This is a genomic window from Mesorhizobium sp. WSM4308 (assembly GCF_002294905.1).
Lineage (GTDB): Bacteria > Pseudomonadota > Alphaproteobacteria > Rhizobiales > Rhizobiaceae > Mesorhizobium.
In genome coordinates this window covers 56,083-110,242 of the sequence record NZ_NSFW01000003.1, presented here as the reverse complement: position 1 = coordinate 110,242, position 54,160 = coordinate 56,083, and the positions used below count along the sequence as shown (strand labels likewise).

Here is a 54,160-nt window from a genome sequence, read left to right as displayed (position 1 = left end):
GCGCGCCGACACATGCGAGCGGTTCGACGCGCTGCTGGACAGTGCCCTGTCACGGCGCGGGCCGTTCCTTATCGAAGCAGTGATCTGACCGCGCCGCGGAGGGTCGGGGCGGATTGAGCTACCAGCGGATCTTTTCGCCGGGCGCCGCCGGTTCGATCGCCAATGCATGAACGCCGGCCTTCAGTTCGTCGGCGAGCAATTCGTTGACGGCGCGGTGGCGGTCGATGCGGCTCATGCCGGTAAAGGCGGACGAGACGACGCGAACGCGAAAATGCGTCTCGCCGGTGCCGTCATAAGCGCCATGATGGTCCGAGCCATGGTGATGGTGGCCGGCGTGGAGATGGCTTTCGTTGATGATGACCAGCCGCTCCGGCGAAAATGCCTTGTTGAGCTTGTCTTCCATGGTCGCCTGTATGGACATTGCCGTCTCCGTTCACCACATATGGCTGGCGCGCTAGCCTGGGGGCCACTATCGCGCAACTAAATCCGCAATTCGCCTGCTTTATGCCGCGATTCAGCGGTTAGGGCGATGATCGCGGAAATGTCAATTCTTGTTTCGCATTTGCGAACGCCCCATAAATGGGTGAAATGAAGCCGTACCCCAAATATTTCGAGAAGATTCGCATCCGCCCGGAGAAGGATGCGGAGCTGAAGTCGCACTCGCCGATCTGCCAGTGGGACGGCTGCAAGGAGCCTGGCACCCATCGCGCGCCGGTCGGGCGCATGAAGGAGGGCGAGTATTTCCGCTTCTGCTTCGATCATGTGCGCGAGTACAACAAGGGCTTCAACTACTTCTCCGGCGTGCCGGACACCGAGGTCGCGCGCTTCCAGAAGGAGGCCATGACCGGCCATCGACCGACCTGGAAGATGGGCGTCAACGGCGCCTCGACACGTTCGTCACCCGATATGGCGCAGATGCGCTCCGGCCGTGCCGGCTATTACAACCGCATGCGCGACCCGTTCGACCTGTTCAAGGGGCCGAAGGATCCGCGCGAGGCGCGCGAGCGCAAGGCCAAGCCGCTTGAGGCCAAGGCGCTGGAAACGCTTGGCCTTGATACAAAGGCGACTGGCAAGGATATCAAGGCGCGCTATAAGGAACTGGTGAAACGCCACCATCCGGATGCGAATGGCGGCGACAGAGGTTCGGAAGACCGGTTCCGCGATGTGCTGCAGGCCTATCGCGTGCTCAAACAGGCGGGCCTGTGCTGAGCGACCCTACGGTTTGTGTCGCTTTCCAACTTTCATAAGGTTGGAAAAGGCTCTAAGACCGCCCCCGAACAAAATCGATTGCCGGCGAAACGGGACGTTTCGCCCGTGGAGACGTTGAGAGATATGAACAAGGTCGATCGCGACATCGCCAACCTGCCCGACACGACGGTGTCGGTGAAGGATAAATTCGGCTTCGACTCCAAGATGGTGGTTCCGGCCTATTCGGTGACATCGGAACATGTGCCTGACGTCGATCCCGACTATCTGTTCGACAAGGCAACGACGCTGGCGATCCTGGCGGGCTTTGCCTACAACCGCCGCGTCATGGTGTCGGGCTATCACGGCACCGGCAAGTCGACCCATGTCGAACAGGTCGCCGCCCGTCTCAACTGGCCCTGCGTGCGCGTCAATCTCGACAGCCATGTCAGCCGTATCGACCTCGTCGGCAAGGACGCTATCGTCGTCAAGGACGGGCTGCAGATCACCGAATTCCGCGACGGCATCCTGCCCTGGGCCTACCAGCACAATGTCGCGCTCTGCTTCGACGAATATGACGCCGGGCGTCCGGACGTGATGTTCGTCATCCAGCGCGTGCTGGAATCGTCGGGCCGGCTGACGCTGCTCGACCAGAGCCGGGTCATCCGTCCGCATCCGGCCTTCCGGCTGTTCTCGACCGCCAACACGGTCGGCCTCGGCGACACGACCGGCCTCTATCACGGCACGCAGCAGATCAACCAGGCGCAGATGGACCGCTGGTCGATCGTCACCACGTTGAACTACCTGCCGCACGACAACGAGGTGAACATCGTGCTGGCCAAGGCCAAGCACTATCGCGACAACAAGGGCAAGGACATCGTCAACAAGATGGTGCGCGTCGCCGACATGACGCGCTCGGCCTTCATCAATGGCGATCTGTCGACCGTGATGAGCCCACGTACCGTCATCACCTGGGCCGAGAACGCCGAGATTTTCGGCAATATCGGCATGGCGTTCCGGCTGACCTTCCTCAACAAGTGCGACGAGCTGGAGCGCTCGGTGGTGGCCGAGTTCTACCAGCGCGCCTTCGGCGAGGATCTGCCCGAGAGCGCCGCCAACGTGGTGCTGGGCTAAGCAGAGCCTCGATGGCGGGTCCGGGCGACAACACGCGCAACAAGTCGAAGACGGGGTCTGAAGCCGACGGCTTCAAGCGCGCCGTCACCGTCTGCATGCGCGCCATTGCCGGCGACAAGGACATGGAAGTCGGCTTCGCCAAGGACAGGCCGGCGCTCGCCGGCAGCCGGGCGCGCTTGCCGGAACTTCCGAAGAAGGCATCGAAGACCGATATCGCGATTACCCGCGGCCTCGGCGATTCCATGGCGCTGAAGCGCGCCTGCCATGATGCGCGCATCCACACCAAGCTGGCGCCGGAAGGCAAGGCGGCGCGCGCCATCTATGACGCGGTCGAGCAGGCCCGTGTCGAGGCGATCGGCAGCCGCGCCATGCAGGGCGTTGCCGACAATATCGGCTCGATGCTGGAGGACAAATACGCCAAGGCCAACCTTGTCGACGTCAAGGACAAGGCCGACGCTCCGATCGAGGAAGCGCTGGCGCTCATGGTGCGCGAGAAGCTGACTGGCCGGGCGGTCCCGAAAAGCGGCGAGCGGCTGGTCGAGCTCTGGCGCCCCTGGGTCGAGGAAAAGGCCAAGGCCGACCTCGACGGCCTGTCGGCTAAGCTCGACGACCAGCAGGCGTTCGCCCGCGTCGTGCGCGAGATGCTCGCCTCCATGGAGATGGCCGAGGAACTCGGCGACGACCAGGAGACGGAAGATTCCGAGGACAATGACGACAACCAGCCGCAAGGCGAGGAGCAGAGCGAGGAGGGCGGGGAAGACGATTCCGGCTCCGAGCAGTCGCAGTCCGAGGACGCCGAGGCTTCGGCCGATGACGAGCAGTCGTCCGAGACGGAAGCCTCCGACGCCACCGCCGACGATCTGTCCGATGACGACGATGCGGATGCCGAAACGCCCGGCGAGGCGCGCCGCAACGACAACCCCTTCACCAATCTGCCGAAGGAAATCGACTACAAGGTCTACACCGCCGCTTTCGACGAGACGGTCGGCGCCGAAGAGCTTTGCGAAGAGGAAGAGCTCGACCGGCTGCGCGCCTTCCTCGACAAGCAGCTGGCCAATCTGTCTGGTGTCGTCGGGCGGCTGGCCAACCGGCTGCAGCGCCGGCTGATGGCGCAGCAGAACCGGTCGTGGGATTTCGACCTGGAAGAGGGCTATCTCGACCCGGCGCGGCTGGTGCGCGTCGTCATCGACCCGATGCAGCCGCTGTCCTTCAAGCAGGAACGCGACACCAAATTCCGCGACACGGTGGTGACGCTGGTGCTCGACAATTCGGGCTCGATGCGCGGCCGGCCGATCACGGTCGCCGCCACCTGCGCCGACATTCTTGCCCGTACGCTGGAACGCTGCGGCGTTTCGGTCGAGATCCTCGGCTTCACCACGCGGGCGTGGAAGGGCGGGCAGGCGCGCGAGAAGTGGCTGAAGGACGGCAAGCCGCCGAACCCCGGCCGCCTCAACGATCTGCGCCACATCATCTACAAGTCGGCCGACCATCCGTGGCGGCGGGCAAGGCGCAATCTTGGCCTGATGATGCGCGAAGGCCTGCTCAAGGAAAACATCGACGGCGAGGCGCTGCTGTGGGCGCACAACCGCCTGATCGCCCGGCCCGAACAGCGGAAGATCCTGATGATGATCTCGGACGGTGCGCCGGTCGACGATTCGACGCTTTCGGTGAATCCCGGCAATTATCTCGAACGCCATTTGCGCGCCGTCATCGAGCTGATCGAGACGCGCTCTCCGGTGGAGCTGCTGGCCATCGGCATCGGCCATGACGTTACGCGCTATTATCGCCGCGCCGTCACCATCGTCGATGCCGAGGAACTGGCCGGCGCCATGACCGAGCAACTGGCCTCGCTGTTTGCCGAGGAAAGCGCGCGCGACACGCGGCGCGGCGGCATGCGGCGCGCCGGATGATCCTTTCGCGCGGCGGGTTTCGGCAAACGCTCTTCGCCGCCATCGCCCTGTTCGCCGGCGTGGCTTCGGCGCCAGCCGGTGCGGTTGGCTCGGCCTCGGTTGAACCCATCGAGGTTTCGTCCCGCCCGATCACCGAGTTCCGCATTGGCCGGACCGACAAGCAGTTCGGCGCGCTCGAATTCGTCGGCGGGCTGGAAATGACCTCGAAATTGCGTGATTTCGGCGCGCTGTCGGCCCTCCGCTTTCTGAAAGCGGGCAGCGATTTCATCGGCGTGGCCGACACCGGCTACTGGTTTTTCGGCACGGTGGCCCGCGATGCCGACAGGCGGCCCGTGGGCATCCAGAACTTCCGCATGCAGCAGATGGTCGACCAGGGCGGCCAGCCGATCGACGAGAAATGGGAAGTCGACGCCGAAGGCCTTGCGGTCAAGGATGGCATCGCCACCGTCGGCTTCGAGCGCAACCACCGCGTCGCCCAGTTCAAGATCGATCCGACTGATATGAAGGCGCCGTACCGGCAGCTGGATTTCCTGGTGCCGGCGCGCGAGCTGCGCCAGAATCGCGGCTTCGAGACCGTTACCCATGCCAATGCCAACGGCCAGCATCAGGGCGGTCTGGTCGTGGTGTCAGAGAAAAGCCTCGACAGAGCCGGCAACATCTACGCCGCCATCATCGAAGGGCCGCACAAGGGCGTCTTCACCGTCAAGCGCAACGGCGACTTCGACATCACCGACGGCGCCTTCCTGCCGGACGGCGACCTTTTGCTGCTGGAGCGCAGTTTCACCATGGCGGGCGGGCTCAAGATGCGGCTGCGGCGCATCCATGGCGAGAGTGTCGAGAAGGGCGCCGTCGCCGACGGACCCGTGCTGCTGGACGCCGACATGGGCTACCAGATCGACAATATGGAAGGTCTCGACGTCTGGACCCGCGATGACGGCGCGGTGATGGTGTCGCTGATCTCCGACGACAACCACTCGATCCTGCAGCGCAACCTCTACCTGGAATTCGTCCTGCATCAGGACTGAGAAGCGGTCCAACTGCCAAGCTGAAGCGTTTTCAACGGCGGGTTCGATCTGGTCAGGCGCCTTCCCGGGAGCCGTTGGTGGCGATCCAGATGACGTGGCGCGCGCCGCGCTTGCCGTTGGCGCGCGTGTTGACCTCCTCCACGGCGAAGCCTGCCTGCTTCAGCCGCCGCGTGAAGCCGCTGTCAGGTCCTTGCGACCACACCGCCAGCACGCCGCCCGGCTTGAGGGCAGTGCGTGCGGCGCCGAGGCCTGCGAGGCTGTAGAGCGCGTCATTGCCCTTGTGGACGATGCCTTCGGGGCCGTTGTCGACGTCGAGCAGGATGGCGTCCCAGGTCGCGGACCCAGACCGGATCAATTGCCCGACATCGGTCTCATGGATGGCGACGCGGGGGTCGTCGAGACAGCCGCCAAACACCTCCGCCATCGGGCCGCGTGCCCAGGCGACGACCGCCGGCACCAGTTCCGCGACAACGATGCCGGTATCCTTGCCAAGTTCGGCCAGAGCGGCGCGCAATGTAAAACCCATGCCGAGGCCGCCGATCAGGATCCTCGGCTGGCGATGGCCCGCAATCCTTTGGCACGACAGTTTCGCCAGCGCTTGCTCGGAGCCGCTGAGGCGGCTGTTCATCAGTTCGTTGGTGCCGAGCATGATCGAGAATTCGCTGCCGCGACGCTTGAGGCGAAGTTCCTGGACACCATCCCCGGTCTTTGCCGAATCGAGGTGAACCCAGGGGATCATGGTTTAAACGGCCAGCGCCGGCTGGCTCCAGCGAGCGGCGAGCAGCCGATAAGGGATGAGCGCGACCACCGCGATGATCAGCTTCACCGAGAGATCGCCCAGCGCCCAGGAAACCCAGCGCATGGCCTCGACGTGGAAGACGCCCATCAGCGGCGCCGTCTCGAGCGCGAAACTGTCGTTCGGGCCAGCAAAAGCGAAAGCGGCCGAGAAAGCGACGGTGAAGAACACCATGGTGTCGAAGACCGACCCGACCAGTGTGCCGACGATCGGCGCGCGCCACCAGCTCTGCCGGCGCAGCCGGTTGAACACGGTGACGTCGAGCAGTTGCGCGGACAGGAACGCCGCGCCTGAGGCGGCTGCGATGCGCACCAGCCGGGCGGCCGCGGTCTCGAATTCGATCAGGCCATGGCGAAACAGGAAGGGCGGGACAAGGATCGAGCAGACCACCGCCGTCATGAAGCCGACGAAGACTATGCGGCGCGCCACGGCAGGGCCATAGCGGCGGTTGGCGAGGTCGGTGACCAAGAAGGAAAAGGGATAGGTGAAAGCCCCCCAGGTCAAAAGGTCGGCCAGCGACAGGCCGCCGATCTGGCCCTGCATCGGGAACTGCACGAGAATGTTCGATGCCACGACGACAAGCGCCATGGCGGCCACGAAGGGCAGATATCGCGAGAAGGAAGTCATTTTTTTATCCTGGGTAATGGAACCAGAGGAGCATCATGCCCATCGGGCGCTGCTCGCTTCGTAGTCGAGCACCGGATTGTCGAACCTTGCGGATCCATCCGATGCTCAAGGCCAACAAAGTTGGCCCGGGCGGTCCCCCGCCTTTATACGATGTCAGGCAGCGACCTGTTCGGCCAGCTTCTTGGCAATCTGCTTCTTCAGCAGGCGCGCGCGCTGCGACAGCTCCTTGACGTCGGCCTTGGCCAGGAAGGCGTCGAGGCCGCCGCGATGTTCGACCGAACGCAGCGCGTTGGCCGAAATGCGCAGGCGCACATTCTGGTTCAGCGCTTCCGAGATCAGCGTCACATTGACGAGATTCGGCAGGAAGCGACGCTTGGTCTTGTTGTTGGCGTGGCTCACATTGTTGCCGGTCTGGACTGCCTTGGCAGTGAGTTCGCAGGTGCGGGACATAATTCTAACCTTCAATTCTCTCGGGACCTGCCAAACCTTTGTGCCCACGCCGGGTGGCGCGCGGTTCTGGTCAGGCGGCCTTATGGAAAAAGTTGGCGTTCCATAGTTGCATTTCACCGGGGCGTCAAGCTCCGGGTTCGCCACGGAAGCGCCCGGCATTTCATATTAAGGCCGGATTTCATCCTATAAGCGGTCTCATAGGGACACGCCAGACCGGAGTCGCCCGCCTCCGGCCGAAAATCAAGGATCCAATCCCGCCATGCTTCGTTTGTCTCACGCGCTTGTTGCCGTGCTCGCCGTCGCCTTGCCGTCCGCCGCGTCGGCTGCCTCGCCGCAGTCGTTCAAGGGTGAGTACACGGTGTCATTCCTTGGTCTCTCGATCGCGAAATCGACCTTCTCCAGCCATTACGAGAACGGCGCCTACGCGATCGAAGGTAGCGTGACGGCTGCGGGCCTCGCCAAATTATTCGACGACACGCGCGGCACGGTCTCGTCGAAGGGCACGATTTCCGGCAAGAAAATGGTGCCCCAGGCGTTCCGTGCCGATTATACCTCCGGCAAGAAGGTGTCGGCGATCGACATTCGCTTTGCCAACGGCGCCGTCACCTCGACGCAGGTCATCCCGGCGCCTGGCAAGCGCGATCCCAACGACTGGGTGCCGATCGGCGCCGGCGACCTGGCATCGGTACTCGATCCGATGGCCGCCACCGTCATCCACGCCGACAGCCTCGATCAGGTCTGCGGCCGCACGGTCAAGTTCTATGATGGCGAGATGCGCGCCGACCTGACGCTGACCTATGATTCGAAAGGCACCATCTCGGTGCCGGGCTACAAGGGCGACACCATCACCTGCCGGATGGGTTTCGACCCGGTGGCCGGCTATCGCAAGGGCCGCAAGGCGCTGAACTATCTCAGGAACAAAAGCCGGATGATGGTGACGTTTGCACCGCTCGGCCAAACCGGCGTATATGCGCCGATCCACGCTACGGTAGGGACCCAGATCGGTCCGCTGACCATAAGCGCGAGACGGTTCGAAGCAGTCGAGTAATCTTACGCAATTTCGGGACGACCACCGCCACGCGGTTTCCCGAGATTGTGGTGGGCGCCTCGGTGCGCTGTCGGGGGCAGAAATGGGGCGCGCAACACTGATCGGTTTTTCAGCGGTCGCCATGTGGGCGCTTCTGGCGCTGCTCACCGATGCGTCCGGCAAGGTGCCGCCGTTCCTTTTGTCGGCGCTCACCTTCTCGATCGGCACCGGCGTCGGCCTTGTCGCGCGGTTGTTCATGCCGGCCGCCGAGAGGAGCCAGAAAATACCGCCGCAGGTCTGGCTGATCGGTATTGCCGGCCTGTTCGGCTACCACTTTTTCTATTTCACAGCGCTGCGCAACGCGCCGGCGGTGGAGGCGAGCCTGATCGCCTATCTGTGGCCGCTGCTGATCGTGCTTGGCTCCGCCCTTATGCCGGGCGAAAAACTGGCGTGGAACCATGTCGTCGGCGCGTTGCTCGGCCTGGCCGGCACCGTGCTGATCGTCACCAAGGGCGGCGGGCTGGCCTTCGATGCGCGCTACGCCTTCGGTTACGCCATGGCGGCCGTCTGCGCCCTGCTCTGGTCGTCCTATTCGCTTTTGTCACGGCGCTTTCCCTCGGTGCCGACCAGCATCGTCACCTGGTTCTGCGCGGCGACCGCCGTGCTGTCGCTCGTCTGCCATCTGGCGCTGGAACAAACCGTTCTGCCAAATGGCGCGGGCCAGTGGCTGGCCGTGCTCGGACTTGGCCTGATGCCGGTGGGTGCGGCCTTCTATGCCTGGGACATCGGCGTCAAGCGCGGCAACATTCAGGTGCTGGGCGCGGCAAGCTACTTGGCGCCGTTGCTCTCGACGCTGGTGCTGATTGCGGCCGGCGTTGCCGAGCCGTCGCTGCGTATCCTCGCCGCCTGCGTGCTCATCACCGGTGGCGCGGCCCTGGCGGCGAAGTCGCTGTTCCTGCGCAAGCCGGCCCAGGCCGAGAGCCAAGCCAAGGCATCCGAAAGCGGAGCCGCGGCATGACGATGCCGTTTGCCGGCGGCATCGACGCCAATGCCAATGCGACGCTGATCTTCTCGCTGGTGGCGGCGGTGATCTATGCCTTCACGCTGGGCATGCCGCCGAGCCTCGCCCGCTCCGCGGCCAAGACGCTCGCGGTCGCGATGCTTGCCGTGCTTTCGGCGCTGCAAAGCGGCCCGCTGCTGCTGGTCGCGGCCCTTGCGCTCAGCGCGGTGGGCGACGCGTTCTTGTCGCGCGACGGCGAAAAGGCGTTTCTCGGTGGGCTCGCCAGCTTCCTTGTCGCCCACATCGTCTACATCGCGCTGTTCCTGCGCAGCGGCGGCGGGTTGGGACTGCTTGGGGCCGAGCCCTGGCGCGGGGCGATCGCGCTGGCACTGGCGGTGTTCGTCATCGTCATGCTGGCCGCGCTCTGGCGCCGTGTCGGCCCCGGCCTGCGCGTGCCGATCGCCATCTATGTCGTGGCGATCCTGGCGATGGGCATGGCGGCGCTGACCACCAACAGCGCCTGGGTCATCGGCGGCGCGGTGCTGTTCATGGCATCGGACGGTCTGCTGGCTACCGAGAAATTTCTGGTGGCGGCCATCTCGCCGCATCGCGCCTGGATGCGTTTGGCCGTCTGGGTGCTGTACTACGCAGCCCAGCTTGGGATTACGCTGGGGTTCCTCCTGGGTTAGGATTCCAGCCCGGCTCGGCCAGTTCGAAGGCGGCGAAATCAAAGCCCGGCGCGACGGTACAGCCGACCAGCGTCCATTCGCCCAGGCTGCGCGCCGACTGCCACCAGCCCGCCGGCACGACGATCTGCGGCCGTTCGCCGGCCGCGAGGCCGATGCCGAGCACCTGCTCAATGACGGCAGCGCCTTCTTGCCACATCGACAGCGCCAGCGGCGCGCCGGCATGGAAATGCCAGACCTCGGCTGCGTCCTTGACCCGATGCCAGGCCGAAAGCTGGTGCTGTTCCAGCAGGAAATAGATGGCGGTCGAATGGCCGCGCGCTCCGCCGGCCTCGTCACGAAAGGTTTCCGCGTACCAGCCGCCTTCCGGATGCGGCTTCAGTCCGAGGGTGGCGATGATTTCTGCTGCGCTGGTCATCGGTCGGAGCTGCTCAGAAATTGTCCTTGCGCTTGCGGATCTCGGCGAACACCTCGGCGTCCCCGGCCTTTTCCATGCCGAGATGCTTGCGGATCGCCGGATCGTGCCAGCGCAGGAAGGGATTGGTCGACAGTTCCTCGCCGACCGTCGTCGGCAGTGTCGGCTTGTTGTCGACCCGCAGTGCCTCGATCCTGGCGGCGCGCTCCTTCAAGGCCGAATTGGTCGGGTCGACGGTCAGCGCGAAACGGGCGTTGGCGAGCGTGTATTCATGGCCGCAATAGATCGTCGTCGCGGCGGGAAGGGCTGCGAGTTTCTTCAGCGAGTCGTACATCACCGGCGGCTTGCATTCGAACAGCCGCCCACAGCCCAGCGCAAACAGCGTGTCGGCGGTGAACGCCACCTGCGATGCCGGCAGATAATAGGAGACATGGCCGGCGGTATGGCCGGGTGTGGCGATCACCTCGATGCGCTCGTCGCCAAGATGAAGGACGGAGCCCTCCTCGACGGTTTCGTCGATGCCGGGGATCTTGGCCTTTTCCGCCTCCGGGCCGACGATGCGCAGCTTGAAGCGCTCCTTCAGCGCCAGATTGGCCTCGACGTGGTCCATATGATGATGCGTGGTCAGGATCATCGTCGGCGTCCAGCCGGTGCGCTTGATCGCGGCCAGGATCGGCGCTTCCTCGGGCGCGTCGATGATCGCCGTCTGCCCGCTTTTGGGGTCATGCACCAGCACGCCGAAATTGTCGCTCCGGCACATGAACTGTTCGATTTCGACCGCCATCTCGGCTTTCTCCATTGTCGCCGCAGACATAGGGCGCCAGCGCGGGAATGTCATCCAGGGATGTCGAGTAACATCTCGTGACGCGGACCTCTTTCGAGGCCTTTTGTTGAAACACGCCGATATCGCGGCTACATCCCTCACATGCATTCCGACATCGTCGACCTTCGCTCCTTCTATTCGACAACGCTTGGCCGGTTCGCCGAGCGTTCGATCACCATGGCACTGTCGTCGATATGGGCGGCTGTCCCCAATGAACGGCTGGTCGGGCTCGGCTATACCTTGCCCTGGCTGGAGCGTTTCGGCTCCGATGCGGAGCGGGTCTTTGCCTTCATGCCGGCGACGCAGGGTGCCGTGGTCTGGCCGGCAGCCGGGCCGACGGCGACCGCTTTGGTCTTCGACGAGGAGCTGCCGCTGGTCGATTCCTGCATCGACCGCATGCTGCTCGTCCATTCGCTCGAACATGTCGAAAATCCGCGCGAGACGCTGAACGAGATCTGGCGGGTGCTGTCGCCCGCGGGGCGCGTCGTCATCGTCGTGCCCAACCGACGCGGTGTCTGGGCGCGCTTCGAGCACACACCGTTCGGCAATGGCCGGCCGTTCTCGCGCGGGCAACTGACGGAACTGCTGCGCGAGGCGAATTTCACGCCGGCCGCCTGGTCGGATGCGCTGTTCTTCCCGCCATCGCGGCGGCGCTTCATGATGCGCTTCCACAATGTGCTGGAGCGCGCCGGCCGGCGGCTGTGGCCGATCTTTTCGGGCGTCATCGTCGTCGAGGCGCAGAAGCGGCTCTATCAGGGCGTGCCGGTCGCCCAGCGCGCCTCGCGCCGCGTCTTCGTGCCGGTGCTGTCGCCACACGGCGCGACGCGGCTCGGCCGCCGGGCCGAGGCGACCGGCGGGGCCATGCCGTCTCGCCAGGTGAAACCTTCGTGATCGTGCTAGAAACGCGCGCGGCGCGTCCCTCCTCGACCTATCTGTCGTGGTGAACTCGCAACCTGCCGGATATGCGGATGCCGTCACCATGCGGTTTCAGCATCGCACCTGAACGCAAGGACCTCTGACATGGCTGATCAACTTGACAATCAGGCCACCGTTCAGCCGGTCGCTGTCGAGGCCAGCAGCCTGCGTGATCAGGTTGCGACGATCAGGCGGGCGCTGGTGGTGTCGCCGGTCCGCAAATGGCTGCTGTGGACGTCGGTCGGCATCATGGCCGTCATCATCGCGACCTCGATCGGCCAGGTCCTGCTCAACCGCTGGAACCAGCCCTTCTACGATGCGCTGGCACGCCGCGACATGGCGGCCTTCGTGCACCAGCTCCTTGTCTTTGCGATGATCGCCGGCGGGCTGCTGGTGCTCAATATCGGCCAGACCTGGCTCAACCAGATGATCCGGCTGAAGCTGCGCGAGGCGCTGACGCTCGACCTGATCGACCAGTGGATGCGGCCGGCACGCGCCTTCCGGCTGGCCAATGCCGGTGCCATCGGCGTCAATCCCGACCAGCGCATGCAGCAGGATGCGGCGCATCTGTCCGACCTGTCGACCGATCTCGGCGTCGGGCTCCTGCAGTCGCTCATCCTGCTCGTGTCCTTCGTCGGCGTGCTGTGGGAACTGTCTTCGGGTTTCGTCTTCCACATCAACGACTGGTCGCTGGCCATACCGGGCTACATGGTCTGGGCGGCGTTCCTCTATGCCGGCACAGCCTCCTGGCTGAGCTGGCTGGTCGGCCGGCCGCTCATCAAACTGAACAGCGACCGCTACACACGAGAGGCGGAGCTGCGCTCCTCGATGGTGCGCGTCAACGAAAATGTCGATGCCATCGCGCTGTACCATGGCGAGGCCGACGCCAGGCAGCGGCTCGAACTCGACCTCGGCACGGTGCTGGGCGCCATGCGGCGCATCTATACCGCGCAGATCAACCTGTCCTGGGTGACCGATACCTATGGCTGGATTACCGTCGTGGCGCCGATCCTGGTTGCCTCGCCCGTCTATTTCTCGGGCGATATCAGCTTTGGCGGGCTGATGATGGCGGTCGGCGCCTTCAACCAGGTCCATTCCTCGTTGCGCTGGTTCATCAACAATATCGGCAGCATCGCCGATTGGCGGGCCACGCTGATGCGTGTCGCCGACTTCCGCATCGCGCTCGATGAAACCGATGTGCTGCACGACACCGAAAGGCGCATCACTTTCGATCAGAACGCCAATGGCAGCCTGACGTTCGAGAAGCTCCAGGTGGCCTCGCCGGAGGGCTGCACTAAGCTCTCCGAGCAGCATGTCGAGATCCGCGCCGGCGATCGCGTGATGATCACCGGCGAACCCGGCGCCGGCAAGACGCTGTTCTTCCGCGCCATTGCCGGCCTGTGGCCCTGGGGCAGGGGAAAAATCGGCCTGCCGGCCGGAGAACCCCTCATCTTCGTGCCACGCGTGCCGTATTTGCCGGCCGGCACGTTGCGCGACGTGCTCAATCACGCCAACGGGCATGCGCCCGCGAGTGACGCCGACATTGTGGCGGTGCTGGCCGAGGTTGGCCTGGAACGGCTGTCGTCCTCGCTCGACCGCGTCGGGCGCTGGGACCATGAACTGGGCGATGACGAGCAGCGCTTGCTGGGCGTGGCCAGGCTCGCCTTGCGGCAGCCGAAATGGGTGATCATCGACGAAGCCATGGATGCGTTCGACGGCCCCTCGCTGCGGCGTGTTCTGGCGATGCTGGAAAAGCATCTGAAGGGCGCCACGATCATCAACATCGGGCGCGGGCAGCACAATATTCAGTTCTTTCCGCGCGGCCTGACGATCGTCAAGGATTCCGGTGCGCCAGCGCTGAAGCCCGCCCACGTCAGGGCCGGCGCCATCGATCCGCCGCCGGTCGCGGTCCGCCGCAAGAAGTAGGGCCGTTTCCCGCACTCTCGCTGCAAGCTTTATTTCGCCGCGATCGCGAAGGAAGATTTCCCCGAGAAACAAAACGTGGCGGTGGCGATGCTTGATGCTCTGCGCCTGCTTGCCTGTCTTGCCTGTGTCCAGCCAACGCCCGTTGCCTCGCCATCGGGTGCGTTGACTGTCGACGTCGAATTGGTGTTGGCGGTCGATATATCCCTGTCGATGGACGAGAAGGAATTCGCCCTGCAACGCGCCGGCTATGTCGAAGCGCTGCGCCATCCCGACTTCATCCAGGCCGTCCGGTCCGGCAATACCGGCCGCATCGCGATTGCCTATTTCGAATGGGCCGGCACGGTGCGCGACGACGCGGTCATCGACTGGCAGATCATCGATGGCGCGCAAAGCGCCAACAGCTTTGCCGACAAGGTGGCGGCGCGCCCGTTCCGGAGTTTTCGCGGCACCTCGATTTCCACGGCAATTGCCTTCGGCACGGGGCTGTTCGGCAGGACGAATTTCGCCAGTGAGCGCAGCGTCATCGATATATCGGGCGATGGCCCCAACAATATCGGGCCGCCGGTCACCGCGACGCGCGATGCGGCAACCGCAAAAGGCATCGTCATCAACGGCCTGCCGATCCTGATCAATCCATCGCCCACCTTCAAGCATCTCGACCAGTACTATGCGCAGTGCGTGACCGGCGGACCCGGCTCTTTCGTGCTGCCCATCCACTCGGCTGCCGAATTTTCCACCGCCATCCGGCGCAAGCTGATCCTCGAAGTGAGCGGTATTCAGGACAAGGCCAGGATCATCCCCGTCGACGCGGACGCGCCGATCGACTGCCTGCAAGGCGAACGCGACAGGCGGTTCCTGTCGGATCCGTATTTTCCGGAACTCGACCGCTGAAATTGCGCAAGCGCGCCTGCGGCCAGCCGTGGAAGGCGCCGATTCCATTACCCCAGGCGTAATCGCATCGCGATCGCCGCTCCGGCAGATTGCCCTTGCGAGGCCGCTTGGTCGGTCTCGATGCCAAGAGACGCGCCTTATCGTTTCAGCAGAAACACCGCCTGCTGGCCAAAGAAGTTCCAGAACCACCAGGGCATGGACAGGCCGATCTTCTGGCCGGCGGCGTCGAGCGCGGTCGCCTTTTCCACCGTCGCGCCAAGCTCGTCGCACAGGTTGACGAAGTCGCGGATGGTGCAGAAGTGGATATTGGGGGTGTCGTACCAGGAATAGGGCAGGTCCTGGGTCACCGGCATGCGGCCCTTGACGAACAGCGACAGACGCACCCGCCAATGGCCGAAATTGGGGAAGGAGACGATCGCCCGGTTGCCGATGCGGAGCAACTCGTCGAGCACCAGCTTCGGGTTGCGGGTGGCCTGCAAGGTCTGCGACAGGACGACGAAGTCAAAACCCTTGTCGGGATAGAACTCGAGATCCTTGTCGGCGTCGCCTTGGATGACGGAGAGGCCGCGCGCCACGCATTCGTTGACGCCGCGCTGCGACAGTTCCAGTCCGCGGCCGTCGACCTGCTTGGTGTCCTGCAGCAATTCAAGCAGCGAGCCGTCGCCCGAACCAACATCGAGCACGCGGGACTGCGGTGGGATCAGATTGGCGACGACCTCGAGGTCGACGCGCTGGCTGCCGTTGACGCTCATGATGTCGTCTCCTTTGCGGCGCATGATCCCGATCCTGAAAGGCTGCAACTTTCCGGGGTCATGCGCTTAGCCCTCTCGCCCGCGCCGCGGAGCCGATGAAGCCGTTGATGGCGGCGAACAGTTCCGGCTCGTCGAGCAGGAAGGCATCGTGGCCACGGTCGGTCTCGATCTCGACGAAGGACACGGACGCGCCGGCGGCGTTGAGCGCGTGCACGATCGAGCGGCTTTCTTCGGTCGGAAACAGCCAGTCCGATGTGAATGACACCAGGCAGAAGCGGGTCTTGGTGCCGGCAAAGGCATCCGCCAGCCGCCCGCCATGATCGGCGGCGAGGTCGAAATAGTCCATCGACCGCGTCATGTAGAGATAGGAATTGGCGTCGAAGCGGTCGACGAAAGTCATGCCCTGGTGGCGCAGATAGCTTTCGATCTGAAAATCGGCGTCGAAGCCGAACGTCAGCGCTTCGCGGTCCTGCAAGTTGCGGCCGAATTTTCGATGCAGGGCGGCTTCGGAGAGATAGGTGATGTGGGCGGCCATGCGCGCCACCGCCAGGCCTTTTTCCGGGCGCTTGCCGTGTTCGAAATATTTGCCGCCATGCCAGTCCGGATCGGCCATGACGGCCTGCCGGCCGACCTCGTGGAAGGCAATGTTCTGTGAGGAATGGCGCGCGCCGGTGGCGATCGGCAGCGCCGAAAAGACGCGCTCGGGATAGCTCGACGCCCATTCCAGCACCTGCATGCCGCCCATCGAGCCGCCGAGCACGCAGAACAGTTTCTCGATGCCGAAATGGTCGATCAGCATCTGCTGCGCCCGCACCATGTCGCGGATAGTGATGACGGGCAGGTCAAGCCCATAGGGCTTGCCGGTGGCGGGGTTGGTGGAAGCTGGCCCGGTGGAGCCCAGGCAGCCGCCGATGACGTTGGAGCAGATGACGAAGAAACGGTTGGTGTCGATGATCCTGCCGGGGCCGATCAGCACTTCCCACCAGCCCGGCTTGCCGGTCACCGGATTGGTGCTGGCGACATGCTGGTCGCCGGTCAGCGCATGGCAGACGAGGATGGCATTGGAGCGGGCATCGTTCAGCGTGCCGTAGGTCTGGTAGGCGATCTGGAACGGCGACAGCAGCGTGCCGGCGTCGAGCTTGAGCGGCTTGTCCGCCCCGAAGCGCAACACCGGGCTCGACGGCTGGTCGGCCTCGTTGTTGGTCTTTCCTGCGCGCAGAGCGGCCATTCTCGTCTCACCTATTGCATCATATCGGGCGAAAAATCGCCGCCGATGCGTCCGTCCGGCCGGCCGCGGACAATAAAAAACCGGCATTGCCATTCGCAAAGCCGGTTACGTCACGCAAACGGCCCTTTAGCGAATTGTTTAACGTGGCTGCAAGCCGACCGGCCAAATCACCACGGAACTGTTGCTGCCCTTCTAGAACTCGCCCGCCCTGCCGTCAATGCCGACATCCGGGCCGCTGCTGGCACCACTGCCACCCCTCGACATTATCGGCCACGGCTTGTATTTCCGCTGCGGCCTCCGGAGCGAGGCATTTTCGACGGATTTTGCAAAAATGAACCAGACACCGGATCAGGCACGTCCAACCCCGCGCGCGGGCATCATGGACATTGACGCCTATGTGCCGGGCAAGAGCGCCGCACCCGCCGGTGTCGCCAAGGTCTACAAGCTGTCGTCCAACGAGAACCCGCTTGGCCCGTCACCGAAGGCGATCGAGGCCGCGCGTGAAGTCGCCGCCAGGCTCGACATCTATCCCGACGGCACCGCCAGACGGCTGCGCGAGGCGATCGCGGAAGTGCATGGCCTCAACGCGCAGAACATCATCTGCTCCAACGGCTCAGACGAGATCCTCGGCCTGCTGGCGCAGACCTATCTGGCGCCCGGCGACGAGGCGATTTTCACCGAACACGCCTTCATGGTCTACAAGATCTACATCCAGTCGGCCGGGGCTGCGCCGATCGCGGTCAAGGAGACCGATGAGCGGGCCGACATCGATGCGATACTGGCGGCCGTCACGCCGCGCACGAAGATCGTGTTCCTTGCCAATCCCAACAATCCGACCGGCACCTATGTGCCGTTCCAGGAGGTGCGCCGCCTGCATGCCGGCCTGCCCAAACATGTGCTGCTGGTGCTCGACGCGGCCTACGCCGAATATGTCCGCCGCAACGACTATGAGGCCGGCATCGAACTGGTTGGCAGCGCCGAGAATGTGGTCATGACCCGCACCTTCTCCAAGATCGGCCTCGGTGGCGCGCGGATCGGCTGGATGTATGCGCCCATGCACATCGTCGACGCCATCAATCGCGTCCGCGGTCCCTTCAACGTCAATGCGACGGCGATCGAGGCCGGCATCGCGGCAATCCGCGACCGCGCCCATGTCGAGCGCAGCGTGGCGCATAACGAGACCTGGCTGACCTGGCTGAGCCAGGAGATGACCGGGCTCGGGCTGCGGGTGACGCCCAGCGTCGGCAATTTCCTGCTCATTCACTTTCCCGACGATCAGAAGCATTCGGCGGCCGCGGCGGACGACTATCTGACCGCGCGTGGGTATATATTGCGGCGCGTTTCCGGCTACGGCTTCCCCAACGCGCTGCGCATGACCGTCGGCACGGAAGAGGCCAATCGCGGCGTTGTCGCCGCGCTCACGACATTCCTGAAAAGCTAGAACGCCCGAAAAGCAGGAACACCATGACATCACCGATGTTTGAAAAGATCGCGCTGGTCGGCATCGGCCTGATCGGCTCGTCGCTGGCCCGCGTCATCCGACGCGAAGGCCTTGCCGGCCACGTTGCCATCTCGACCCGCAGCGCCGCGACGCTGAAGCGGGCGGAGGAACTTGGACTGGGCGATTCCTACACGACGGATGCGAAGGAAGCGGTCCGCGATGCCGACCTGGTCATCGTCTCGGTGCCGGTCGGCTCGTCCGGCGCGGTGGCTGGGGAGATCGCGCCGGCGCTGAAGAAGGGCGCCACCCTCACCGATGTCGGCTCGACCAAGGCCTCGGTCATCGCGCAGATGCAGCCGCATGTGCCTGATGGCGTTCATTTCATTCCCGGCCATCCGCTGGCGGGCACGGAAAAATCCGGACCGGATGCCGGTTTCGCCGATCTGTTCGACAATCGCTGGTGCATCTTCACGCCGCTGCCGGGCACCGATCCGGACGCGCTCGAGAGGCTGTCGGAATTCTGGCGCCGCTGCGGCGCCAACATCGACACGATGGATCCCCAGCATCACGACATGACGCTGGCCATCGTCTCGCATCTGCCGCACATCATCGCCTACAACATCGTCGGCACCGCCAACGATCTGGAATCGGTGACCAAGACGGAAGTCATCAAATATTCGGCCTCCGGCTTTCGCGACTTCACCCGTCTGGCCGCCTCCGACCCGACCATGTGGCGGGACGTCTGCCTGCACAACAAGGATGCGATCCTGGAAATGCTGGCGCGGTTCTCGGAAGATCTGGCATTCCTGCAGCGGGCGATCCGCTGGGGCGATGGCGACAAATTGTTCGATCTGTTCACCCGCACCCGCGCCGTGCGCCGCTCGATCATCGAGGCCGGCCAGGATATCGACGTGCCCGATTTCGGCCGCCAGGCGGTGGAGCATCCGTCGAAGAACTAGGCTGTTTCGGGCCAGGTCGCCATGACCATGGCCAGCGTCTCGGCCCGGTCCGGCGCGCCGAGCCTGCCGCCAAAGCGCAGGCATTTGAGCGCGGCGGCGGCACTTGCAAAGCGCAAGGCCTGCTCGACCGGCATGGCCTCCGCCAGTCCGACGGCAAAGGCGCCGTGAAAGACGTCGCCGGCGGCGAGCGTGTCGACCGCCTTGATCCTTGGCGCCGCGACATGGCGGGATGATCCCGACGCGCGATCGAACCACCAGGTGCCTGCCGCGCCGCCGGTGACGGCGACGAACGCATCGGTGCGGGAAGCCATTTCGGTGCAAGCGCTCGCCAGATCCAGCGCCTGGCCGCATATGATGCGCACCGCGGGCTCCGAGGCGACGATGTGCGAAGCCAGCGGCAACAACTGCTCCAGCACCGCCAGCGGCGCCGTATCGGCATCGAGGATTGCCGGCCGACCGGCCGCGCGCGCCGCCTCGAGGGCAAGTGTCGCTGCACCGGGCCACCGCACGTCCACCAGCACGGCATCGAATGCCGTGATGTCCGCGAAAGGCAATGCCCCGGGGTCGGCCTGGGCCAGGCTGTCATAGAAAGGCACGATGATGCGCTCGCCATGCGCGTCGACCAGGATCGAGGCTAATGCCGAGCGGGCGCCGCTGACGCGGCGGACATAGCTGCAGTCGACACCCTCGGCCTCGATCCCGGCGATCAGCTGATCGCCGACCGGATCGTCGCCGGCGCTCGCCCACAGCGACACCTCGGCGCCCAGCCGATGCGCGGCGCAGGCAGCGCTGGTGGCCATGCCCGAGGCGATCTGCACGCCATCGGCGGCGATGAACTTTCCCTGATGCGTGGGCAGCGTCTCGACACGCAGGATGGTGTCCAGCGTCAGCGCGCCGACACTGAGGAGCCTCGGGGGTCCCGGCATGGCGCGCTATTGCACCGGCTTGATCTTGCCGAGCGGGATGAAGCCGAGCGAGGCCTTGCCCTTGACCACTTTCAGCGGCATCGACGGTTCGCTGCCGAGCATGGCAAGCGCGGCAAAACCCTGTTCGATCGCATTCTTCTGCTCGGGTATGGCACCGGCCAGAATGGCCGCCACGGCCTTCGGATCCTTGATCCTGATCATCAGATCTGCGTCGACCAGGCCTTCGGCGTCGACCGACAGCGGCCCGGAAACAGTGACTCGCGCCGTGCCTGACGACAAATCGAGGTTGCGGATCTCGACCCTTTGGCCGCGAAGGCTCTTCACCTGCGTTCCGATCAGCGCGACGCCATTCTTCAGCGTGGCGTCGCCGCTGGCATCGAGCGCCGGCAGCACGCGGCCGCCGATCGCATCCGGGTCGATTTCCAGATCGGTGAAGCTGCCGACATAATCGACGTCCTGACCGTTCGGCTGCAGCTGGCCGGCCGCCCTGCCGGCGCTGAACAGTTCCACCGGATCGGTGTCGTCGGCTGGATCGGTCTGGCCCGACAGGCCTTCCGCTTGCAGCGCGATGCGCTGCGGCAGCGGCCATGACAGTTTGACCTTTGCCTGCAGATTGTCCCAGTCGATCCACAGCGGCACCATGCCGGGGACGGAGGTCCTGAGCGGACCGCGCAGATCGGCGACCGGCGACAAGGGCTGGATGATTTGGGCGACGGCATTGAAGGAGCCGGCCGAGGCCGCGATGTTCTTGGCATCGTCCTCATACGCCAGATTGTCGCAAGAGACGGTAAAGCTCAGGGGATAGCCGCTGACCTGGAGATTGGCGCAGCCGGCTTCGATGCCGCTCTTGTTGAGCGTGGTGACCGCCTTGTCGGCCTCGGTCCTGACCCTTTTGGCCAGGTAGAACCAGCCGCCGCTGTAGATGGCGAACAGCACAACGATGAACGCCACAAGCCAGAACAGGCCGCGGCGGGACTTTGGTTGGCGTTCGTCACTTGACGTCATGCTTTGGCTCTCATTAACCCACGGTGTTGGTGGACGGACCTTCGATTCCGACAACACTTGGTAGACATTGACGAATAGGTAGCCGGGGACGGACGGAAAAACACCGGATTCCGGTGCGGTGTGGCCATTCTTTTTGCAATCAGGCACGGCGATATGGGCGATTTTTGGGTGTTTGGCTACGGTTCGCTGATCTGGCGGCCGGGTTTCGCACATGTCGAGACGCGGCGCGCCCATTTGCACGGCTATCGCCGCTCGTTGTGTGTCTATTCCTTCGTGCACCGTGGCACGCGTGAGCGGCCCGGGCTGGTGCTTGGCCTCGACCATGGCGGCTCCTGCGTCGGCCTGGCTTTCCGCGTGCCTGGACAATTACGCGACGAGGTGATCGCCTATCTGCGTGAGCGCGAACTCGTCACATCAGTCTATCTCGAGCGCACGCTCAAGGTCCGCCTCGACGGCGGCGGCACGGTCGAAGCGGTCGCCTACATCGTCGACCGCAAGCATGAGCAATATGCCGGCGCGCTGGATGCCGCGCATGCGGCGGCGGTGGTGCGCGGCGCCGCCGGCCAATCCGGCAACAACGAGGATTATGTGCTCAGCACGCTGAAGCATCTGGAGGCACTGGGTATCCGCGACCACTGGCTGGAGGATGTGGCACGGGGGATAGCGCCATCGTGAAGCACTGGCTCTGCTCAAATAGGCGGTGAGGCCTTTGACCTCGACGCGGGACGACCTAGCTTAGGCTCCGAACCCAGCCAGCGGGCGGCATGCGCCCCAACCCAATCATCACGGAGAACCATCTTGCAGAAACGCCGTCTCGGTCGCACCGACCTTTCCATCGCGCCGCTGGTTCTGGGCGGCAATGTCTTCGGCTGGACCGCCGACGAGAAAACCTCCTTCGACCTGCTCGACCGCTTCGTCGCGGGCGGACTGAACGCCATCGATACGGCCGACGCCTATTCACGCTGGGTGCCCGGCAACACGGGCGGCGAATCGGAAACCATCATCGGCAACTGGATGAAGGACCGTGGCAACCGGGACAAGGTCGTGGTGATCACCAAGGTCGGCTCGGATATGGGGCAGGGGCACAAGGACCTCTCCGCCGCCTATATCGAAAAGGCCGTCGAGGCCTCGCTGAAGCGACTGCGGACCGATGTCATCGACCTCTATCTGTCGCACTGGCCGGACCCGGCCACGCCCTATGAGGAGACGCTTGGCGCCTATGAGAAGCTGCTTGCCAAGGGCAAGGTCCGCCATATCGGCTGCTCGAACCTCGACGCCGGCCAATTGCGCGCCGCGCTCGATGTGGCGAGCCTGCGCAGCTTGCCGCGCTACGAGGTGCTGCAGCCGGAATACAATCTCTACGACCGCTCCTCCTTCGATGGGCCGTTGCGCGATCTGTGCGTGGCCGAGGATATCGGCGTCATCACCTATTTCAGCCTGGCCAAGGGTTTCCTGAGCGGCAAATACCGCAGCCAGGCCGATCTCGGCCAAAGCGAGCGCGGCGAGGACGTCGGCAGCTATCTCAATGCGCGCGGCATGCGCATTCTGGCCGCTCTGGATGCCATATCCGCCAAGCATTCGGCGAAACAGGCGGAAGTCGCTCTTGCCTGGGCGATCGCGCGGCCAGGTGTCACCGCACCGATCGCCAGCGCCACCAAGCCCAGCCAGATGGACAGCCTGATCAAGGCGGCGTCGTTGAAGTTGACCGCCGACGACATGGCCGAGCTCGACAAAGCGAGCGACTGAGGCTTCGGCCGCCCCACGCACGAACGTCCAAGACCACGCTCCCGTCTTGCCATAGCGTCCTTCGCCATTGGCAAGACGGAGGGTGCGATGACGGAGCCGCTTCTTTCGCAGTCGCAGCTTTGGCGGCCTCTGCTCGCCCTGGTGCTGGCCGCCACGGTGGTCATGGGCAGTCCGGGGCCGGCAACGATAAGCGTCACCGCTGTTGGCGCCGCCTTCGGTCTGCGCGATTCTGTGCGCTACACCTTGGGGATCGTTCTCGGCACGGTCGCCGTGCTGCTGGTCGTGGCGACCGGGATCATGGCGGTGCTTGGCTCGATGCCGAAGCTGGCGCCGGTGCTGGTTGTCGCCTCGGCAGCCTATATCCTCTATCTCGCGTTCAGGATCGCCACGGCGCCACCGCTGGCGGCGCGCACGGCCGACGCTGCGCGCCCGACCTGGCTGGCCGGGTTCCTGCTGGCTGTCGCCAACCCGAAAGCCTATGTGGCGATCGCCGCCGTGTTCGCCGGCGCCTCGTCGAGCCAGGACGGCGCGGAACTCGGCCTATGGCTGAAGCTGGCGGTTCTGGCGGCGATGATCGTTGTCATCCATGCCGTGTGGCTGCTTGCCGGTGCGGCGTTCGCGCGCTTCCTGCGCAGGCCTATCGCTTCGCGGATCATCAATCTGATCTTTGCCGCGACGCTGGTGCTGACCACGCTGCTGGCCGTCTACGGCTGATCGCCTGGCTGGAGGCGTTCAGGCCTTCGCGCCGAGCTCCCGCAGCCGCTTCAACGCTGTCGGCGGGAAGGCGGGCGGGTTGGGGGCGCGCGATGCCTCGATGAGGAGCTGGTCGCAAGCCGCTTCCGTCTCGCCGATCAGCCTCGCCATGAACTCGTCCTTGCCGAGGCCCGGTGGGATCGGCGGCAGGAAACGCGCCTTGATGGTGCCGGGATAACGCAGGAATTTGCGGCGCGGCCAATAGAGGCCGGCGACATGGGCAACCGGCACCACGGGAACACCAAGCTGCGTGTAGATTTCGACGATGCCGTATTTGTAGGCCGGCTCGTCGCCCGGCGCCCGGCGCGTACCCTCGGGATAGATGATCAGCTGGCGCGGGTTGCGCGCCATCTCTTGCTTGGTCGCCGCGACCACTGCCTTCAGGGCCTTGGAGCGGCTGCCGCGGTCGACCGGGATCATGCGCATCTTCATGATGTACCAGCCGAAAAACGGGATCCAGGTCAGCTCGCGCTTGAGGATGTAGAGCGGGTCCTGGAGGAAAGGGAAGAAGGCGATCGCATCCCAGAACGACTGGTGCTTGGGCGCCAGGATGAAGGAGCCTTCGGGCAGGTTTTCCTGCCCGGTGATGTCGTTCTTCGTTCCGGCGATCTTGTCGTAGAGCCACATGCAACTGCGCGACCAGAATTTCGGCACGAACCAGGCGCGGTGGCGGGGCGACAGGAAATAATAGGGGGTCCAGAGGATCATCTGGACGATCAGATTGACGTAGAAGACGAAATTGAACGCCAGCGATCTGACATGGAGCATGGGGGGAGGTCCGGTGAGGAAGTGTGCGTTGGTTACACCAAGCGCGGGGAAAAAGGAAATGGCGCAGCAGTGTCCCGGCCGATGCTGAAGCATGGCTCACGCCAGCGCAGGCACGCTACTCCAATCGCGCCAGCCGCTCCTTCAGACGCGGTGCGGCAAAGTCGAGGAAGGCGCGCAGCTTGACCGGCAGCAGGCCGTGGCCCGCATGCACCAGGCTCACCGGCCACGGTTCCGGCTCGAACTCTTGCAGCAGGATGCGCAGCATGCCGGATCGCACGGCGGCATCGACCTGATAGGAAAGCACTTTCGTCGGCCCGACGCCGGCAACCGCGGCATCGATCGCCGCCTCGGCGGTGTTGACCTGCAGGCGCGAGCGAACCTGGACCGTGACGTCCGTCTTGCCTCTGGCGAAGCTCCAACGGGCGGCGGAGGAAAGTCCCTCGAAGGTGATGCAACTGTGGGTGCCGAGATCTTCCGGGGTCGTGGGCGTGCCGTGCTCGGCCAGATAGGCCGGGCTGGCGCAGACGACGCGGCGAATCGAGCCGACGGCGATGGCGACCAGGCTCGAATCCGGCAACTGGTCGATGCGCAGCGCGAGGTCGAAATGGTCCTTGACCAGCTGGGTTATGCGGTCCGCCAGGGTCAGGCGGATATCCACGTCGGGATAGGCAGAGAGAAAGCCGGTGACCACCGGCAACACATGGAGACGGCCAAACACGACCGGCGCGGTGATGGCCAGTTCACCGGTCGGAGCGCTGTACTCGCCGGCGGCGGCGCGTTCAGCCTCGCCAACGTCATCAAGGATGCGGCGGCAGGCCGCAAGATAGGCCTCGCCGGCATTCGGTCGGCGTCAGGCGGCGGGTCGAACGGTTCAGCAGCCGGGTGTTGAGATGGCGCTCAAGATCGGAAACCTTGCGGCTGACGGTCGCCAGGGGAATGCCGAAACGGCGGGCCGCGGCGGAATGGCTGCCGGCCTCCACCGCCGCGACGAAGAGCGACATGGCTTCGAGACGATCCACAACTTCTTCCAGAAAATGGAAGGAACGGTTGCAAATATGCCATCTCCATTTCAGGAATGGAAGGGGCTATATGTCAGTTCGCAGCAGAGCCGCGCCATGGAGTTCTCATGTCTGAAAGTCGCCCACCCCTTCCGCCGTTCAACGCCGAGACCGCCGCGCAAAAGGCCCGCATGGCCGAGGATGCGTGGAATTCGCGCGATCCGGCACGGGTGGCGCTCGCCTATACGATCGACAGCCGCTGGCGCAACCGCGCCGAATTCCTGCAGGGCCGCGATGCCATCCAGGCTTTCCTGACGCGCAAATGGAGCCGCGAACTCGACTACCGGCTGATCAAGGAGATCTGGGCCTTCCACGGCAACCGCATCGCCGTGCGCTTCGCCTATGAATGGCACGACGACAGCGGCTCCTGGTTCCGCAGCTATGGCAATGAGAACTGGGAGTTCGACGAGCACGGGCTGATGCGTCTGCGCATCGCCAGCATCAACGACCTGGCGATCAGCGAGGCTGATCGCAAGTACCATTGGCCGTTGGGGCGTCGCCCGGACGACCATCCGACTTTGTCGGCGCTCGGGCTTTAGAGCAGTTCCAGGAAAAGTGTGAAGCGGTTTTCTGTCCGGAATTGCGTCGGCTGGAAGCCGGTTTCAGGCAAGGAGGTTTCGATGGACGCGCATGCTTTCACCAGCGATGTCGCCTTCACGCCGACCGTCAAGGCGATCCAGGCGCGCAAGGGTTCGCGCCAGTCCTACGCCCGCGTCGAGGAGCGTGGTGGCTGGCAGGCTGTCATCACGCCGGACCTAGCCGCCTTCATTGAGATGCAGACCAGCGTCTTCCTGTCGACGGCCAATGGCGATGGCCAGCCCTACATCCAGCATCGCGGCGGCCCGGCCGGCTTTCTCAAGGTGCTGGACGAAAAGACGATCGGCTTCGCGGATTTTTCCGGCAACAGGCAGTTCATCACGCAAGGCAATCTGGCGGACAATCCACGCGCCTTCCTGTTCCTGATCGATTACATGCTGCGCCAGCGCATCAAGATCTGGGGCACGGCGCGCGTCGTCGAGAACGATGCCGAGCTGATGGCGAGCCTGATGCCGCAGGATTACAAGGCACGTCCCGAGCAGATCATCCTGTTCACCGTCTCGGCCTGGGATGCCAATTGCCCGCAACACATCCCGCAGCGCTTCGAAGCGGCTGATGTGGCGGCAGCGCTTGGGGAGCGGGACAGGCGCATTCAACAGCTCGAGCAGGAGGTCAGCCGCCTGAAGGCCGTGTCGAAGGGGACAGACAAGGAATGATGATGGAACGCCGGGGGCTCAGCCGCCGGCCGCGGTCTCGGCCAGCGCAATGCCGTCCGGGGTCGGTTTCACCGGCACGATGCCGCGCGCCAGCGCCAGCAGGTATTTGGTGTATTCGGTGAACAGCACGCGCAACGCCCGCGGCTTGGTCAGCCAGCCGCCATTGTCGAGATTGGAATTGACCACTGGATAGGGTTCCAGCTTGGCGCCATGCAGCAGGCGGCCCATTTCCAGCAGGCTGCGCGGCATGTGGTAATTGTTGGTGACCAGGATCACCGTGCCATAGGCGTGGCTCTCGACCCATTTGGCGCTTTCCTCGGCATTGCCGATCGTATCCAACGCGGCACGGTCGATGTCGACGCAGCAGGAAAACAGGTTCTTGTCGCCGCCGGTGGCTGCCTGGAGCTGGCGCCGGCTGGCGGACGGATGCACGCCGCTGATCAACAGCCGCTCGCCCTTGCCGGATGCCAGCAGATCCATCGCCGCGTCAAGGCGCGACTGGCCGCCGGTCAGCACGATGATGGCATCGGCCTTGGCCGGATTGGCTGGCGTGGTGAGATGGGCGACCTTGTTGGCGAACCAGCCGAAGCCGCCGGCAAACAGCGTTGCGAAAATGAGGAGGGAGAGCGCGGATATCCGCACTGCGGTCTTTAAACGGCTAATCCCGCTATGGTCGCGCAGACGCGCAACCACCACTGGCATCTGTCCAACCGTCCCGGTCGAATCCCGCACGTCCATGGCCATATGGTTAATCCTGAAATGCGGCCTTGGGTAGGTAAAAGACGCACTTTGCGTTACGTCGTTTCTCCATCCGTGATCATCCTGCTTCGATTTCCGCCAGAGCAAGTTGCTTTTCATGCGTCCGGTTGGCGAACATCGATGTCGCTGAGATAGGCGACGACGGTGGCATGCGAGGTTGCCGCCGTCAGCGCGCCGATCACCAGCACCATGAGGACGACGCCGAGATAGCCCGCCGACCCAATGGCGAAATTGCCGAACAGGGCAGTCGCCTGGTCGGCCTGCGGCGTCGCCATATTGCGTGACGACCACCAGGAAAAGACGATGAAAACCAGCACCGCCGCAGCACCTCCGGCGGCCGCGCCCTTCATGCCGGTGACCAGGAAATGCCGGCGGAATTCGCGCGCGATGAAGGCGGCCTCGGCGCCGACGAAATGCAGCACCTCGATGATGTGGCCATTGCCGGCCATGGCGCCGCGGGTCGCGAACACCACGGTCAGCACCGTCGCCGACAGCATCAGCGCCAGCACGGCAATGCCGATGGTCACCGTGGTGCGGGCCATGGCCACCAGCCGGTCGACCCAGGTGCGGTGATCGTCGAGCGACGCGCTCGGCAGTTTCGGCGTGATGGCGGCGCGCATGGCGGCGAAGTCGGGCGGGTTGTTCTCATCGATGGTGACGATGATCAGGCGCGGCACCGGCAGCTCGTCGATGTTGAGGCCCGAACCAAGCCATGGCTCCAGCAGCCTGGCGGTCGCATCGCGGTCGATGATCCTTGTCGACTTCACGCCGGGGAATTCGCCGGCGATCTGCGAGGCCTGGGCAAGGGCGGCCTCCATGTCGAGGCCGTCGGCCGGCTTGATCTGGATCGTCGCCTCGCGCGAGATCTGGTTCTCCCAGACCGAGGCGGTGTCGCGCACCAGCGTCACCGCGCCGAAGGTCAGGCAGGACAGGAAGGTCATGATGGCGATGACCAGCACGAGCGCACGGCCGGCGATGTTCTGCGCCGGGACGATCGGCGCCATACGGCGCTGGGCGCGCGGTCTTGCTTCAGCCGCCTCGGCTTCCTGCTCATGCTCTTCGAAGTGTTCGGCGGACAGATCAGTCATAGATGTCCAGCCTTCCGCCGGCCAGGATCATGCGGCGTGCATCGACCTGTTCCATCAGGCCAAGGTCATGGGTGGCGATCACCACGGCGGTGCCGAGACGATTGAGCTCGATGAAGAGCCGCAGCAGCCGCCGCGCCAGCGGCGGATCGACATTGCCGGTCGGCTCGTCGGCGAGCAGGATCTCGGGCTGCTCGATCAGGGCGCGCGCGATGGCGGCGCGCTGCTTCTCGCCGCCCGACAGGACCGGCGGCAGCACATGCATGCGCTCGCCCAGCCCCACCCATTTCAGCAACTCCGTGACATCGGTGCGGTAGCTTGCTTCCTCGCGCCCGCGCACGCGCAGCGGCAGCGCGACATTCTCATAAGTGGTCATGTGGTCGAGCAGGCGAAAATCCTGGAACACCACGCCGATGCGGCGCCGCAGATGCGGCAGTTCGGTGCGCGAAATGCGCGATCGGTCCTTGCCGAAAATGGTGATCAGCCCGCGCGTCGGCTTCAGCGACATGAACAGAAGCCGCAGCAACGTCGTCTTGCCGGCGCCCGAAGGGCCGCTCAGGAACTGGAAGGAGCGCTCCGGGATGTGCAGGGAGATGTCGCGGAGGATTTCCGGACCCATGCCATAGCGGAGGCCGACATTTTCGAAGCGAATCAATTTCGACGACCTGAAATTCCTGGCAGTGCTGAGCCTGCCTGTTCTGCGAAAAGACCATCGGCCGGCATGGTTAACCGGCGGTTAATTCCTGGCTTGTTTCGGCGCGTCACGAGGGCTCCGGTGGGGAAGCGTTAACCATTTTTGTTTACGCAAAAGAAACGAAAAGCGAACACGCGCAATAACGGGGCCATGATGGCTGACGAACGAACCGCGCGCCCGGTTTCCGGCGAAATCATGACCGATCCCCCGGCAATCGTCGCGGCGGAGCGGATCGTGCGCGGCCCGGCGGCTGATATCGTCGATGCCGACTATGAAGTGATGCCGCGCTTTGTCCCCGCCGTGGAAAGCGTTTCACCGCCGCGCCTGATTGCCACGCCGTCCATCGAGGGCATGGACATGCTGCGCAAGCCGGAAGCGCCGGCGGAACGGCCGCCGGCCGCGCGCGGCGGGCCGATCTTCTGGATCGCCGGCGTCGGTGCCGCCTTGGCCGCTTTCTGGGTCTCCGGCGGACATGCGCTGGTGCGCCAGGCGCCGTTCCTGACCGGCGCGCAAGCCTCGGCGCTGACCATTTCAGGCGTCACCTCGCGTGTCGACGCCTCGGGCGCCAATCCGGTGCTGTTCGTCGATGGCGAGGCCGCCAATGACGGGGCGGGGCCCGCGACAATGCCGTCGCTCGAAATCCACGTGACCGGCAATGATGGGCGCGTAACCCGCTATACGTTGGGGACATCCGGCCATTCGCTGGCATCGGGCGAAAGATTCGGCTTTGCCAGCCGGCTCGACGTGCCTAAGAACGGCGTAAGGACCGTTTTGGTTACTTTCGCTGAGTAGCGTGTGTCGATATTCAGGTGAGGCCGGCCTGCAAACGGCGGTTCCCTGCGCTTCCGGTGCTCACGTACTTAAGTACGCTCCGCTCCGGTTCTCGGAAACCACCGTTTTCGACTCGGCCTGACCTGAATCTCAACACACGCTCGGTGTGAAGGCGTTTGGGCAAAAAACTTGAGGGGCGAAAAATGCCAATCGTACGCGACAAGGACATCGAAGTCCTGTTTTCGGCGTCGGCGATCGCGCGGCGCAATCTCGAGCTCGCCAAGGAGATCGCCGGGCACGACTATCATGATCTCCTGGTGATTTCGGTGCTGAAGGGCTCGTTCATCTTCGCCGCCGACCTGATCCGCGCCATGCACGATGTCGGCCTGTCGCCGGAGGTCGAGTTCATCTTCATTTCCAGCTATGGCGCCGGCACCACCAGTGGCGAGGTGAGGGTGCTGCGCGACATCGACAATGAGGTCGCCGGCCGCGACGTGCTGCTGATCGACGACATTCTGGAATCGGGCAAGACACTGACCTTCACCCGCGACCTGATGCTGTCGCGCGGCGCGAAAAGCTGTTCCATCGCCGTGCTGCTCGACAAGCGCATGCGCCGCCAGACCGCGCTCGTCGCCGACTATGTCGGCTTCGACTGCCCCGATTATTTCGTCGTCGGTTACGGCATGGATGTCGCGCACGCCTTCCGTGAATTGCCGTTCGTGGGTGTTGTGAAAGGCGATGCGTGAGGCCACTGCCTTGCGCCGACAAGTTCTGAAAAAGGCCTTAACGGCGCCGGAAAAATTAGCCCGGTCGGAGGCTGGGCGCTTTCAGGAAAAGTCAACTTTTCGCGGCCAAATTGCCGGCCATGGCAAAGCTTTTGATCGTCGAGGACGATGAGTCCGTCCGCACCCTCGCTGCCCGCGCGCTTGAACGCGCAGGCCACGCAATCGATATCGCCGCCGACGGCGCTCAAGGCCTGGCGCTGATACGCGCCGCGCATGGTGGTTACGATCTCGTCGTCTCCGACATCCGCATGCCCGAGATGGACGGCATCGAGATGGCGATCGCTGCGGCCGCCCTTTTTCCGGCGATGAAGATCATGCTGATGACCGGTTATGCCGACCAGCGCGAGCGCGCCGAGGAGTTGAACGGCATCATCCTCGATGTCGTGCAGAAGCCGTTCACGCTGGCCGAAATCCGCTCGCGCGTCGAGCGGGCGCTGATCTGCTTCGCCTGATCAGGCCGGATCGACGGCGGCAAGCACGGGCGCCGCGCTCTTGCGCCGCCCAGTGTTGAGCGCGAGCAGACCGGCGCCGATGATCAGCGCCGCGCCGATCACGGTCGTCGACCGCGGCACCTCGGCGAAGAACAGGAAACCCCAGAGCGGCGACCACAGAATGCCGGTGTATTCGAAGGTCGCTACCCGGTTGGCCGGCGCCAGCCTGTAGCCCTGCGACAGGAGGATCATGCCGGCGGAGGCGACGAAACCGCAGGCGGCCATCTTGAGGAAATCCGGCAGCGTCGGCCATATCCAGGGCCGCACCAGGAATTCGACGCTGGGGTGGACGGCGTGACTTATGCCGGCGAGATGGAACGTGCCGGCAACCACGGCGGCGCCGATGAGATAGGCGCCGTTCTGGTAGAAGGCCATGACGGTGGACGATTCGGTATCGCCGATCTTGCGCGCCATCAGTTGCGAGAAGCCGTAGAGCGCCGCCGAGCCGAGCGACAGCAGTGCCGCCCAGTCGAACAGGCCGGCGCCGGGTCGCACCATCACGATGACGCCAAGCATGCCGATCAGCACCGTTGCCAGCGTCCGCCAGGCGACGCGTTCGCCCAGATAGGGTCCGGCCAGCGCCATGATGAACAGCGGCGCCATGAAATAGAGCGCCACCGCGTCGGCCAGCGGCAGCGCGGCGATGGCCAGATAATAGACCGTGTAGGAGGTGAACTGGATGAAGGCGCGGATCGTCAGCAAGCCGAACCGTTTCGACAGGATTGCCGACAGCCCGACATCGGCATGGACGAGAATGGTCAGGATCGGCAGGGCGACGATCGATCGGATCGCCATCACCTCGGTCACCGGATAGCCGCTCGACACGGCCTTGACGAGCGGGTCCTGCAGCGAGAACACCAGCACGCCCAGGCACAGGCTCAGGATGCCGCGCACCATCCTATTCTGCATCTGCGTTCCGGCTCCTGCGCGTACGATCCGAAGCAGCCCGCCTCCAGATCAAAAAGAACCCGCCACCGTTTCGGGCAGCGGGTACGAGTGAGGACTCTTTGATTGGTCCGCGGCCGATTTCGCAGCCGCATATCCAATGGGTAAGGCAACTATCGTCCGGTGTTTGACATGTTGCAAACGAATTGGAATGATGTCTGCAATCAAATCTGCTTATGATGGATAGCATGCGTCCAACCCTCGACAGCGATCTGCTGCGCACCTTCGTCGCCATCGCCGAGACCGGCAATTTCACGCGTGCGGCCGAGCAGGCCGGGCGCACCCAGTCGGCCGTGTCGATGCAGATGAAGAAGCTCGAGGAACTGGTCGGCGACAGCCTGTTCGAGCGCGGCTCGCGCGGCGTCGCGCTGACGCGGCGCGGCGGCGAACTCATCGTCAACGCCCGACGCATCGTCTCGCTGCTCGACGAAACGGCGGCGTCGATGGCGGCAGCGCCGCTCGGCGGACCGGTGCGCATCGGCATTCCGGAGGAATATGGCCACGCCATCCTGTCGCGCGCGCTCGGTGCGTTTTCGAAACGCCACACCAAGGTCGAGGTCACCGTGCGCTACGCGCATTCGGAGGCGCAACTGGCGGCGCTCGCCGCCGGCGAACTCGATCTGTGCGTGGTGTTCGAATGGCAGGATCCGGCCGGCGGCGAAGTGTTGATGCACGACCCGACGGTCTGGGTGACGTCGACCCTGCATCACATGCACGAGGAACGACCGGTGCCGATCGCGCTCTACAACCGGGTCAGCTGGTGCAAGGACTTCGCCATCAAGTCGCTGGAGCAGCGCGGTCTTGGCTATCGCGTCGCCTATACCAGCGACACCACCGGCGGCCTGAAGCTTGCGGTCACGTCAGGGCTGGCGATCGCGCCGATCTCGCGCAGCAACATCCCGGACGGCTGCCGCGAATTGACCTCCGCCGATGGATTCGGCGACATCGATTCCTCCAATGTGGTGATGCATCGCAACCCGAACGCGTCGGGCGAGGCGATCGACGGCATGCAGGAGGCGATCCGCGAGGCGTTCGTCAACCGGTAAGCTCAGTCTTTCACATCCTCATAGAAGGTCAGGCGGTTGCCGAACGGATCGTCGACCGTGACCTCTTTCGTCTTCCAGGGCGTCTCCTCCAACCCCGGCCTGGCGAAGCGGTACTTTCTTTCGGTCAACTCGTGGTGGAGCCCCGCAATGTCGGTCGTCTCGATCCGGATGTGAGAGCCCGGCGCGCCGTCGCCATGATGTTCGCTCAGATGCAAGACACAGCCGTCGCGTGAAACGCCTGTGTAGAGCGGCGCGTTGTCATCGTAGCGATGTTCGAACTGCACCTCGAAACCGAGAAAACCGACGTAGAATTCATGCGCCTTGGCAACATCGAAGATGCGCAGGATGGGCGTGACGGTACCGAGCTTCGGCATGGTGTTGCAACCGTTCGAGGGGGACGGGCGGGGTGTGGGGGCGGTCCCTATTTCAGCTCGAGCAGCCGTTCGAGATAGCTGCGCTCGATATCGGGGCTGAGCGCGTTGCCGAGCCGCTTGCGGATCGCTTCCAGGATCTGGCGGGCGCGCTGGACGTCGATCTCGTCGGGGACCTTCACCGAATCGCCGAAGTCGGGACCCTGGCTGGCGCGCGGCCGGCCGAGCGGGTCGCGGTCGGCATTCTGCTGACGCCCGCCTTCCTGGCTGCCGCCCTGGTCGCCCTGCATGGCCTGCATCTGCTTCATCATGTCCTTGGCGCCCTTGCGCAGCGCCTCGAGTGCCCGGCCCTGGTGGCCGACGGCCTCGTCGCCCTGGCCCTCGCCAAGCGCCTGCTCGGCGCTGCCCATCGACTTGCCGGCCTCACCAAATCCTTCATTGGGCTCCATGCCCATGCCTTCGAGGTTCTTCTTCAACTGCTCGAGATCGCTCTTCAGCTGGCCCTGGCCTTCCTGCAACTGCTTCAGTGCATCGGCGAATTCCTGCGGCGTCATCGGTTTTTGCCTGGCCAGCGGATCGCGGTCCTCGCCGGCGCCTGGCTTGTCCTGGTCCTCGCCACCGCCCTGGCCAAGCTGCTCATCGCGGTTCTGCCCGCGCTGGCGCTCGCCACGCTGCATCTGGTCCATGCGGAAAGTGTCGTTCATCATCTCCTGCTGGCGTCGCAGGATCTCGCCAAGCTTGTCCATCTGCTGGCGCATCTGGCTGTCCTGCTCGCCGCCCTGCGGCTGACGGCCGGCCTGGAGATTGTTCATCATGTCCTGCAACTGCGACAGCAATTGCTGCGCCTTGTCGCGGTCGCCCGACTTCGCCAGGTTCTCGATCTGGTCCATCATCCGGTCGATGTCGCTCTGGCGCAGTTCCTGGCCGTTCTGCTGCATTTGCGGCGCATTCGGGTTCTGCTTGGCGCGTTCGGCGAATTCCTGCAGGAACTGGTTCATCGCCTCGCGCAGTTCCTTCATCGCCTTCTCGATTTCGGCATCGCTGGCGCCGTTCTTGATGGCGTCCTGCAGCGCCTGCTGCGCCTGGCGCAACCGCTTCTCGGCGGCCGAGAGGTTGCCCTCCTCGATGCCGAGCGCGATTTCCCAGAGATAGGCGACCTCGCCGCGCAGCTGATCGTCGTTGCCGGCCAGTTTCAGCCGGCTGCGCGCGCTCATGATGGCAAGGTAGTGGGACATGTTGTCGAACGTGTCCTCCGGCCGCAGCGTGATGGCGTCGATCAGGTCGAGCACGTGCGGCTTGGCATTGGCGTCGAGGGCCAGCAGGCGGCGCTGTTCGATTACAGCCCGCGCCAGCGGGTTGGAGAAAGGCCGCTCCGGCATCACCAGCGTCCTGGTCTCGCTCGACGCGGTGTGGCCGGCGTCGTCGGTGGCGACCAGCGTCAGCTTGATGCTGCTGCCGGCCCAGACATGCTCGGTCAGGTCCTTGGTGGTCTTGGCGGCATTGGACTTGCCGCCGCGGCGCGGCAGCGCCAACGGCATTTCGGGCGGGCCGTAGAGTGGATGCGCGCCCGGCGCCTGCGGGTCGACCAGCGCGAAGACCGCCTTGGCGGTGGCGGCGCCATAGTCGTCGTCGATCTGGTAGTTGAGTTCGAAAGCGCCGTTGGCGGCGCGCTTGGGCTCGCCGACGAAGCGGATCTGTGGCGGTTTGTCCTCGATCACGGCGAAGGCCCAGCGGCCGAGCTGATCCTCGCCCGATTTCAGCGTCAGCGTGCCGTCGCCGGTCAGCTTGCCGATGAACTGGCGCACCTTCGACGGGGATGCGGGGGTCGGCGCCGCCGGGCTCGCGGCTGACTTGGCGCTGGCCGCCTGTGGTCCGGCGGGGTCGATGGTGCGCGCATTGCCATCCTTGTCGGCATAGGCGAGCGTTTCCTCGCCCGAGCCTCCGGTGACGCGCAGGGAGACGTCGCTGCCCTCGGGCACATGAAACGTCGGCGTTGCCTGGTTGGCGTCGGCGGTCAGGAAGATCGGCGGCTTGCCGGTATAAGCAGGCGGCGTTACCCAGGCATCGATGCGTGGCGGCACGGCATCGTGCGCGCCGTGGGTGCTGAAGCCGTCGGCTATCCTGCCGCCTGTCGGCCCGAAGGAGAAGGCAAAGGCGGTGACGAGCAGCAGCGCGGCCACGGCGCGCAGCCCCCAAGGATCGCGCTCCGGCACCCGGGTGCGCGGCAGGTCGGCGCCAAGGCTGTCGAGCCTGGCGGCCATGCGCTTCTGGTGTTCACGCCACAGCGCCTGCGAGAAGCTGCTTTCGCGGCCGCTTGGCCGGTCGGCCTGCACCAGCACCGGGCTGTGCAGCAATTCGTTGGCGGCCTCGATGCGGCGGTCGACCTCGGCGGCGCCGGGCACGCGGAAGAAACGCAGCGGATAGAGCGCCGCCAGCCCTGCCAGGCCGAATGCGGCGACAAGGCCGATGCGCGCGATATCCGGCAACCGGGAGAAAACGCCGAACCAGGAGATGCTCAGGAACAGGGTGGCGATAAGGATCAGCGGCAGCAGCAGCGGCCAGCCGCGCTCGACCATCATCGAGACCCGCGTCGCCAGCCGGCTGAGTGCAAGGCGCCCGGCGAGACCGCGATCGCTAGAGGTGGGTCGTTGCGTCATCGGCCCTTCCTGGAATCAGGCGGGATAGCCCGATCCTCACGACTCGAAGAATACCAGCAAACACGGCAAAGGCGAGGCGTTCTCAGAAAATGTGAACCCGGCCGAAATGGTTGCAATCAGAAATTGGCGGGGTTTGCGTTGGCGCCACAGACCAGCACGGCGACGCGTTCGCCCGGTGCCGGCGTGTAGCGGCCGGACAGGATCGCGGCGAAGGCGGCGGCCCCACCCGGCTCGGAGATGATGCGCACCCGATGCCACAGCGCCTTCTGCGCGGCGATGATGTCGTCATCACTGACCAGGATGGAGCGCTCGACGAAGGCCTCGGCGATCGGGAACATCATTTCGCCGACGCGCTTCGGCGCCAGCGAATCGGCGGCGATGCCTTCCGCCGGCGCGTCGACGGGATGGCCGGCCTCGAAGGCGCGATGAAGCGTCGGCGCGCCTTCGGGCTCGATGGCGACGATGCGGATGCGGCCGGCATACCAGGCGGCGATGCCGCCGATCAGGCCGCCACCGCCGACGGCGACCAACAGCGTGTCGATCTCGGGCAGGTCGCTCTCGATCTCGAGCCCAAGCGTGCCCTGTCCGACCAGCGTTTCCTCCTGGTTGAAGGCATGGATCTGCAAGGCGCCGGTCTCCTGCGCGAAACGTTCGCTGGCGGCCAGCGCCTCGGCATAGCGGGCACCACCAACCACCAGGTCGGCGCCATAGCCGCGAATGCGGTCCAGCTTGGCTTGCGGGCTCACTTCGGGAACGAAGATGGTCGCCTTGTGGCCGAGCCGCATGGCGGCATAGGCGACGGCAGCGCCATGGTTGCCGCCCGAGGCGGCGACGACGCCGGCCTTGGGAACCGGCCTTTCCAAAAGATTGGTGAAGGCGCCGCGCGCCTTGAACGAACCGGAATGCTGCAGGCATTCGAGCTTGAGGTCTACCGCCAGCGGCGGCCGGTCGAAGTCGGCCATGTCGACGCGCAGCACCGGCGTGTGCCTGATATAGGGACGGATGCGCGGTTCCATCGCGGCAATGCGCTCGCGTGTAACGGGGTTGCCCTGCGCCATGGCGATCTCCTTGGGATTGACAGCAATTAGTAACTTGGCAAAATGACTAAATGCAAGAGGTTGATGTCTTCAAGGCGATCGCCAACGAACGCAGGCTGCAGATCCTCAACTGGCTGAAGGATCCGCGCGCGCATTTCCCGGCTCAGGCCGACGGCGATCTGATCGAGGACGGCGTTTGCGCGCTGCTGATCGCCGAAAAGCTCGGTATCACGCAGGCGACGCTCTCCGAGCATATGCGCGTGCTCACCCAGGCCGGCCTGCTGCGGCCCAAGCGCATCAAGCAATGGACGTTCTACAGCCGTGACGAAGACAGGATCGCCGAGACAAGGACGCTCCTGCAGAACCGGCTGTAGCGCTGCCGGCTGTGGCTTCTATGCCAGCCAGTCAGGCACCGAATCCAGCCCGATCAAATCGTCATAGGTCAGGCGCGGGCGCACGATGTGGAACCGGTCGCCGTCGACCAGCACCTCCGGCACCAGCAGGCGGGTGTTGTAGGTGCCTGCCTGCACCGCGCCATAGGCACCGGCGGTGGAAACGGCAATGAGATCGCCGGCCTTCAGCCTGGGCAAGTCACGGTCGAGGCCGAGATAGTCACCGGTCTCGCAGACCTGGCCAACCACGTCGACCATCATGCGCGGCGTGTCGGCCGGCGGCTGCACGACCGGCCTGATGTCGTGGAAGGCATCGTAAAGCGTTGGCCGGATCAGATCGTTCATGGCGGCGTCGACGACCAGAAAATTCTTGGCGTCGCCTTCCTTCACGAAGATCACTTCCGAAACGAGGATGCCGGCATTGCCAACGATCAGCCGGCCCGGCTCGAACATCACCTTCAGACCGAGCTTGGTGACATGCTTCCTGACGATCTGGGCATAGGCGTCGGGCAAGGGCGGTGGGTTGTTGTCGACACGGTAAGGGATGCCGAGGCCACCGCCGACATCGACATGCTCGATGGCGTGGCCATCGGCGCGCAGTGCGCCGACCAGATCGACCAAAAGGGCGAAGGCGTCGTCGAAGGGCTGCAACTCGGTGATCTGGCTGCCGATATGGGTGTCGATGCCGGTGACCTTGATACCCGGAAGCGTCGCCGCACGGGCATAGACCTGCCGCGCGCGCTGCCAGGCGATGCCGAACTTGTTCTCGGCCTTGCCGGTGGAAATCTTCTTGTGCGTCTTGGCGTCGACATCGGGATTGATGCGCAGCGAGACCGGCGCCACCTTGCCGAGTGCCGTGGCTCGCGCCGACAACAGTTCAAGTTCAGGCTCGGATTCAACGTTGAAGCAAAGGATGCCGGCTTCGAGCGCAAGGTCCATTTCGCGCGCGGTCTTGCCGACGCCGGAAAACAGGATCTTGCTTGCCGGGATGCCGGCCGCCAGCGCCCGGCGCAGCTCGCCTTCCGAGACCACGTCGGCGCCGGCGCCGAGCCTGGCAAGGGTGCGCAGCACAGCCTGGTTGGAGTTGGCCTTCATGGCGTAGCAGACCAGCGCGTCGAGGCCGGCAAAAGCCTGGGCAAAGACGCGGTAGTGCCTGGTCAGCGTGGCCGTCGAATAGCAGTAGAACGGCGTGCCGACCTGAGCGGCGATATCAGGGATTGCCACGTCCTCGGCATGCAGCACGCCGTCGCGGTAGTCGAAATGGTTCACGAGGGTGATTCCGGAAGTTGGAGCACGATAAGATCGGGCTGGAAGCCAAACCCGGCCTGATCGGTTCTAGATCAGCGGGTCGAGGATGAACTTCTTGTCCTTGACTGGTTTTTCCGGCTCCGGCGGCAGCGGCTGCTTGGCCTTCTCGGCATCCTTGCGCGCCTGGACGGCCGCCTCATAGGGCGTGTCGAGACCGGCCTTGCGGCCGCAGGCGGTCACGGCGGCCATCGCCGCCAGCAGCGTCAGCGTCACCAAAATCCTGCTTCCGGTCATCGATCCATCCGTCCGAAACGTTTTGTCAGCCGCCGCTTTTAGCCGAGTTCTCGGCGCATTGCACCCCGGATATTGCCGGTTGCAATATCCGGGATATTGCCGTCGAAATATCGGCCTCAGGCTTTGACCAGCCGCTTTTTCCAATAGCGGATCTGCTTCCTCACTTCCGACGGCGCGGTGCCGCCGAAACTGGTGCGGCTCTTGACCGAATTCTGCACCGCCAGCACCGAGAAGATATCCGATGTGATGCCGGGATTGATCGACTGCAGATCCTCCAGCGAAAGCTTTTCCAGGCTTACCTTCTTCTCCTCGGCCAGCGCCACCGCACGGCCGGTGACATGATGCGCCTCGCGGAACGGCAGGCCCAGCGTGCGCACCAGCCAATCGGCGAGGTCGGTCGCGGTCGCGTGGCCGGAGCCTGCGGCCTTCTTCATCGCGGCCGCGTTGACCGTCATGTCCGAGACCATGCCGGTCATCGCCGCCAGCATCAGGTCGAGCGTCTCGGCGGCGTCGAAGACCGATTCCTTGTCTTCCTGCATGTCCTTGCCATAGGTCAAAGGCATGCCCTTCATCACCGTCAGCAGGCCGACCAGATGGCCGTTGACGCGGCCGGTCTTGCCACGCACCAGTTCGGCGGCGTCGGGGTTCTTCTTCTGCGGCATGATCGAGGAGCCGGTGGAAAAACTATCCGACAGCCTGATGAAGCCGAATTGCGGCGTCGACCAGATGATGATCTCCTCGGCCAGCCGCGACAGATGCGTGGCGCAGACCGCCGCCATGGCGAGGAACTCCAGCGCGAAATCGCGATCGGAAACGCTGTCCAGCGAATTGCGCATCGGCTCGCGGAAACCGAGCGCCCTGGCGGTTCTGTGGCGGTCGATCGGGAAGCTGGTGCCGGCAAGGGCGGCGGCACCGAGCGGGCTCTCGTCCATGCGTTCGATCGCATCGCGCACGCGCGACAGGTCGCGTGCAAACATCTCGACATAGGCCATGCAGTGGTGGCCGAAGGTCACCGGCTGCGCCGCCTGCATATGGGTGAAGCCCGGCATCACGGTCGCCGCGTGCTCCCCGGCCCGCTCCAGCAGCGCCGTGATCAGGCCCTTCAGCGCCCCGGCGACGCGGAAGCATTCGTCCTTGACCCAGAGCCTCAGATCCACCGCCACCTGGTCGTTGCGTGAGCGCGCGGTGTGCAGGCGGCCGGCGGCCGGGCCGATCAGGTCGGCGAGACGGGCCTCGACATTCATGTGGATGTCTTCGAGCTTCGTCGAAAACTCGAAGCGGCCGGCCTCGATCTCTTTCAGGATTGTGTTCAGCCCGTGAGCGATTTTTTCTTGATCGGCCGCCGAAATAATGCCCGTTTGCGCCAGCATCTCGCTGTGGGCGATCGAGCCGCGTATGTCCTGTGCGTAGAGTTTGCGGTCGAACGAGATCGACGCGTTGATCGCTTCCATGATCGCGGCCGGACCCGAGGCAAATCGTCCGCCCCACATCTGGTTGCTGGTCTTCTTGTCGCTCATCGCTATAAAACCCGTGCTTCGGAGCAGTTTTGAGAAAATGGCAGACGGAAACAGATTTTTCCCGGCCCCGCGCCTGATCCTCGCCGCTTTGGTGGCGGGAGCGCTGGCCGGCGCGGTCGCGGTATATGTCAGCGAGAGCCGGTCTGGCAACAATGCACCGGCCCAGGTGGCGGTCGGCGGCAGCAAGGATGACGTCGCCTGCGCCGCCAAGAGCGACCGCGCCAAGAAGATCGCGGCCGCCGCCACCGGCCAGGTCGCGGCCCTGTTGCCCGCCGATCCGCCGCAGTCGATGAAAAGCCTCGCCTTCAATGGCCCGGACGGCAAGCCGATGACGATCGCCGACCATGCCGGCAAGACGGTGCTGCTCAACCTCTGGGCGACATGGTGCGCGCCTTGCCGTGCCGAAATGCCGGCGCTCGATGCGCTGCAGAAGGAGAAGGGCAGCGACAGCTTTCAGGTGGTCGCCGTCAATGTCGATGCCGGCGACGATGTGAAGCCGAAGAAATTCCTCAAGGAAACAGGTGTCGAAGCGCTGGGCTATTACCGGGATTCGACGGTGGCCCTGTTCAACGACCTCAAGGCACGCGGCCTGGCGCTCGGCCTTCCCGCCACCATGCTGATCGACGGCGAAGGCTGCCTGATCGCGCATATGAACGGCCCGGCTGAATGGTCGGGGCCTGACGCCAGGCGGCTGATCGACACGGCGCTCGGATCGTGAGCGATCAAGCCGAGCGCACGCTTGGCTTGAGCAATACGAGACTGCCATCCCGATGGTCTGTGCGCGCCGGAGTGCGCTTGCCGTGGCCGGTCAGGTCGTCGAACGCCTCGATGGGCGCCGGTTTGCCGAGATAGTAGCCCTGGCGTGCTTCCCCGGCGCATTTACGCCCGCTGCCGCACCTGGATATCATTGTCCCCTTAGCCGGATAATCATGGCGGCCGATGCGGTCTTTACGTCTTCGACAGTCGCCCTAGCTACCTAAAACGCCGGCGCGTTTTAATGCCGGCCAAAGCCGCCGAGGGAGAGGAACGGGCAGCTGTGCAAAGGCCGGGGAGCCACAACAGAACTGTCACATACCTTCTCTAAGAGAGCGGGCAAGGACTTGCGCAAGACCCTTGTCACCAGCCACTCAAGAGGGAAAAACCATGACCATGATCAAGCGGGGCTTTGCTGCCATTGCCGCTGGTGCGCTCAGCACCGCGCTGGCAATGCCTGCCTCTGCAGAACCGGTAAAATTCGACTTCTGGTTCGGCCTTTCGGGCGACCTTGCCCGTGTCGTCGACACGCTGTGCAAGAACTTCAACGCCTCGCAGAAGGACTACGAAGTCGTCTGCACCAGCCAGGGCAATTATGACGCCACGCTGCAGAACACCATCGCGGCCTTCCGCGCCGGCAAGCAGCCGGCCGTCGTCCAGGTCTACGATGTCGGCACCGCCACCATGATGCTGTCGGGCGCCTACAAGCCCGCCGACAAGCTGATGGAAGAAAACGGCTACAAGATCGACTATGCCGACTATTTCCCAGGCATCGCGCGCTACTACGCCACGTCGAAGGGCGAGATGCTGTCCTTCCCGTTCAATTCCTCGACCCCGCTGATGTACTGGAACAAGGACGCCTTCGCCAAGATCGGCAAGACCGAAGCACCCAAGACCTGGGAAGATGTCGGCGCCGACCTCAAGGCGTTGAAGGACGCCGGCTACGAGTGCCCGATGGCGATCAACATCTCTGCCAATGAAAGCTGGCAGCTGATGGAGCAGTTCTCGGCGCTCCACAACCAGCCGATCGCCACCAAGAACAATGGTTATGACGGTCTCGACGCGCGTCTGGAAGTCAACAAGACCAAGTTCGTCCAGTATGTCACCGATCTCAAGAAGTGGTATGACGCCGGCCTGATCAAGATCAAGTCCAAGGATCTCGGCCAGGATATGGTCCAGGCCTTCGCCTCGGGTACCTGCCAGGTCATCCTGACCTCGGTCGGCGACCACGGCACGGTCGGCAGGACCCAGAAGGAAGGCATGAAGTGGGATGTCGCCGAATTGCCGGTCTATGCCGGCACCGAGCGCAAGAATTCGCTCGTCGGCGGCGCTTCGCTGTGGGTGCTCTCCGGCAAGTCGGACGCCGAGTACAAGGGCGCTGCCGCCTTCCTGAACTTCATCCACGACCCCAAGACCGCGCTGTTCTGGTCGACCAACACCGGCTACATCCCGGTGACCAAGTCTGGCTTCGACTACATGAAGGGCCAGGGCTTCTACGACAAGGCGCCCTACAAGGGCCGTGAAGTCGCCATCGCCAGCCTGACGGCGTCCGAGCCGACCGAAATCACCCGCGGCATCCGGCTGGGCAACTTCACCCAGATCCGCGCCGAGTTCGGCACGCAGATGCAGGCGATCTTCGCCAACAAGGTCAGCGTCCAGGAAGGCCTCGACACTCTGGTCAAGAACGGCGACGCCATCCTCGAACGCTTCCAGCAGACCTATCCGGGCAAGACCCTGCCCTGACCTCCGATTGCGGAACGGCCGTCCGTCGAGATTCGACGGGCGGCCATTTCATATCTAGTCTTGCCCAAGAAGCGGGCTGACGGTTCAACGGCATCGGCGGATCGATGGAAAAACGCGTCACTTTCGGCAAATGGACGATCGGCATCCTTTTCGCGGTGCCGCAGCTCCTCCTGATCTTCACGTTCTTCTACTGGCCGGCCGGCCAGGCCGTGTACTGGTCGCTGACGCTGCAACAGCCCTGGGGCGGCGGCAACATCTGGGTCGGGCTCGACAATTTCCGCTCGATCCTGTCCAACGCCGACTACTGGAACTCGATCACCGCCAGCCTTGTCTTCGCCGGCATCAGTACCGGTCTCGCAATGTTCATCGCGCTTGTGCTCGCCGCCTTGACCGACCGGCAGCTGGCCGGCTCGCGTCTCTATCGCGTGGTGCTGATCTGGCCCTACGGCATCGCCGCGCCCGCGCTGGCGATGGCGTTCCGCTTCATCCTGGCGCCGGAGGCTGGCTTCATGGCCGTGGTCAACCGGGTCTGGCCCGGCTTCTGGGATCCCGGCCTCGACGGCGCCGACGCCATGGCCTCGATCATCGTCGCCTTCTCGTGGAAATATGTCGGCTACAACTTCATCTTCTTCCTGGCGGCGTTCCAGGCCATCCCGCGTTCGCTGATCGAGGCCGCGGCGATGGACGGTTCCGGTGTCATCAGGCGTTTCTGGGACATCCAGTTTCCGCTGATCACGCCGACCATCTTCTTCCTGCTGGTCATCAACATCACCGAGAGTTTTCAGGACTCCTTCGGCATCGTCGACATCATGACCGCTGGCGGTCCGGCGAACGCGACCAATCTGATGGTCTACAAGATCTATTCCGACGGCTTCAAAGGCCTCGATTATTCAGGTGCCGCCGCGCAGAGCATCATCCTGATGCTGCTCATCATCGTGCTCACCATCTTCCAGTTCCGCTTCATCGAGCGGCGCGTGCACTACAGGTGAGATGGATATGGTCGAGCGCACCCCGTTCCTCAATTTCTTCACGCATCTGATCCTGTTCATCGGCTTCATCTTTTGCATTGCGCCGTTCGTGGTCGTGGTGATCGCGGCGTCGCACAACCTCAAGGATGTCAACGATGTGCCGATGTCGCTGCTGCCGGGCAGCGACTTCTGGGTCAACATCAAGACCGCCTGGACGACCGCCGATCTCGGTCCCAAGCTGCTCAACAGCTTCATCATGGCGACCGGCGTCGCCGCCGGCAAAGTGATCGTCTCGGCGCTCACCGCCTTCTCGATCGTCTACTTCCGCTATCCCGGCCGCATGCTGATCTTCTGGCTGATTTTCATCACACTGATGCTGCCGCTCGAAGTGCGCATCGTGCCGACCTACGCCGTGGTCGCCAACGTGCTCGAGCCGTACCAGGCGATCCTGGACCTGACCGGCATTTCCTGGCTGATCGAAAAAGTCTCGGGCGTGCAGGTCCAGCTCAGCCTCGGACTGCTCAATTCCTACAGCGGCCTGATACTGCCGCTGGTTGCCACCGCGACCGGCACTTTCCTCTACCGGCAGTTCTTCCTGACCGTGCCGGACGAACTGACCGAGGCCGCGCGCATGGACGGCGCGGGCGCGCTGCGCTTCTTCATCGATATCTTGCTGCCGCTGTCGCGCAACAATATGGCGGCGCTCGGCACCATCATGTTCCTGTGGGCCTGGAACCAGTATCTGTGGCCGCTGCTCATCACCACCGATCAGTCGCATGCGATGGCGGTGACCGAACTCAAACAACTGATCCCCAATGTCGGCGGCATTCCGGAATGGCACATCGCCATGGCCGGCACGCTGATCGTCATGCTGCCTCCGCTGATCGTCGTGGTGCTGATGCAGCGCTGGTTCGTGCGCGGCCTGATCGCCACCGAGAAATAAGGAGACAAAAATGGCCTCCATCACAATACGCGGCGTCAAGAAGAACTACGCCAAGACGCAGGTCGTGCACGGCGTCGACCTCGACTTCGCGTCAGGCGAATTCGTCGTCATCCTGGGACCGTCCGGCTGCGGCAAGTCCACGCTGCTCAGGATGATCGCCGGGCTGGAGGAGATTTCCGCCGGCGAGATCGCGATTGACGGCACGGTGGTCAACAGGCTGGAACCGCGCGAGCGCGGCTGCGCCATGGTGTTCCAGAATTACGCGCTCTATCCGCACATGAGTGTTTCGCAGAACATCGGCTATTCGCTCAAGGTCGCCGGCGTTCCCTCGGCCGAGCGCCAGCAGCGCATCCAGGCGGTCGCCCGCACACTGGAGCTCGAACATCTGCTCGACCGCAAGCCGATGGCGCTTTCCGGCGGCCAAAGGCAGCGCGTCGCCATGGGCCGCGCCATGATCCGCGAGCCGAAGGTGTTCCTGTTCGACGAGCCGCTGTCCAATCTCGACGCCAAGCTGCGCGTGCAGATGCGCTCGGAAATTCGCAAGCTGCATCGCCGGCTGAACGCCACCTCCGTCTTCGTCACCCACGATCAGGTCGAGGCGATGACGCTGGCCGACCGGCTGGTGGTGATGAATGGCGGACGCGTCGAGCAGGTCGGCACGCCGGGCGAAATCTATACCCGTCCGGCCAGCCGCTTCGTCGCCACCTTCGTCGGCGCGCCGGCCATGAACATTCTGGAAGGCACGGTCGAGCTCGACGGGCTGTCGCTGCTTGGCGGCAGCCGGCGCCTGGCCATGGCACGGACCGGCCTGCCGGTCGGCGCGAAGGTCGCGATGGGCATCCGGCCCGAGGCCGTCCGGCTGGTGGCGCCCGGCACGGCCGGCGCGCTCAACGCCACCGTCGATCTGGTCGAGGAACTGGGGGCGGGGCGGGTCATCTATGTCGATCTCGACGGCGCACCGTTTTCGGTGATGACGTCGGAGGCGGTCCATCCCGAGCCCGGCAGCCAGGTCGGCCTGAAGATTTCGCCTGAAGACATGCATTTCTTCTCGTCGGAGACGGGAGCCCGCCTCGATGTCTTCAAGGCGTCCGTACCCGAGCCGGCGCTCTGAAAGCGTGATGAAAATCATCCAGGTCACCGATGTGCATCTTGGCCGGCAAGGCGAGCGCCGCTATGGCGCCGACCTGCATCAAAGGCTGGCGTTCTGCATCGCGCATATCAATGCGCATCACGCCGACGCCGCCCTTTGCGTCTTCACCGGCGACCTGACCGAGAGCGGCGCGCCGGAGAGTTACGCGGATCTGCGGGCTGCCCTGAACACGCTGTCGGTGCCGTATAGGCTTCTGCCCGGCAACCATGACCGGCGGGCCAATCTCGTCGCGGCGTTCCCGGAAAATCCGGTCGACGAGAATGGCTTCGTGCAGTCGGTCCATGACACCGGCAACGAAGTGCTGCTGTTCCTCGACTGCCTGGCGGAAGGGCGCATCGGAGGCGAATTGTGCGACAAGCGGCTTGCCTGGCTCGAAGCCCGCCTGAACCGATCAGCCGGCAGGCCCGCCTACATCTTCCTGCACCATCCGCCGGTCGCGCTCGGCCTGCCGCAGCTCGATCCGCTGGCGCTCGAGCAGCCCGAGCGGTTGCTCGGCCTGCTGAAGCGCCATGGCGATGTCCGCCACATCTTCTTCGGTCATGTCCATCGCGACATCGCCGGCACCGTCGCCGGAATTCCGTTCTCGGCGCAGCGCGGCCTGCACGCAAGGTTCGAACTTGCGCTTGACCGGTCGAGCGAAATTGTCGAGCAGGCGCCGCCCGCCTACGCCGTCATCCTTGTCGACAGCGCCAACGAGAGGGTTGTCGTGCATGGCTGTGATTTTCTCGAGCGCTGGCCGATCTATTCAGCCGAAACCGGCGAACGCATCACGGCATGAACCGCGCGCCGGGCGCCGGCCTTCGGTCGCCTAATGCATGTCGCCCAAAAGTGACCTCGGTTTTGGGAGAAACGACATGCATAAAGCAGAGACCTAAAGCGCGTCGCATGAATCCATTTCAACGCGACGCGCTTTAGACGAACACATGCGCCTTTCCCGACACGGTGAGCCGGACGATCTCACCGACCGTCGGTGCGTCCATGCCGGATTTGCGCAGGATCAGCGGCGTGTTGCCGATGGCGGCGGCGTCCGGGGGATCGGCATTGTTCAGGAGCCGCACCGCGATCATGCATGTCGAGCCGGCGAATTCCGATTCCGTCACTTCGCCGAACAGCATGTCTGGGGTGCCCGACATGCCTTCGCGCGACGTGCGTTTCAGCCCGATCTGCTCCGGCCGCAGCATGATGCGGGCGACATCGCGGCTGTCATTGGTATCGACGGCGATGCGGCCGAGCGGCGAGTTGGCGAAGCCGCCCGAAATGCTCGCCGGCAGGATGATGGCGTCGCCGAGGAATTCGGCGATCATCCTGTCCTTCGGCTTGAGGTAGAGATCGCGAGGCGTGCCGACCTGCGAGAATTTTCCATCGCGCATCACCGCCACCTGGGCAGCGAAGGACAGTGCTTCGGCCTGGTCGTGTGTCACCAGGATGGTGGTGATGCCGGCCGCCTCCAGAAGTTCGGCCACGGCCTTGCGCATCGAGGCGCGCAAGCCGGTGTCGAGCGCCGAGAACGGCTCGTCGAGCAGCATCAGCCGCGGCTTCATCGCCATAGCGCGGGCGAGCGCCACGCGCTGCTGCTGGCCGCCGGAAAGCTCGTGTGGGCGGCGCTTGAGGATCGCCTTGTCGAGCCCGACGATGTAGGCCAACTCGACGATGCGCTCGGCGCGTTTGTCATCGCCGCGGCCCATGCCGAAACCGATATTGTCGCCGATGGTCAGATGCGGGAACAGGGCGCCGTCCTGCGCCACCACGCCGATGCCGCGGCGATGCGCCGGGACGGCGGCGCTGCCATTGGCCAGCACCTCGCCACCGAGCACGATGCGGCCCTGGTCCGGTGCCTCGAAGCCGGCGATCAGCCGCAGCAAGGTGGTCTTGCCGCAGCCGGAGGGGCCGACGATCGCGGTGCGGCTGCCGCTGGCGACATCGAGGTCGACACCGGCCAATGCGGCGACCGGGCCGTAATGCTTGTGCAAACCGCGGATTTCGAGAAAGCTCATCGTCCGGCCATCCGTTTCGACTGGACATAGAGCAGCCAGGTCAAGGGCAGCGACATCGCCACCATGATGAAGGCGTAGGGGGCCGCCGAGGCGTAGTCGATCTCGCTGCTGTAGGACCAGAATGCCATCGCCAGCGTGCGGGTGCCGTTCGGTGCCAGCATCTGGGTCGCGGTCAGTTCGTTCATGATGCCGAGCGCCACCAGCGCCATGCCGGCCGCAGCACCAGGGGCCGACAGGCGGATGGTGGTCGACCACAGCGCGTTGAGCGGACGCCTGCCGAGGCTGGACGCGGCGCGCTCGAGCTCGACCGGCGCCTGGGCGATCGAGGCGCGCAGGCTGACCAGGGCGCGCGGCAGGAACATGAGGGCATAGGCGACCAGGATGGTGAACAGCGTCTGATAGAGCGGAAGCGCAATGCGCACGGTGATGGTGACCAGCGCCAGCGCAATGACGACACCCGGTAGCGATCCCACGATGTAGTTGCAACCTTCCAGCAGGCGCTGCAGCGGCCCTGGGGCGCGGATCGAGATCCAGGCCATCGGCATGGCAGCGACAGTGGCAAGCAGTGCCCCGGCAAGCGACAGGAACAGCGTCTGGCCGAGCGCCAGGCCAATCTCGTCGAGACGCCAGACCTCGGCGCCGCCGGCGATGAGCCAGCGGCCGATGGTCACGAACGGCACGCCGAGCGCCAGCAGCGTGGTGGCGACCAGCAAGAGCAGGCTCGGCATGGTGGCGCGGCCGAGGTTCGTGCGCTGCTGGGAACGCGCCGCGCCGGCGCCGACACGGGCATAACGCTCCTCGCCGCGCACCAGCACTTCGAGGCCCAGAAGCACGAAGCAGCAGGTCACCAGCACGCCGGCCAGCATGTTGGCGGCCGGTCCGTTGAAGGTCGATTGAAACTGGTCGACGATCGCCGTGGTGAAGGTGTCGAAGCGGATGAAGACATAGAGGCCGTATTCGGCCAGCAGATGCAGTCCGACCAGCAGCGAGCCGCCGCAGATGGCGAGCCTGAGCTGCGGCATCACGACACGCCAGAAGACGCGCGATGGCCCAAGGCCAAGGGCGGCTGCCGCGTCCTCCAGGGCCGGATCGAGACGGCGCAGCGCTGCCGATATGGGCAGATAGAGGAAGGGAAAATAGGCGATCACGGACACCAGCACGCCGGCCCACAGGCCATGCAGGCCGGGCACCATGGTGATCCAGGCATAGGAGTGCACGAAAGCGGGGATGGCGAGCGGCGCCACGCACAGCCAGGCCCACAGCCTGGCGCCGGGCAGGTCGCTGCGCTCGGTCAGCCAGGCCAGCGCGACAGACAGTATGATGGCGATCGGCACGGTCAGCAGCACCAGCAGCGTGGTGTTGACCAGCAGTTCCCCGACGCGCGGCCTGAAGACCAGCGCCGACACGGTCTCCCAGCCGGTCTGCACCGCGATCCAGACGATGAAGGCAAGCGGCAAAAGGGCGAACAGCGCAACGAAGACGGCGGCGGTGACAAGCCAGCGTGCCGCCCGCCGATGCGGCATTCGGCGCATCTTCGACGGCAAGCCGGCGCGCCCGAGATCTACGGCGGACTGCATCAGCTCGGACGCCCGACGGTTGCGGCGGCGTGCCGGCAATCGAGGGACCACGGTCGGAGGTCAGGAACGCAGCGTGTCGTCATCGACGAATGCCATCTCGAAAACAAAACGCTCCCGCGGAAGGTGGATTCCCGCGGGAGCACGGTCGGTTTGTCCTTATTAGGACGAACGGCAACTAAAGCAAGCCGGCTGCCGTCATCAGGTCGGTGACCTTCTTGGAGTTCAGCGTCGTGGCGTCGACTTTCGGTGCCTGCAGGTCGGCCAGCGGAACGAGCTTCGGGTTGGACTCGGCACCCTTGCCGACGGCGTATTCGAAGGAGTTTCCGTTCTTCAGCACATCCTGGCCGCCCTTGCCGGTCACCCATTTCAGGAAGGCCTGGGCTTCCTTCTGATGCTTGCTCGAGGCGAGCACGCCGCCACCCGAGACCGAAACGAAGGCGCCTGGATCCTGGTTCTTGAAATAGTGCAGCGCGACGTTCTTGCTGTTCTCGCCGGTCTTGGCCTGATCGCCGAAGTAGTAATAGTGGTAGATCACCCCACCCTCGATCTCGCCGGCGTTGACCGCCTTCATCACCGTGCTGTTGCCCTTGTAGGCGGTGAAGTTCTCCTTCATCGCCTTCAACCAGTCCGCCGTGGCGGCCTCGCCCTTGAGCTGCAGCAGCGCGCTGACGATGGCCTGGAAATCGGCGCCCGACGGCGAGGCCGCCCAGCGGCCCTTCCAACTCGGGTCGGCGAGGTCGAGCAGCGACTTGGGCAACTGCTCGGTCTTGAGCTTGGTCGTGTTGTAGGCAAAGACGGTGCTGCGCGCGGCAACACCCACCCATTTGCCGCTGGCCGCCTGATAGTCCTGCGGCACCTGTGCCAGCGTGTCGGCATCGACGGGCGCGAACAGGCCGGCATTCTCGACCAGCACCATGGCGGGCGAATTCTCCGTCAGGAACACGTCGGCGGGCGAGGCGGCCCCTTCGGCAACGATCTGGTTGGAGAAATCGCTGTCGCCGCCATTGCGCAGCGTGACCTTGATGCCGGTCTCCTTGGTGAAACCTTCAGCCCATTCCTTGCCAAGGCTTTCGTGCTGGGCGTTGTAGACGATGATGCCGGCATCCTCGGCCCGCGCCGGACCGGCGGCCAGGCCGATTGCAAGTGCGGTGGCGCCGACAAGGGCGGAAAGGGTGTATCTCATGGCGTCATCCTCGCTTTCGTTGGTCTTGGCACGCCGCACCTATCGATACATGACACGAATAGTCAACATTGTTGGCCTGCTTCAATCGGTCGCTGAGGCACAAAGAGCGGCGCGAGGCGGACAATTCCATGTGATGGCATCCCGGACCGACGGTTTCCGCAAGACGTACGAGCAAGGCCCATGAAGTCGTCCGGCCTGAGGCTGAGCCTCCAGGACCCGCAAACTTTCGTGATTTGCCCGCAGTTTGGCTTGGACATTATTTCGCCGGCCACGTAACAAATCAGTGCCGAGGCACGAAAATCGGGGGAGTGAACTCTTGTGAGCGGCAAGGACGAGGCCGAGCTTTCCCGGCTGTTGCGGGCCGCGATCGCCGGAGATGAAAAGGCCTATGCCGACTTTCTGCACCGGATTGCCGCGCTGGTGCGCGGCTTTGTCCGGCGCAAGATCGTGCAGGGCGGAGTCGATCCCGAGGATGTCGTGCAGGAAACCTTGCTGGCCATTCATGTGAAACGGCATACCTGGCGCCAGGACGCGCCGGTGCTGCCGTGGATCTATGCGATTGCCCGCTTCAAGCTGATCGATGCGTTCCGGCGGCGCGGTCGGCGCATCGAAATCGATGTCGACGATATTGCGGAGACCTTCGCCGAACCGGAAACCGAAACCGTCAGCGAGCGCGACATCAACAGGGCCCTGGACGGGCTGCCGCCGGCACAGCGTTCGGTGGTTTCGGCCGTATCCGTGGAAGGCCGCTCGATCGGCGAGACGGCAGCGAAGTTCGGCATCAGCGAGACGGCGGTGCGTGTGTCGCTGCATCGCGGGCTAGCCGCCATAGCCAAGCGATTCGGGCAGGGGCGAGTCGGGCGGGAATGACATGAGGACCGAAGATCTCATCAAGGCGCTCGACGCCGATGCAAGCAGCAGGGCGATGCCGCTGCGCTCGGCCTGGTGGCTGGCGGCTGGCGTGGCCATTGTCATCGCGGCAATCGTTTTCCTGCTGACGATCGGCCCGCGCCCCGATTTCATGGTGGCCGCGCACACGATGCGCTTCCTGTCCAAATTCGTTTTCACCATCGTGCTTGCCGTCACCGCCTTCGGCCTGATCCGGGCGCTGTCGACACCTGGCGCCTCAACGGCCAGGGCCATGGCCTGGACGGCCGCGGCTCCTCTGCTGGTGGCCGTGGCGGTGGTTCTGGAGCTCTTCATGGTGCCGGAGGCGTTGTGGGGCACCAGGATGATCGGCTCCAACATGATGATCTGCATGGGCTTCATCCCGCTGATCGGCATCGGCCCGCTGGCCATCTTCCTGTGGATGCTGCGCTATGGCGCGCCGACACGGCCGGTGCTTGCCGGCGCGGTGGCGGGGTTGCTCGCCGGCGGGCTGGCGGCGACCTTCTATGCCGCGCACTGTTTCGACGATTCGCCGCTTTTCGTCGCCACCTGGTACACGATCGCGATCGCCCTTCTCACCTTGCTCGGCGCGCTCGGCGGACGGTTTTTCGTGCGCTGGTAGCAGGATAGAAGCGACCACACCCCGTGCACACCGATCCTTAATCATGCCGGCGATTGTTTGCCGGTTGACCATATCGCGGTACCCCCACGCAACCTTTCCTTAAAATCGATCCTTCAGGGTTCTCTCGAGAAAAAAGCGATTGCCCACGGGGGTGGCACGGATCGTGAGACTGCGAGGACCGATCAGGCTCGACAAACATGCAACTCCGGCGTTGCTCGTGGCCGGCTTCGCCGTGGCCGCGGTCCTGGTCGTGCTGTCGAGGCTGGACCTTGGCGCGGAAGCGCTCAGACTTTGCCTTCAAATGTCGGTCGCGATGACAATCGGCGCGCTTTTCTTCGCCTGTCTTTTCATCGGCCGCATCTCGAAAGATCGGCGGCAGATCGCCGAGAGCGAGCAGCGCTTCCGCCAGGCGATGGAGGACTCGGCAATCGGCATCGCCGTCGTCGGCCTCGATGGGCGCATTGTGCAAACCAATCCGGCGTTCGCCTCGATGCTCGGCTACAGCCGCGAAGAGATCGAGGCGCTGACCTTCTTCCAGATCACGCACCCCGACGACCTGCATGTCGGGCGGGAGACCATGGAAGGCATCAAAGCTGGCACGGTCAACGCCTTCCAATTCGAGAAGCGCTACCTCAAGAAGAACGGTACAGCCGTCTGGGCGCATCTCGCCGGCTCCGTCATTCGAGAGGAGAAGAGCGGCCGCGCGCTCTATCTCGTTTCACAGATCGAGGACATCGACGCGCGCAAACAGGCCGAGGCGCGTATCGCCGAGGCTGAAACGCGCTGGAATTTCGCGCTTGCCGGCGCCGGCCAGGGCGTCTGGGATCTCGACATCCGCAAGGGCGGCACGACCTACTCCTCGACCTGGGTCAAGATGCTGGGTTATGCGGATGGCGAACTCGACGGCGACCCCGATCTTTGGCTGACGATGATCCATCCCGACGACCGCGAAACCGTCGCCGAGGCGGATCGCGCCCATCTAGACGGCCAGACAGAGTTCTTCGAGGCCGAGTTCAGGATGCGTCACAAGGACGGCCGCTGGATCTGGATCCTCGACCGCGGCAAGGCCATCGAGCGTGACGGGGACGGGCGTCTGATCCGGGCCATCGGCAGCCTGACCGACATCACCCGGCGCAAGGAGGCCGAGGAGCGTCTGACCGTATCGGCGGCAATGCTGGCCGACGAGAAAGAGCGGCTCCGGGTGACGCTGCAATCGATCGGCGATGCCGTCATCTGTACCAATGCGGCGAACCGCGTCACCTTCATGAATCCGGTTGCCGAGAAGCTGACCGGCGTCCCGACGGAGGCGGCTCTCGGCAAGACGCTCGGTCATGTCTATTGGGCGGTGGACGAGGAGACGGGACACAGGATCGGCGTGACACGGCCGGCGATCGGTGCGGAGACGCCCTCCGACCAGAACAGCCGCGCCGTGCTGGTCCGCCGCGACGACACACGCTGCAGTATCCGTCAGGTCGTGTCGCCGATCATGAACGAGCGCAACGAATTCTGCGGGCTGGTCATCGTTTTCCAGGATTTTACCGATGCACG

At 64.4% G+C, this 54,160-nt stretch carries 57 protein-coding genes, 1 pseudogene and 1 riboswitch (2 of these 59 running past the window's edge); of the genes and pseudogenes, 32 read left to right on the top strand and 26 right to left on the bottom strand.

The window, feature by feature from the left end; all coding sequences use genetic code 11:
* Positions 1-88 carry the final stretch of an acetolactate synthase large subunit gene (locus CK227_RS06290; RefSeq protein ID WP_095772239.1) on the top strand. The gene continues 1,466 nt to the left of window position 1, outside the view, so the window shows 88 of its 1,554 coding nt (coding positions 1,467-1,554); the start codon falls outside the window, past its left edge; it ends in the stop codon at positions 86-88.
* Between the two features lie 30 nt (positions 89-118).
* On the opposite strand, the gene CK227_RS06285 is transcribed toward CK227_RS06290, so the two are convergent.
* Positions 119-421 carry a BolA family protein gene (locus CK227_RS06285; protein WP_095772240.1) on the bottom strand — a complete coding sequence of 101 codons (303 nt, stop codon included), beginning with the start codon at positions 419-421 and terminating at the stop codon, positions 119-121.
* Between the two features lie 158 nt (positions 422-579).
* Here CK227_RS06285 and CK227_RS06280 point away from each other — a divergent pair, with 158 nt between their 5' ends.
* The 4 genes from CK227_RS06280 (at position 580) to CK227_RS06265 (ending at position 5,254) form a co-directional block, all read left to right on the top strand.
* Complete coding sequence (locus tag CK227_RS06280) at positions 580-1,209, top strand: J domain-containing protein (RefSeq protein WP_019861454.1); 630 nt, start codon at positions 580-582, stop codon at positions 1,207-1,209.
* 123 nt (positions 1,210-1,332) lie between these two features.
* Positions 1,333-2,319: a cobaltochelatase subunit CobS gene (gene cobS / locus CK227_RS06275; protein WP_095772241.1), complete on the top strand. Its 987-nt coding sequence runs from the start codon at positions 1,333-1,335 to the stop codon at positions 2,317-2,319.
* Positions 2,320-2,330: 11 nt separating this feature from the next.
* Positions 2,331-4,229, top strand: coding sequence for a cobaltochelatase subunit CobT (gene cobT, locus CK227_RS06270; RefSeq protein WP_095772242.1), 1,899 nt, complete (start codon positions 2,331-2,333; stop codon positions 4,227-4,229).
* Positions 4,226-5,254 (top strand): esterase-like activity of phytase family protein, encoded by a 1,029-nt coding sequence (locus CK227_RS06265; RefSeq protein WP_095772243.1) that lies wholly within the window; start codon positions 4,226-4,228, stop codon positions 5,252-5,254. Before cobT ends, CK227_RS06265 begins: the two co-directional genes overlap by 4 nt.
* Before the next feature lie 52 nt (positions 5,255-5,306).
* On the opposite strand, the gene CK227_RS06260 is transcribed toward CK227_RS06265, so the two are convergent.
* From CK227_RS06260 to rpmB, 3 genes are all read right to left on the bottom strand, one after another.
* Entirely contained in the window at positions 5,307-5,993 is a 687-nt protein-coding gene (locus CK227_RS06260) for a spermidine synthase (protein WP_095772244.1), read from the bottom strand.
* A gap of 3 nt (positions 5,994-5,996) precedes the next feature.
* Positions 5,997-6,677 (bottom strand): queuosine precursor transporter, encoded by a 681-nt coding sequence (locus CK227_RS06255; protein ID WP_095772245.1) that lies wholly within the window; start codon positions 6,675-6,677, stop codon positions 5,997-5,999.
* Between the two features lie 153 nt (positions 6,678-6,830).
* On the bottom strand, positions 6,831-7,127 hold the full coding sequence (gene rpmB / locus CK227_RS06250) for a 50S ribosomal protein L28 (protein WP_010911765.1): 297 nt from the start codon (positions 7,125-7,127) through the stop codon (positions 6,831-6,833).
* A 259-nt stretch (positions 7,128-7,386) separates the two neighbouring features.
* On the opposite strand from rpmB, the gene CK227_RS06245 reads away from it, so the two are divergent.
* From CK227_RS06245 to CK227_RS06235, 3 genes are all read left to right on the top strand, one after another.
* Positions 7,387-8,175 (top strand): DUF3108 domain-containing protein, encoded by a 789-nt coding sequence (locus CK227_RS06245; protein WP_095772246.1) that lies wholly within the window; start codon positions 7,387-7,389, stop codon positions 8,173-8,175.
* 82 nt (positions 8,176-8,257) lie between these two features.
* Positions 8,258-9,172 carry an EamA family transporter gene (locus CK227_RS06240; RefSeq protein WP_095772247.1) on the top strand — a complete coding sequence of 305 codons (915 nt, stop codon included), beginning with the start codon at positions 8,258-8,260 and terminating at the stop codon, positions 9,170-9,172.
* On the top strand, positions 9,169-9,843 hold the full coding sequence (locus tag CK227_RS06235; RefSeq protein ID WP_095772248.1) for a lysoplasmalogenase family protein: 675 nt from the start codon (positions 9,169-9,171) through the stop codon (positions 9,841-9,843). The genes CK227_RS06240 and CK227_RS06235 overlap by 4 nt, the downstream gene beginning before the upstream one ends.
* On the opposite strand, the gene CK227_RS06230 is transcribed toward CK227_RS06235, so the two are convergent.
* A complete protein-coding gene (locus tag CK227_RS06230; protein ID WP_095772249.1) occupies positions 9,818-10,258 on the bottom strand; it encodes a cupin domain-containing protein in 441 nt (146 codons plus the stop codon). The two genes, CK227_RS06235 and CK227_RS06230, sit on opposite strands and share 26 nt — an antisense overlap.
* Before the next feature lie 13 nt (positions 10,259-10,271).
* Positions 10,272-11,039: a hydroxyacylglutathione hydrolase gene (gene gloB, locus CK227_RS06225; RefSeq protein ID WP_095772365.1), complete on the bottom strand. Its 768-nt coding sequence runs from the start codon at positions 11,037-11,039 to the stop codon at positions 10,272-10,274.
* Between the two features lie 141 nt (positions 11,040-11,180).
* Between gloB and CK227_RS06220 the strand changes: the two genes are divergently transcribed.
* The 3 genes from CK227_RS06220 to CK227_RS06210 all read left to right on the top strand — a co-directional run bounded on the left by CK227_RS06220 (position 11,181) and on the right by CK227_RS06210 (position 14,810).
* Complete coding sequence (locus tag CK227_RS06220) at positions 11,181-11,969, top strand: methyltransferase domain-containing protein (RefSeq protein ID WP_095772250.1); 789 nt, start codon at positions 11,181-11,183, stop codon at positions 11,967-11,969.
* 129 nt (positions 11,970-12,098) lie between these two features.
* Positions 12,099-13,919 (top strand): ABC transporter ATP-binding protein/permease, encoded by a 1,821-nt coding sequence (locus CK227_RS06215; RefSeq protein WP_095772251.1) that lies wholly within the window; start codon positions 12,099-12,101, stop codon positions 13,917-13,919.
* An 87-nt stretch (positions 13,920-14,006) separates the two neighbouring features.
* Entirely contained in the window at positions 14,007-14,810 is an 804-nt protein-coding gene (locus CK227_RS06210; protein ID WP_095772252.1) for a DUF1194 domain-containing protein, read from the top strand.
* A gap of 137 nt (positions 14,811-14,947) precedes the next feature.
* Here the strand turns inward: CK227_RS06210 and metW are convergent, their stop codons facing one another.
* On the bottom strand, positions 14,948-15,562 hold the full coding sequence (gene metW, locus CK227_RS06205) for a methionine biosynthesis protein MetW (RefSeq protein ID WP_095772366.1): 615 nt from the start codon (positions 15,560-15,562) through the stop codon (positions 14,948-14,950).
* Between the two features lie 58 nt (positions 15,563-15,620).
* The gene (locus tag CK227_RS06200; RefSeq protein WP_095772253.1) at positions 15,621-16,790 is read right to left on the bottom strand and encodes a homoserine O-acetyltransferase; all 1,170 of its coding nucleotides are present in this window, start codon (positions 16,788-16,790) and stop codon (positions 15,621-15,623) included.
* A 106-nt stretch (positions 16,791-16,896) separates the two neighbouring features.
* Positions 16,897-16,974: riboswitch (SAM riboswitch) on the bottom strand.
* A gap of 147 nt (positions 16,975-17,121) precedes the next feature.
* Here CK227_RS06200 and hisC point away from each other — a divergent pair.
* Both hisC and CK227_RS06190 read left to right on the top strand, forming a co-directional pair.
* Positions 17,122-18,231: a histidinol-phosphate transaminase gene (gene hisC / locus CK227_RS06195; protein WP_095772367.1), complete on the top strand. Its 1,110-nt coding sequence runs from the start codon at positions 17,122-17,124 to the stop codon at positions 18,229-18,231.
* Between the two features lie 23 nt (positions 18,232-18,254).
* Positions 18,255-19,190 (top strand): prephenate/arogenate dehydrogenase family protein, encoded by a 936-nt coding sequence (locus CK227_RS06190; RefSeq protein ID WP_179296395.1) that lies wholly within the window; start codon positions 18,255-18,257, stop codon positions 19,188-19,190.
* Here the strand turns inward: CK227_RS06190 and CK227_RS06185 are convergent.
* Together CK227_RS06185 and CK227_RS06180 are read right to left on the bottom strand one after the other, a co-directional pair.
* Complete coding sequence (locus tag CK227_RS06185; protein ID WP_095772255.1) at positions 19,187-20,116, bottom strand: sugar kinase; 930 nt, start codon at positions 20,114-20,116, stop codon at positions 19,187-19,189. The genes CK227_RS06190 and CK227_RS06185 overlap by 4 nt on opposite strands.
* A 6-nt stretch (positions 20,117-20,122) precedes the next feature.
* Complete coding sequence (locus CK227_RS06180) at positions 20,123-21,121, bottom strand: DUF2125 domain-containing protein (RefSeq protein WP_095772256.1); 999 nt, start codon at positions 21,119-21,121, stop codon at positions 20,123-20,125.
* 153 nt (positions 21,122-21,274) lie between these two features.
* Here CK227_RS06180 and CK227_RS06175 point away from each other — a divergent pair, with 153 nt between their 5' ends.
* From CK227_RS06175 to CK227_RS06165, 3 genes are all read left to right on the top strand, one after another.
* Positions 21,275-21,796: a gamma-glutamylcyclotransferase gene (locus CK227_RS06175; RefSeq protein WP_095772257.1), complete on the top strand. Its 522-nt coding sequence runs from the start codon at positions 21,275-21,277 to the stop codon at positions 21,794-21,796.
* A 123-nt stretch (positions 21,797-21,919) separates the two neighbouring features.
* Positions 21,920-22,867, top strand: coding sequence for an aldo/keto reductase (locus CK227_RS06170; protein WP_095772258.1), 948 nt, complete (start codon positions 21,920-21,922; stop codon positions 22,865-22,867).
* A gap of 87 nt (positions 22,868-22,954) precedes the next feature.
* The gene (locus CK227_RS06165; RefSeq protein WP_095772259.1) at positions 22,955-23,581 is read left to right on the top strand and encodes a LysE family translocator; all 627 of its coding nucleotides are present in this window, start codon (positions 22,955-22,957) and stop codon (positions 23,579-23,581) included.
* A gap of 18 nt (positions 23,582-23,599) precedes the next feature.
* Here the strand turns inward: CK227_RS06165 and CK227_RS06160 are convergent, their stop codons facing one another.
* Both CK227_RS06160 and CK227_RS06155 read right to left on the bottom strand, forming a co-directional pair.
* The gene (locus CK227_RS06160; protein ID WP_095772260.1) at positions 23,600-24,388 is read right to left on the bottom strand and encodes a 1-acyl-sn-glycerol-3-phosphate acyltransferase; all 789 of its coding nucleotides are present in this window, start codon (positions 24,386-24,388) and stop codon (positions 23,600-23,602) included.
* Between the two features lie 115 nt (positions 24,389-24,503).
* Positions 24,504-25,407 (bottom strand): annotated as a pseudogene (locus CK227_RS06155) (LysR family transcriptional regulator).
* A 107-nt stretch (positions 25,408-25,514) separates the two neighbouring features.
* On the opposite strand from CK227_RS06155, the gene CK227_RS06150 reads away from it, so the two are divergent.
* Positions 25,515-25,985: a DUF1348 family protein gene (locus tag CK227_RS06150; RefSeq protein WP_095772261.1), complete on the top strand. Its 471-nt coding sequence runs from the start codon at positions 25,515-25,517 to the stop codon at positions 25,983-25,985.
* An 81-nt stretch (positions 25,986-26,066) separates the two neighbouring features.
* On the top strand, positions 26,067-26,699 hold the full coding sequence (locus CK227_RS06145) for a pyridoxamine 5'-phosphate oxidase family protein (RefSeq protein ID WP_095772262.1): 633 nt from the start codon (positions 26,067-26,069) through the stop codon (positions 26,697-26,699).
* An 18-nt stretch (positions 26,700-26,717) separates the two neighbouring features.
* On the opposite strand, the gene CK227_RS06140 is transcribed toward CK227_RS06145, so the two are convergent.
* The 3 genes from CK227_RS06140 to ftsE all read right to left on the bottom strand — a co-directional run bounded on the left by CK227_RS06140 (position 26,718) and on the right by ftsE (position 29,198).
* Positions 26,718-27,443 carry a YdcF family protein gene (locus CK227_RS06140; RefSeq protein ID WP_095772263.1) on the bottom strand — a complete coding sequence of 242 codons (726 nt, stop codon included), beginning with the start codon at positions 27,441-27,443 and terminating at the stop codon, positions 26,718-26,720.
* Positions 27,444-27,553: 110 nt separating this feature from the next.
* Positions 27,554-28,546, bottom strand: a complete 993-nt coding sequence (locus tag CK227_RS06135; RefSeq protein ID WP_095772264.1) for an ABC transporter permease — start codon at positions 28,544-28,546, stop codon at positions 27,554-27,556.
* On the bottom strand, positions 28,539-29,198 hold the full coding sequence (gene ftsE / locus CK227_RS06130; RefSeq protein ID WP_010911739.1) for a cell division ATP-binding protein FtsE: 660 nt from the start codon (positions 29,196-29,198) through the stop codon (positions 28,539-28,541). Before ftsE ends, CK227_RS06135 begins: the two co-directional genes overlap by 8 nt.
* 189 nt (positions 29,199-29,387) lie before the next feature.
* Between ftsE and CK227_RS06125 the strand changes: the two genes are divergently transcribed.
* The 3 genes from CK227_RS06125 to CK227_RS06115 all read left to right on the top strand — a co-directional run bounded on the left by CK227_RS06125 (position 29,388) and on the right by CK227_RS06115 (position 31,245).
* Positions 29,388-30,029, top strand: a complete 642-nt coding sequence (locus CK227_RS06125) for a hypothetical protein (RefSeq protein ID WP_095772368.1) — start codon at positions 29,388-29,390, stop codon at positions 30,027-30,029.
* A 182-nt stretch (positions 30,030-30,211) separates the two neighbouring features.
* Positions 30,212-30,754, top strand: coding sequence for a hypoxanthine phosphoribosyltransferase (gene hpt, locus CK227_RS06120; RefSeq protein WP_010911737.1), 543 nt, complete (start codon positions 30,212-30,214; stop codon positions 30,752-30,754).
* Between the two features lie 119 nt (positions 30,755-30,873).
* Positions 30,874-31,245 (top strand): response regulator, encoded by a 372-nt coding sequence (locus CK227_RS06115; protein ID WP_010911735.1) that lies wholly within the window; start codon positions 30,874-30,876, stop codon positions 31,243-31,245.
* On the opposite strand, the gene CK227_RS06110 is transcribed toward CK227_RS06115, so the two are convergent.
* Entirely contained in the window at positions 31,246-32,193 is a 948-nt protein-coding gene (locus CK227_RS06110) for a DMT family transporter (RefSeq protein ID WP_095772265.1), read from the bottom strand.
* Between the two features lie 224 nt (positions 32,194-32,417).
* Between CK227_RS06110 and CK227_RS06105 the strand changes: the two genes are divergently transcribed.
* Positions 32,418-33,275 (top strand): LysR family transcriptional regulator, encoded by an 858-nt coding sequence (locus CK227_RS06105; RefSeq protein WP_095772369.1) that lies wholly within the window; start codon positions 32,418-32,420, stop codon positions 33,273-33,275.
* 2 nt (positions 33,276-33,277) lie between these two features.
* On the opposite strand, the gene CK227_RS06100 is transcribed toward CK227_RS06105, so the two are convergent.
* From CK227_RS06100 to CK227_RS06090, 3 genes are all read right to left on the bottom strand, one after another.
* Positions 33,278-33,649 (bottom strand): glyoxalase superfamily protein, encoded by a 372-nt coding sequence (locus CK227_RS06100; protein WP_095772266.1) that lies wholly within the window; start codon positions 33,647-33,649, stop codon positions 33,278-33,280.
* Between the two features lie 47 nt (positions 33,650-33,696).
* Positions 33,697-36,303: a TIGR02302 family protein gene (locus CK227_RS06095; RefSeq protein ID WP_095772267.1), complete on the bottom strand. Its 2,607-nt coding sequence runs from the start codon at positions 36,301-36,303 to the stop codon at positions 33,697-33,699.
* Positions 36,304-36,419: 116 nt separating this feature from the next.
* A complete protein-coding gene (locus CK227_RS06090) occupies positions 36,420-37,361 on the bottom strand; it encodes a threonine/serine dehydratase (protein WP_095772268.1) in 942 nt (313 codons plus the stop codon).
* Between the two features lie 50 nt (positions 37,362-37,411).
* On the opposite strand from CK227_RS06090, the gene CK227_RS06085 reads away from it, so the two are divergent.
* Entirely contained in the window at positions 37,412-37,714 is a 303-nt protein-coding gene (locus tag CK227_RS06085; protein WP_095772269.1) for a metalloregulator ArsR/SmtB family transcription factor, read from the top strand.
* 18 nt (positions 37,715-37,732) lie between these two features.
* Here CK227_RS06085 and lysA read toward each other — a convergent pair whose 3' ends face one another.
* The 3 genes from lysA to argH form a co-directional block, all read right to left on the bottom strand.
* Complete coding sequence (gene lysA, locus CK227_RS06080; protein WP_095772270.1) at positions 37,733-39,001, bottom strand: diaminopimelate decarboxylase; 1,269 nt, start codon at positions 38,999-39,001, stop codon at positions 37,733-37,735.
* A 66-nt stretch (positions 39,002-39,067) separates the two neighbouring features.
* The gene (locus tag CK227_RS06075) at positions 39,068-39,274 is read right to left on the bottom strand and encodes a hypothetical protein (RefSeq protein ID WP_019861402.1); all 207 of its coding nucleotides are present in this window, start codon (positions 39,272-39,274) and stop codon (positions 39,068-39,070) included.
* A 116-nt stretch (positions 39,275-39,390) separates the two neighbouring features.
* A complete protein-coding gene (argH, locus tag CK227_RS06070) occupies positions 39,391-40,791 on the bottom strand; it encodes an argininosuccinate lyase (RefSeq protein ID WP_095772271.1) in 1,401 nt (466 codons plus the stop codon).
* Between the two features lie 37 nt (positions 40,792-40,828).
* On the opposite strand from argH, the gene CK227_RS06065 reads away from it, so the two are divergent.
* A complete protein-coding gene (locus tag CK227_RS06065) occupies positions 40,829-41,509 on the top strand; it encodes a TlpA disulfide reductase family protein (RefSeq protein ID WP_095772272.1) in 681 nt (226 codons plus the stop codon).
* Between the two features lie 4 nt (positions 41,510-41,513).
* Here CK227_RS06065 and CK227_RS06060 read toward each other — a convergent pair whose 3' ends face one another.
* On the bottom strand, positions 41,514-41,699 hold the full coding sequence (locus tag CK227_RS06060; protein ID WP_095772273.1) for a hypothetical protein: 186 nt from the start codon (positions 41,697-41,699) through the stop codon (positions 41,514-41,516).
* Between the two features lie 235 nt (positions 41,700-41,934).
* On the opposite strand from CK227_RS06060, the gene CK227_RS06055 reads away from it, so the two are divergent.
* The 5 genes from CK227_RS06055 (at position 41,935) to CK227_RS06035 (ending at position 47,126) form a co-directional block, all read left to right on the top strand.
* Positions 41,935-43,287 carry an extracellular solute-binding protein gene (locus tag CK227_RS06055; RefSeq protein ID WP_095772274.1) on the top strand — a complete coding sequence of 451 codons (1,353 nt, stop codon included), beginning with the start codon at positions 41,935-41,937 and terminating at the stop codon, positions 43,285-43,287.
* Positions 43,288-43,391: 104 nt separating this feature from the next.
* Positions 43,392-44,276: a sugar ABC transporter permease gene (locus CK227_RS06050; RefSeq protein WP_095772275.1), complete on the top strand. Its 885-nt coding sequence runs from the start codon at positions 43,392-43,394 to the stop codon at positions 44,274-44,276.
* 7 nt (positions 44,277-44,283) lie between these two features.
* Entirely contained in the window at positions 44,284-45,198 is a 915-nt protein-coding gene (locus tag CK227_RS06045) for an ABC transporter permease subunit (protein WP_095772370.1), read from the top strand.
* 10 nt (positions 45,199-45,208) lie between these two features.
* On the top strand, positions 45,209-46,309 hold the full coding sequence (locus CK227_RS06040) for a sn-glycerol-3-phosphate import ATP-binding protein UgpC (RefSeq protein ID WP_095772276.1): 1,101 nt from the start codon (positions 45,209-45,211) through the stop codon (positions 46,307-46,309).
* 7 nt (positions 46,310-46,316) lie between these two features.
* Positions 46,317-47,126 (top strand): phosphodiesterase, encoded by an 810-nt coding sequence (locus CK227_RS06035; protein ID WP_095772277.1) that lies wholly within the window; start codon positions 46,317-46,319, stop codon positions 47,124-47,126.
* 133 nt (positions 47,127-47,259) lie between these two features.
* Here CK227_RS06035 and CK227_RS06030 read toward each other — a convergent pair whose 3' ends face one another.
* The 3 genes from CK227_RS06030 to CK227_RS06020 all read right to left on the bottom strand — a co-directional run bounded on the left by CK227_RS06030 (position 47,260) and on the right by CK227_RS06020 (position 51,102).
* Complete coding sequence (locus CK227_RS06030; protein WP_095772278.1) at positions 47,260-48,342, bottom strand: ABC transporter ATP-binding protein; 1,083 nt, start codon at positions 48,340-48,342, stop codon at positions 47,260-47,262.
* Complete coding sequence (locus CK227_RS06025) at positions 48,339-49,919, bottom strand: iron ABC transporter permease (RefSeq protein WP_179296396.1); 1,581 nt, start codon at positions 49,917-49,919, stop codon at positions 48,339-48,341. Before CK227_RS06025 ends, CK227_RS06030 begins: the two co-directional genes overlap by 4 nt.
* A gap of 175 nt (positions 49,920-50,094) precedes the next feature.
* The gene (locus tag CK227_RS06020; protein WP_095772371.1) at positions 50,095-51,102 is read right to left on the bottom strand and encodes an iron ABC transporter substrate-binding protein; all 1,008 of its coding nucleotides are present in this window, start codon (positions 51,100-51,102) and stop codon (positions 50,095-50,097) included.
* Between the two features lie 318 nt (positions 51,103-51,420).
* On the opposite strand from CK227_RS06020, the gene CK227_RS06015 reads away from it, so the two are divergent.
* The 3 genes from CK227_RS06015 to CK227_RS06005 form a co-directional block, all read left to right on the top strand.
* The gene (locus tag CK227_RS06015) at positions 51,421-51,972 is read left to right on the top strand and encodes a sigma-70 family RNA polymerase sigma factor (RefSeq protein ID WP_095772280.1); all 552 of its coding nucleotides are present in this window, start codon (positions 51,421-51,423) and stop codon (positions 51,970-51,972) included.
* A gap of 1 nt (position 51,973) precedes the next feature.
* Positions 51,974-52,612, top strand: a complete 639-nt coding sequence (locus CK227_RS06010) for an NrsF family protein (RefSeq protein WP_095772281.1) — start codon at positions 51,974-51,976, stop codon at positions 52,610-52,612.
* 163 nt (positions 52,613-52,775) lie between these two features.
* A protein-coding gene (locus CK227_RS06005) for a PAS domain S-box protein (RefSeq protein WP_245318093.1) crosses the window boundary here: on the top strand, positions 52,776-54,160 show its 5' portion. It continues 577 nt past the right edge of the window; 1,385 of the gene's 1,962 nt are visible here — the first part of the coding sequence; it begins with the start codon at positions 52,776-52,778; the stop codon falls past the right edge of the window.

What these genes read in the sequence shown, in the direction of transcription:
- CK227_RS06020 (WP_095772371.1), bottom strand. Translation starts at nt 51,102, where the DNA reads ATGAGATACACCCTTTCCGCCCTTGTCGGCGCCACCGCACTTGCAATC.
- CK227_RS06185 (WP_095772255.1), bottom strand. Translation starts at nt 20,116, where the DNA reads ATGCCGGGACCCCCGAGGCTCCTCAGTGTCGGCGCGCTGACGCTGGAC.
- CK227_RS06180 (WP_095772256.1), bottom strand. Translation starts at nt 21,121, where the DNA reads ATGACGTCAAGTGACGAACGCCAACCAAAGTCCCGCCGCGGCCTGTTC.
- CK227_RS06165 (WP_095772259.1), top strand. Translation starts at nt 22,955, where the DNA reads ATGACGGAGCCGCTTCTTTCGCAGTCGCAGCTTTGGCGGCCTCTGCTC.
- CK227_RS06095 (WP_095772267.1), bottom strand. Translation starts at nt 36,303, where the DNA reads ATGACGCAACGACCCACCTCTAGCGATCGCGGTCTCGCCGGGCGCCTT.
- rpmB (WP_010911765.1), bottom strand. Translation starts at nt 7,127, where the DNA reads ATGTCCCGCACCTGCGAACTCACTGCCAAGGCAGTCCAGACCGGCAAC.
- CK227_RS06030 (WP_095772278.1), bottom strand. Translation starts at nt 48,342, where the DNA reads ATGAGCTTTCTCGAAATCCGCGGTTTGCACAAGCATTACGGCCCGGTC.
- hpt (WP_010911737.1), top strand. Translation starts at nt 30,212, where the DNA reads ATGCCAATCGTACGCGACAAGGACATCGAAGTCCTGTTTTCGGCGTCG.
- CK227_RS06215 (WP_095772251.1), top strand. Translation starts at nt 12,099, where the DNA reads ATGGCTGATCAACTTGACAATCAGGCCACCGTTCAGCCGGTCGCTGTC.
- CK227_RS06090 (WP_095772268.1), bottom strand. Translation starts at nt 37,361, where the DNA reads ATGGCGCAGGGCAACCCCGTTACACGCGAGCGCATTGCCGCGATGGAA.
- CK227_RS06200 (WP_095772253.1), bottom strand. Translation starts at nt 16,790, where the DNA reads ATGGCCGCTCTGCGCGCAGGAAAGACCAACAACGAGGCCGACCAGCCG.
- CK227_RS06240 (WP_095772247.1), top strand. Translation starts at nt 8,258, where the DNA reads ATGGGGCGCGCAACACTGATCGGTTTTTCAGCGGTCGCCATGTGGGCG.
- CK227_RS06125 (WP_095772368.1), top strand. Translation starts at nt 29,388, where the DNA reads ATGATGGCTGACGAACGAACCGCGCGCCCGGTTTCCGGCGAAATCATG.
- CK227_RS06060 (WP_095772273.1), bottom strand. Translation starts at nt 41,699, where the DNA reads ATGATATCCAGGTGCGGCAGCGGGCGTAAATGCGCCGGGGAAGCACGC.
- CK227_RS06045 (WP_095772370.1), top strand. Translation starts at nt 44,284, where the DNA reads ATGGTCGAGCGCACCCCGTTCCTCAATTTCTTCACGCATCTGATCCTG.
- cobS (WP_095772241.1), top strand. Translation starts at nt 1,333, where the DNA reads ATGAACAAGGTCGATCGCGACATCGCCAACCTGCCCGACACGACGGTG.
- CK227_RS06110 (WP_095772265.1), bottom strand. Translation starts at nt 32,193, where the DNA reads ATGCAGAATAGGATGGTGCGCGGCATCCTGAGCCTGTGCCTGGGCGTG.
- CK227_RS06115 (WP_010911735.1), top strand. Translation starts at nt 30,874, where the DNA reads ATGGCAAAGCTTTTGATCGTCGAGGACGATGAGTCCGTCCGCACCCTC.
- CK227_RS06265 (WP_095772243.1), top strand. Translation starts at nt 4,226, where the DNA reads ATGATCCTTTCGCGCGGCGGGTTTCGGCAAACGCTCTTCGCCGCCATC.
- metW (WP_095772366.1), bottom strand. Translation starts at nt 15,562, where the DNA reads ATGAGCGTCAACGGCAGCCAGCGCGTCGACCTCGAGGTCGTCGCCAAT.
- CK227_RS06075 (WP_019861402.1), bottom strand. Translation starts at nt 39,274, where the DNA reads ATGACCGGAAGCAGGATTTTGGTGACGCTGACGCTGCTGGCGGCGATG.
- CK227_RS06135 (WP_095772264.1), bottom strand. Translation starts at nt 28,546, where the DNA reads ATGACTGATCTGTCCGCCGAACACTTCGAAGAGCATGAGCAGGAAGCC.
- CK227_RS06285 (WP_095772240.1), bottom strand. Translation starts at nt 421, where the DNA reads ATGTCCATACAGGCGACCATGGAAGACAAGCTCAACAAGGCATTTTCG.
- CK227_RS06260 (WP_095772244.1), bottom strand. Translation starts at nt 5,993, where the DNA reads ATGATCCCCTGGGTTCACCTCGATTCGGCAAAGACCGGGGATGGTGTC.
- CK227_RS06150 (WP_095772261.1), top strand. Translation starts at nt 25,515, where the DNA reads ATGTCTGAAAGTCGCCCACCCCTTCCGCCGTTCAACGCCGAGACCGCC.
- hisC (WP_095772367.1), top strand. Translation starts at nt 17,122, where the DNA reads ATGAACCAGACACCGGATCAGGCACGTCCAACCCCGCGCGCGGGCATC.
- CK227_RS06210 (WP_095772252.1), top strand. Translation starts at nt 14,007, where the DNA reads ATGCTTGATGCTCTGCGCCTGCTTGCCTGTCTTGCCTGTGTCCAGCCA.
- CK227_RS06055 (WP_095772274.1), top strand. Translation starts at nt 41,935, where the DNA reads ATGACCATGATCAAGCGGGGCTTTGCTGCCATTGCCGCTGGTGCGCTC.
- CK227_RS06035 (WP_095772277.1), top strand. Translation starts at nt 46,317, where the DNA reads ATGAAAATCATCCAGGTCACCGATGTGCATCTTGGCCGGCAAGGCGAG.
- CK227_RS06100 (WP_095772266.1), bottom strand. Translation starts at nt 33,649, where the DNA reads ATGCCGAAGCTCGGTACCGTCACGCCCATCCTGCGCATCTTCGATGTT.
- CK227_RS06010 (WP_095772281.1), top strand. Translation starts at nt 51,974, where the DNA reads ATGAGGACCGAAGATCTCATCAAGGCGCTCGACGCCGATGCAAGCAGC.
- CK227_RS06230 (WP_095772249.1), bottom strand. Translation starts at nt 10,258, where the DNA reads ATGACCAGCGCAGCAGAAATCATCGCCACCCTCGGACTGAAGCCGCAT.
- gloB (WP_095772365.1), bottom strand. Translation starts at nt 11,039, where the DNA reads ATGGCGGTCGAAATCGAACAGTTCATGTGCCGGAGCGACAATTTCGGC.
- CK227_RS06105 (WP_095772369.1), top strand. Translation starts at nt 32,418, where the DNA reads ATGCGTCCAACCCTCGACAGCGATCTGCTGCGCACCTTCGTCGCCATC.
- CK227_RS06160 (WP_095772260.1), bottom strand. Translation starts at nt 24,388, where the DNA reads ATGCTCCATGTCAGATCGCTGGCGTTCAATTTCGTCTTCTACGTCAAT.
- CK227_RS06050 (WP_095772275.1), top strand. Translation starts at nt 43,392, where the DNA reads ATGGAAAAACGCGTCACTTTCGGCAAATGGACGATCGGCATCCTTTTC.
- CK227_RS06255 (WP_095772245.1), bottom strand. Translation starts at nt 6,677, where the DNA reads ATGACTTCCTTCTCGCGATATCTGCCCTTCGTGGCCGCCATGGCGCTT.
- CK227_RS06065 (WP_095772272.1), top strand. Translation starts at nt 40,829, where the DNA reads ATGGCAGACGGAAACAGATTTTTCCCGGCCCCGCGCCTGATCCTCGCC.
- CK227_RS06280 (WP_019861454.1), top strand. Translation starts at nt 580, where the DNA reads ATGGGTGAAATGAAGCCGTACCCCAAATATTTCGAGAAGATTCGCATC.
- CK227_RS06220 (WP_095772250.1), top strand. Translation starts at nt 11,181, where the DNA reads ATGCATTCCGACATCGTCGACCTTCGCTCCTTCTATTCGACAACGCTT.
- CK227_RS06235 (WP_095772248.1), top strand. Translation starts at nt 9,169, where the DNA reads ATGACGATGCCGTTTGCCGGCGGCATCGACGCCAATGCCAATGCGACG.
- CK227_RS06085 (WP_095772269.1), top strand. Translation starts at nt 37,412, where the DNA reads ATGCAAGAGGTTGATGTCTTCAAGGCGATCGCCAACGAACGCAGGCTG.
- CK227_RS06040 (WP_095772276.1), top strand. Translation starts at nt 45,209, where the DNA reads ATGGCCTCCATCACAATACGCGGCGTCAAGAAGAACTACGCCAAGACG.
- CK227_RS06175 (WP_095772257.1), top strand. Translation starts at nt 21,275, where the DNA reads ATGGGCGATTTTTGGGTGTTTGGCTACGGTTCGCTGATCTGGCGGCCG.
- cobT (WP_095772242.1), top strand. Translation starts at nt 2,331, where the DNA reads ATGGCGGGTCCGGGCGACAACACGCGCAACAAGTCGAAGACGGGGTCT.
- CK227_RS06145 (WP_095772262.1), top strand. Translation starts at nt 26,067, where the DNA reads ATGGACGCGCATGCTTTCACCAGCGATGTCGCCTTCACGCCGACCGTC.
- CK227_RS06025 (WP_179296396.1), bottom strand. Translation starts at nt 49,919, where the DNA reads ATGCAGTCCGCCGTAGATCTCGGGCGCGCCGGCTTGCCGTCGAAGATG.
- CK227_RS06140 (WP_095772263.1), bottom strand. Translation starts at nt 27,443, where the DNA reads ATGGCCATGGACGTGCGGGATTCGACCGGGACGGTTGGACAGATGCCA.
- CK227_RS06245 (WP_095772246.1), top strand. Translation starts at nt 7,387, where the DNA reads ATGCTTCGTTTGTCTCACGCGCTTGTTGCCGTGCTCGCCGTCGCCTTG.
- argH (WP_095772271.1), bottom strand. Translation starts at nt 40,791, where the DNA reads ATGAGCGACAAGAAGACCAGCAACCAGATGTGGGGCGGACGATTTGCC.
- CK227_RS06190 (WP_179296395.1), top strand. Translation starts at nt 18,255, where the DNA reads ATGACATCACCGATGTTTGAAAAGATCGCGCTGGTCGGCATCGGCCTG.